The organism is Paraburkholderia sp. RL17-381-BIF-C (assembly GCF_046026435.1).
Classification (GTDB): Bacteria; Pseudomonadota; Gammaproteobacteria; order Burkholderiales; family Burkholderiaceae; genus Paraburkholderia.
On sequence record NZ_JARESX010000016.1, the window covers coordinates 1 to 57671 of the forward strand.

Below are 57671 nucleotides of genomic sequence, written 5' to 3' on the forward strand. Positions count from 1 at the left end.
GCTTATTGAAACATCCAGTCGTTACCGGGAAATGGCGTTTTATTTACCCAACCCTTACGCCTTGGCAGCAGCGAAAGAGTATTGAATGGTTCCTTGCGCACGGCGGAGAACGACGCTCGGGTGGTCAGGTTCATCGCGGAATTGCGCTCAGCTTTCGCAGACAAGACCGTTGACGACGAAGCAGGCGCAGTAAAGCTGGCAACCCGAGTTTTATGCCAAAGAAAACGGCCGCGCTGATGGCGCGGCAAGCCCAGTGACCAAAAATGCCTGGCGCGTCACCGATGACATACCGGACAGGCGATATTGCGGCGGCTGCGATGGTGGATGCGTCGGACAGGGTGTTGGTTGCAAAGAGTGGCTGCAACGAAAGGCATCAGGGAGAACTTGTGAAGAGAATTGGATTGGCAGTTAACGATGATGCTCGCGCCGCCGCGTTTGCGGCCGGAGTCTATACCGAGGTTTGGAATCCGCCAGAGGCACGTGCGACAGCCCCACACAGGGTCAGTGCTGCACACAAGGTCGCAGTTCATCGTCATGCCGTTTCCCGTGCAGTGAAAGTGCACATGCGGCGGATGCCTACATCTGCACCTGGGCTCGTGGCGAAGCAAAACAATATGCAAAAGACTGTGCGAGCAGACGAACCAGACATTGCGGAGATTCCGCGGCAAATAACGCCTGAGGGCAATGTGCTTCGCATTGATTCCCGCGGCATTTCCGCCGAGGTAACACGCTAATCGAGTCGGCGAGCCATAGCTGTTAAACGGAGCGGCGGCACGCAATCCTTCCACAGGAAGACATTTGGGCGCCGGAACGTCATGCGGCAAGCGGCGAAGGTCGCCGGGTAAGTCGGCTCTTCGCGATTTTTTGCGGTGCCAACTAGTCGTCGGGACCAAGGATGACGTCGATTGACGCCTGACCAGCGATCTCCGCAACGAAGTAAGCCCAACGGCGCGAAAACGGTCCGCCGCGAACCTTGATACGCAAGCCTAGCGCCGCTACTCCGCGGGCGGGCGTCGGTCCCTGTATGCGAAACCACGCGTCAAACATATCTTCGGAAGTCGGCACCAAATCAACATCAATCTCAAACCCGCGATAGTTCACCGTTCTCAGCATACTGATCCTTCACATTCCACAATACGGCTCAGTCTGCTGCTTCACAGGCTCTGCACCGCACCCACGTAGCTCTTCGTCGCGTCTTTCAGTTGCTGTGCCGCGGCCTGCACAGGCGTTGGCAACTCGCTCAGCGCAAGTTGGGTGACAACACCATCCAGCCTCCTGCGAAGCTCTATCACGAGATCCATGACACTGGCGTCGCCGACACGGCGACGATTGCTCTGCCGGGAACCTACCAGCGAGCAATCGACAAGACGGTCAACCTTGCGAAAGTAGGCTTGGGCTGCCAGACGGTGCCTTGCATGGAGCGATGCGATGTTCGACTTTGAAAGGCAATCTCTCACGACATCGACATGCATGCCGAAATGAATCTGCAAAGCGTCCGAGGCATCCGCCCGGTGAAAACATGCCACCTGGTCGAACAGCGTTTCGCCATCTCCGTCGATCAGATCAATCCAGACCTCACCGTCTTCGAGTGCCTGTCCCGAGGGATGAATCACCCGTTCGTCCTCATTGGCGGCGGCGAGCATCCGGTGGCCGTCGACATCATCAACCGTCATTTCGAAAACTTCGACCAGCTCCCCGCTTACCGCGACCTGCATGACCAATAACGCCATCTCTGCTCCTTGTGTTGCGATTGACGGGAATAGCGTTGTGTCGATCAGGCGACCGAATCCCGTGATTCGGTCGAGTGGCGCCCTGACGGGCGCGAGCTTGAGCAGCCTTGAGGCGCTTCATTGCGACGTTGTGTGATGAGTATGATTTGCGCAGATGCGACAGGCATGGCGTGCTTTCACGCATCATGCGGTGGGCATCCGTACGACATCTATATCGTACAAGCGAAATAAACTGAAAATGAAGCGAGACGGATCGTGTCGAAAAGACAAATGACGCGCACGTTGAAACGCGGCGATCAGATCGGGAGCGCATGGCTCCGCGAGGATACTAGTCAGGCAGACATGCAAAGGGCCGGTAGACCGGCCCTTGAAATACGTTACTGCGGCGAGATATTTGCGGCCTGCATACCCTTCGGGCCGCGCTTTGTCTCGTAGCTCACCTTCTGATTTTCCGCGAGCGTCTTGAAACCGTCGCCGCGAACTTCCGAGAAGTGAGCGAAGAGATCGTCGCCGCCAGCGTCAGGAGTAATGAAGCCAAAGCCTTTGCTATCGTTGAACCACTTAACAGTACCGGTATCCATGAGAATTCCCTGAGATAAAAACACCAGCTCCATTGCGGAGCGACATAAACTTCAAGGAAGAGGAGAGGATAGCGAGTACCGCGCAGAAGAGGCGGAAAATGATGATCAGCAATCGAGCTTCTTGAATATTTCGAGGCCCACGATACCTCGGCAAGCCGGTACTGTCAACGCATATCGTGAAGCGCGCTCGCTATCGAGCGACGCGTCCACTTGTCGCGAGGTCCGTTCGGTAAGGTTGTGATCAAGATTACTAACGTGTAAGTGCTGCGTCCGTCCGTTGGCCCAAGCCCATCGGCGGGACCTTACCACTTAGCGGCCATCCAAAGTGAAATGCAATGAATGACCGTAACGGGTCGAGGTCGTGTGAAAACGTATCGCTGGCACGACTGCCCAGACAGGGTGCGGAGAGGAACGTGGCGGGGAGGCCACGTTTCATCCGGCTGCATTGATAACACCTGAACATCAATGCTTCAAGAAAATGCACTTATCGCGTAGTTCCTTTTGCGTGAGTATCTGTATTCAAGATTCCAGCGACATTGGAACGAAAGTAAAACGCATTGGAGACACGACTATGCACAACGCACGGCGCAACTTGCGCGGCTAACGCGCTGCAAGACATTCCTGCGACCCGCCTTGTTAGGCCGTGCAGTTCCGCGGTCCAGCCGGTTCAGGCATCGGACAAAAAAAGCACGCCATAGCCCCGCCAAGCCGAACTCCAACGGCGTTACGGCAGCGTTTCACACCTATCGCTTACGACTGAAGCGCGTCAGCGTTGAGTCGACAGCGCCGATCGGCCTGTTTGTTTTCTATCGCAATGACCTTCAGGAGCCATTTCCATGCAAATCACCGGTATGTTGTACGGCGCACGCCTGTTGCAATTCGTCGGATTCCCAGCGAGTGAGATCCTCGGCCCGAGCGCCAGCGAGGACGAAATCAAGACGATGATTGATCGTCATCGTCAGGTTTTCATCAAGCCCGTCTTCAAGGGTGGAGTCGGAAAGAAGGGGAAGGCGGGCTTGCTCGGCCGCGCGGCCGATCTCAAGACAGCGTTGGCCGAAAAAGAGCGGTTGTACTTTGCCGAGCATACCGTCGGCCACCTGAAGGCCAAGGCAAATGGCGTGACGTTTGAGGCCGGCGTCCCGGCCCAGCATGAGGTGTACTTTTCGATCACCGATTCAACCCGCTTTCGTGCGCCCATGATGACGCTCTCGCACAAGGGCGGCATCGATATCGAAGAGGTCGACCCGAAGCATGTGGCGATGGTGCCCTTCGACGCGTTGACGGGGCTCAAGGCGTTCGTCGTGGCGAACGCGCTGAGCGAAATCGGTGCGCCGAAGGAGATCATCTCGCCGCTCGTGCAGCAGTTGCCGAAACTCTGGGAGCTCTTTCACGATTTCGGCATGACGACACTGGAGTTGAATCCGATCCGCATGCGCGAGGACAGGAACGGACGACTCACGCCGGTTGCCTGCGACTTCAAGTGCGGCTTCGATCGCGATGATCCGCGATGGACGCGCCTCGGACTGCCGCCACACCTGTTCGCGGCGGATTACTCCGATTTCGAGCAGGAGATCAATCAATTGCGCACGCACCAGGGCCAGAGCGACGTGTATGTGATCAACGAGAAAGGCACGATTCTCGCGCCCACGTTCGGCGGCGGCGCCAACTCGCTCGTCACCGAAATGCTGGGCGACGCCGCGATCATCTCGTCGGATTTCGGCGGCAATCCGCCTTACGCGAAGATGAAAGAAGTGGCCCGCATCTGCTTCAGGCACTGGCTCAAGCAGTCGAATGTGCTTTTCATCATCGGCGGCAAGTCGAATAACACCGACATCTTCGAGACGCTGCGCGCGATGGCCGATGCTCTTCGCGAACACTTCAGCGAGCATGGGCCGACGCCCCTTTACGTGGTGCTCGGCCGCGGAGGGCCGAACCTCGTGCGAGGGATGGCCGCGCTGAGAGATACATGCGATTCGCTCGGCCTGCCCTACCGGCTGTTCGGATTCGATTCCGACATCAGTGAGGTCATCCAGTACGCACGGCAGGCGGATGCGTGGATGCGCGCCGGTGGCCGAGCCGAGGTCGCGGCACGGATCGGTGCATCCGCGACCGAAGCCGAAACGGCTCAAGCCTGAGGAGAGCGACATGTACAAGCAAACCAGCAACCCGTTCAAGTATTTCGTTGGCGTCAACTCGCTCGCGCAGATAGCCACGCGCGACGATCGAGTGTGCGTACTTAACATCCTGGGCGGTGAGTCCTCAGACGTGACGCCCGTCAGTCACGCGTTCTCGGGCGGCAATATTGTCTTCGGCACGGCGCCGGGCAAGGGCGGCCAGGTACTCGCCACATCTATCGGCGATATCGCGGTGTACAACAACGTCCGCGAGGGGCTGGAAGCGGGACACCGCTTCAACTGCGGCGTAGTTTATCTACCGCCATCGGCGGCTCGCGACGGCGTCGCCGAACTGATCCGCGTCAATCCCGATCTGACGAAGATATTCATCATCACCGAGAAGATCGCCGTGCACGACGCTCGCGAAATTCGCGCGATGGGGCAGCAAGCGGGCATCGACATCTTCGGTGCGAACGGGCTCGGCGTCGCCGACTCGTGGAATCGCGTGAGAATCGGCGGAGCACTCGGCGGTGATAATCCAGACGATTCATTGCGCAAGGGATCGATCGCCATCTTCTCGAACTCCGGCGGCTTCAGCACGACAATCGCGCAGTACCTGCGCATGAGCGGCTGGGGCACGTCGACGGTCATCTCAAGCGGCAAGGACGTGTACATCCACTACGCCGCACCGGAATTTGCGTTTGCGCTCGCCAATGATGCGCGCAGCAAGGCTGCTGTGCTCTACTGCGAACCTGGTGGCTACTACGAAGCCGATGCGGCCTTCACGAAGCCGGTGGTCGCCTGCGTGGTGGGCCGATGGAAGAGCCGCCTGACGCGAGCGGTCGGCCATGCGGGCGCGATGGCCGGCGGCTCCGACGACGCGCAAGCCAAGGAACGATGGTTCATGGACCAGTTCGGCGTGGACCGGCTCTTCACACCCGAGGATCCATGCTGCTCGGCCAAAGGCGCGGTCGTCACGAACATCGCGCATATCCCGGCGGCGCTGACCGCCGTGATGCGCGCCAACGCGACGATGCCCGACTTCGCGCCCGAAGGCAGTCTCGCGCTCAAACCGTGGTTCGGCTCCGACCAAGGTATCCGGCTTCCGTCCGGCCTGGCGATTCCTGTGGTCGGTGCGGTTGCCCCCTATGACGAGCAGGTCTTGCAGGTCAATCGGCAAGTCGGGTCGATTGCGCCGCGTCAGGCGCTCAAGGACGCATCGGGCGCTTCGCAGATGGATGCGAAAACGCAAGTCAGCAGCCTGCATGGCGCCTCGATGCTCGACGCAGCGACGCGTTCGCTCGAAGCGAACGTCAGCCTTGCTCTGCTTCACGAGTTCGGCGGCGAGAACGACGAGAAGCTCATTGATGTCGCGATCGCCTCGTTCGTCAATCTGCACGGAACGCCGGAACTCGCGGCGGCGCACGCCGCTCGCGAGGCCGGAAACGCGCCCAACGCGATCCTGGCCGCCGCGGCGTCGATCATCGGCCCGAATCGCCAGCGAGCGGCTCGGGATGCCGTGAAATGGATGATCGATCGCTTCTCGGCAGCCGGCCTGACGAGCGCGCTCGATGAGAACTTCGACATCGCCAGGATCGACGCGGGCGGCAGCGAGCCGTTTTTCGCAGACTCAAGCGATCCGCGCGCCGAGGCGATGCTCGCGGGATTCGCCGAGCGTGGGGCCCAGTCGGTCCTCGTCCGCTGGCTCGCGTCTCAGCCTGACTACCCGACGGCCGACGCGGTGCTGGCCGCGATCACCACGACGCTCGCGTGGGGACCGCTGATGCGCAAGCGCATCTCGCGCGTTACGGCCGAGAGCCTGCCCTGGTGGACCATGCTGTTCGGCACACTGATCGGCGCATCGGCGGATGCCTCGCGGCACCGTCCAGACGGCTTCTGCGGCTTTACCACGCAAGCTTTGCTGAACCAACGCAGCCTCACCGAAATCTGCTTTGCCGCGCTGCTCAACCTCGAGCCCGGGCCCGACGATCTTTTCGCCTTCAAGACGCTGGTCGGTCTGCTGCTCACCAACGGTCCAGGAGCCATCTCGGCGCAGGGCGCGAAAGGCGCGGTATCGGCCGACGGTCCGGAAAGTCCAGAGCGCGTGCAACTCAACAAGGCGCTGGTCGGCTTTCTCACGCATACCGGCTATACGCATGGCGGCAACGGCTATGAGGGCATCGCGTTCCTGATCGAAGCGTTCCGGGACAGCGGCCTCGCCGATCCGTCCGACCCTGTGCATGGGGTTGACCTGCGCTCGCTGGCCGAGCGCTCGGTCGAGCGGTATGCGCAATACAAGGCCCGGCAGAAGCATGCCGGCAGCCTCGACATCGCGAAGCTGCCGGGCGTGAACCACCCGGTCTTCAAGGACAGGCCGGTCAACCACGATCCTCGCGAAGTGTTCATCGCGGACCTGTGCGAGAAGCGCGGCGAATACAACGTGTTCCATACGTTCTATCGCGAACTTGTGCAGGCGTTGTTCGATGCCGGCGTGTTCCGCAACGTATATTGCGTCAACGTCGATGCGGTGATTGCAGCGCTGCTGCTGAAGATGCTGTGGCAGCCGCTGCGACGTGGTGAATTGACCGAGACCGATCTGGAAACCGCCGCGTTCACGATCTTCCTCTATCCCCGCATGCTCGGATGCGCGGCGGAAATCGACGATCACCTGAACCGGGGACGCAACATGGATACCCGCACGCCCGCCTCCCAGTGCCGGTTTGTGGCCTGAGCGATTCGCCGGCTGATAACCAGAGGACATCAATCGTTCCGAAAATTGCACTTATCGTTTCGTGCCGTTCGGGCGAGTATTCGACAAACAATGATCCGCCCGAACATCACAAAGTTCAAAATTGTCAGGAGACACCTCGATGCATCCCTCCTCAAGCACCCTGCCCCCTGGGCAGTCCAAGACAACCGCCGTATTACGCGTAACGGCAGGCAACTTCCTGGAGCAGTTCGACTTCTTCCTGTTTGGCTTCTATGCAACGCAGATCGCCGCTGTTTTTTTCCCGGCAGCGAGCGAGTTCGCATCGCTGATGATGACCTTCGCCGTCTTCGGCGCGGGTTTCCTGATGCGGCCGCTCGGTGCGATCATCCTCGGCGCGTACATCGACGATGCCGGCCGCCGCAAGGGCCTGATCGTCACGCTGTCGATCATGGCGAGTGGCACCATCCTGATCGCGTTCGTGCCCGGCTATGCGACGATCGGACTCTTCGCCCCGGCGCTGGTTCTCATCGGTCGTCTGCTGCAGGGCTTCTCGGCGGGAGCTGAACTCGGCGGGGTTTCGGTGTATCTCGCCGAAATGGCGACGCCGGGCCGCAAGGGCTTCTTCACGAGTTGGCAGTCGGCGAGCCAGCAAGTGGCGATCGTCATCGCCGCCGCGCTCGGCTTCGCGCTCAATCAGTGGCTCGACACGGCGGCGATCGCCGCGTGGGGATGGCGCGTGCCGTTCTTCGTAGGCTGCATGATCGTGCCTTTCATCTTCATCCTGCGGCGCAATCTCGAGGAAACAGAGGAGTTCAAGCAGCGCCAGCATCGCCCGAGCATGAAAGAGGTCTTTGCTACACTCGTGCAGAACTGGAGTGTCGTGATCGCTGGGGTGCTGCTGGTGGCGATGACCACCACGACTTTTTATCTGATCACGGTATATGCGCCGACCTTCGGCAAGACGGTCCTGCATCTGAGCACTGCCGACAGCCTGCTCGTCACGCTGTGCGTGGGTGTCTCCAATTTCATCTGGCTGCCGATTGGTGGTGCGCTGTCGGACAGGATCGGACGCCGTCCGCTCCTTCTCGCGATGACGATCCTGGCAATTGCGACCGCCTACCCGGCGCTGTCGCTGCTGGCCCACGCACCGAGCTTCGTCAACATGCTGCTTGTGCTGCTCTGGCTCTCGTTCATGTACGGCATGTACAACGGCGCGATGGTCGTCGCGCTCACGGAGGTGATGCCAGTGGAGGTACGCGTCGCCGGATTCTCACTCGCCTACAGCCTCGCGACAGCGGTCTTCGGAGGTTTTACGCCCGTCATCTCGACCGCGCTCATTCATATGACGGGTGATAAAGCCGCGCCAGGCTACTGGATGAGCTTCGCCGCGGTGTGCGGACTCGGTGCAACACTCGCACTGTACCGGCGCCGTCGCGTTCCGCTGCATGCGGCTCCCTGAAGCATCGCAGGCTTCCTCGAACATTAGACTGACATTCTATCGCCCCATGAAATCCTTTCTTCTGAAACTCTGCACCGCGGCGCTGCTCAGCTCCTGCGCCGCTGCGGCGAATGTGCAGGCCGCAGATCTGCATGTGATGAGTTCGGGCGGCTTTACCGCCGCCTACAAGCTGCTCGGCCCGAAGTTCGCGGCGTCCACCGGCAATACGCTCGATACCGCGCTCGGCCCGTCGATGGGCAAGTCGCCGGAGGCCATTCCGAACCGGCTTCAGCGCGGCGAACCTGCCGACGTGGTGATCATGGTCGGCTATGCACTCGATGATCTGATCAAGCAGGGCAAGGTGATCCCCGGTTCGCGCGTCGAGCTTGCGGATTCGCGGATCGGCATGGTGGTGCGCGACGGCGCGCCGAAGCCCGACATCGGGTCCGAGGCGGCGCTCAAGGCAACCTTGCTGCATGCCCGGTCGATCGCTTACTCGGATAGCGCGAGCGGCGTCTATATCGAGCGCGAGTTGTTCAAGCGGCTCGGCATCGAGGAGCAGGTCAAGACCAAGGCGAAGATGATCCCCAAAATTCCGGTGGCGTCCGTTGTTGCGACGGGCGACTACGAAGTGGGATTTCAGCAGGTGAGTGAGCTGCTTCCAGTAAAGGGCGCGGCGTATGTCGGCAAGATTCCGGAGTCGATGCAGTCCGTCACGCGCTTTGCGGCCGGCATTCCCGTCGGCGCACAACACCCCAAGGAAGCCAAAGCGCTGCTCGACTATCTCGCGTCACCCGCCGTGCAGCCGGAGGTGACATCGACCGGGCTCGATTCCGTCGCCACGCATTGAGACGAAGGCTACGATTCAGCCCGTCAGGTCGGCGGGCTGATCGAATGCATCCTCACGCTCATGCGCGAGGCTCAATGCGTTCTTCAGGCGCACCCGGTCGCAGGAACGCTCCCACATCGATACGAAGATCACCGCGCAGGCATTGCTGATCACACTCGTCAGGGCGCGCGCTTCGGACATGAAGCGATCGATGCCGACCAGCAGCGCGACACCTGCAGGCGGCAAGTCGGGAATGACGGCCAGCGTCGCGACGAGCGCAACCAGTCCGCTGCCCGTTACGCCCGCCGCGCCCTTCGACGTGAGCAGCATGACCGCGAGCATGGTCGCGATCTGGCCGCCCGAAAGGTGAACATCGCACGCTTGAGCGATGAACATGGAGGCGAGCGTCAGGTAGATCGCCGTGCCGTCGAGATTGAACGAATAGCCGGCAGGCAGCACGAGTCCCACGATGCCCTTGTCGCAGCCAAGCGCTTCGAGCTTGATGATGAGGCGCGGCAGCACCGGTTCGGTCGACGACGTCGCGAGTACGATGACGAGTTCCTCGCGAATGTAGCGCAGCAGTCGCCAGAGCGAGAAGCCATGCAGCCGTGCGAGTGGACCGAGCACGCAAACGATGAACAGCAGGCACGCCGCGTAGAACGCCACCATCAGCATGCCGAGCGAGCCAATCGAACGAATGCCGAAGCGGCCCACCGTGAATGCCATCGCGCCGAATGCGCCGACGGGCGCAAGACGCATGATCATCGCAAGGATGCGAAACAGCACGTGAGCGATGCCGTCGATGAATTCCTGTACCCGCCGCCCGGCGCTTTGGTTGGCATTCAATGCGAAGCCGAACAGAAGGGCAAGCAGCAGCACCGGCAGCACCTCGCCTTTCTCGAAAGCGCCGACGAGCGTCTCAGGGATCACATGCAGCGCGAATTCGACGAATCCGTGCGACTGCGAGCGCGTCGAATACTGCGCGAGGACCGCCGCATCCAGATGATGCGCGTCGATGTGCAGGCCCGCGCCCGGGTGCAGCGCAAACGCGGTCGCCAGCCCCAGAACGAGCGCAACAATGGTGAGAAAGTAGAACAACGCCAGCGCCTTCAGAATCGTCCGCCCGATCTTCGAGCCGCTCGCAAGCGACGTGATGCCGGTGACGATCGTGCAAAAGACGATCGGGGCGATCATCATGCGCACCAGGGCGACGAAAGCATCGCTGAGTGGTTTGAGCGACGCGCTGGCCTGCGGCCACAAGTAGCCAACGGTCATGCCGAGCCCCATTCCAAGCAGGACCTGAACGTAGAGCAGCCTGAACGGCCTCGCCAACGTCATTTCGGCGCCTTCTTTCCCGCGGCGCCGACCGTGCCGCTGCGCTTCGTGTCGAGGATCGTCTGATAAAACTGTTGTGCGGCCGGCGCGAGCGGACGTCCGCGGCGCCTGACTATGCCGACGCGTCTCGTCACGACCGGATCGACGAGCGGCACGCTTGTCAGAATCGGATGGTCGCGCATGGGCATGGCCATTGAAGGCACGGCGGCCACACCGAGTCCTGCTTCGATCAGGCCAAGCATGGTGGTGACATGACGGGTCTCGCAGACACTAGGCATTCTCGGCGCCACGGCGGTCAGCGCCTGATCGAGCAGCAGGCGGTTGCCAGAAGTCTTGTCGACGGAAACGTATTCGTGTTCATAAAGCTCGCTCCAGGTCACCTGCTTTTTCCGAGCAAGGGGATGATCGCGGCGGCACGCGGCGACGAACCGTTCCTGCAGCAAGATCTTGAACTCGACCTCGGTCTCCTGGCTGCCCATGAAGCTGACGCCGAAATCGGCTTCGCCGCTGATCACCGCGCCGAGCACTTCGTTGGCGCTCGAGTCGAGGAGCTTGACCCGGATGCGCGGATAGCGGCTGTGATAGGCGGCAATGACGCTCGGCAGGAAATAATAGGCAACGGACGGCACACATGCGATGGTCACATGACCCAGGCGGCTCGTGGAGACGTCGCGGATACCGAGCAAGGCGACATCGAGATCGTCGAGCAGTTGTTCCGCGCTCGGGGCGAAAACGCGCCCTACGGTCGTGAGCGTAACGCTTCGCGTTGTTCGCTCGAACAGGCGCACGCCGAGCGCCGCCTCGAGCTTCTCGATGCGGCGACTCAATGCCGGCTGCGAAATGTTGACCGCCTCCGCGGCTTTGCGGAAGCTACCCAACTCCACGACAGCTCGAAACGCCTGCAAATCGTTCAGGTCGAAGTTAACGCCCACGAACCATCCTCCGAATTTAAGTGCGGCTATTTTGCATGATGCGGGCGAAAGCGCCCATCGAGAGCAACACTCGGTACATTCAGCCCAAGGGATCGCACCGAAGTCGGGGGGCGGTTCCGTGGCGTCAGCGGTCATTCATGGCCGAGAGGTGGGTGTCGCTTTATGGCCGACGACCAGTCGCACACAACAAGAGAGCTCATTCGCCTTAGCCCAAAAGTTCGACGATCATCACATCCGTGTCGTCATGCGCTATCAAATCCAGCTTCGCCTCATCCCGGACGGCTGCACTGTCGCGCGGAACGAGCTGGATAGATCCCACATCGAGCCGCCCGTGATCCGCAACAAGATACGCCGAGCCGGGCATCGGCAACTCGTGCTTTATTGTGATGCCTTCGCGCAGCGTCGCGATACGCACGCGTGCGTCGGCATTGATGGGCAGCGCGCGCGGACGTCAGCCGTGCATCCGTGCATATACGCCGGCTTGTAAGCCGCTCGCAATTTGCTGAGGAACACGGTAAAGCATTGGTGCACCGACTGTTCCGGGCAACCCTGGCGATGGCGATACTGCGGGATAGCGTGAACTCAGCACGTTTTCCGCAGCGCAGTTTTTCCAAAACCACAAGATCGCATCGTATTTTCGGCGGTCTAAGGACTATCCCCAAGACAAGGAGTCCGATATGAAGAATCGATATTTGACCTTGGCGCTGATTGCCGTCGCGGCATTCTGCAACGCCGACGGCTGGGCCGCACAGCCCGATTATGCGTATTCGACGACTGTGCAGCTTTCCAACGGCAAGACACTACGCTGCGCGGTCAACGAGCCCGCGAGCGTGCTGCAAGGCGCCAACATGGCCCTGAGTATCCGGGAGCAAACGGAAGCCGACGTGCTGGCGACGCAGCCTCTGCGCCTGCTAAGCGGTCCCTCGTCAGACTATCCGACCCCGTATACCGCACCTAACGTGACATGCGGCGCTGTCGGCTGATGCCGCTTCACCGCCTGATTGCCACCGCTGCCGCGCCCGGGGTGCAATGAAGCAAGGAGGGACCCGGGGAAGTCGGCAAATTTGGGCGGCACTTTTCGCAGTTCTCTTATCTGGACCGCTGACCGTTCGACGGGTTGCGTGGCGGCGGCATGGAAGATCAGCTGGTCCAGTTGTTCGGCACGTGCCGGCTCCGCTACCGTCCACTGCGGATCAACCGTTCTGGCGCGCTCACTCCGCAAAATAGGCGGCAAGCGGATTGTTACGCCGCCGCCAACCGCCATACCTCGATCAGAAGATCCGCTACTCGGATCTGATACGCCGATCAGAAGCGCGTGCGGATGCCCGACGTCACTTCGATCTGATTGGTCGCACCAAAGGTCGATCCCACCGTGTAGCCGCCATGCAGTTTCATATAGTCACCGGCCAGGTACACTTCCGTGCGCTTCGACAGGTGGTAGAAAATCGAGCCGTACAGGGTTTCCTTAAAGCCATTGTGCAGGCCCGACGTCGGGTCAAAGGCACCAAGGTTGGCGTTCGGGATATCCCCGTCGGCGTTGTACGCGGCGTTGTGCACGCGCATTTGCTGATAGCCCAGCTCATAGTCGAGCGCACCCTTCGGGGACAGCTTGAACGACACGGTCCACGCATTGTCCTGGCGTTGACCTAGCGAGCCCTGGTTGCCCAGATAGCGGAAGTAACCGGCGTTGGCGCGCAGGATGCCGAACGAGTAATTGCCACCGACCGAGAACGACTGGTTGGTGTTGCCGACGCGATTTACATGGTTATAGAAGCCCGAAATCGTGAACGGGCCGCCGTTATAGCCGAGGGCTGCCTGGTAGTTGGCGTTGTTACCGAAGCTCGTCGAGTTGCCGAATGCATAGCCCGCAGCAGCAAAAATGCCGTTGTCGAACACCTTCTTCCACGCCAGACCATTGTTGTACCGCGTGCCGGTCGCGCTGGCTGCGTAGAAAATCATCTGCTTGAAGTTGTTCGCATTGGTCCAGCCGCCTTCCTCAGTGGTCAGCCTCGCGTTGCCATACGGGTCGCCGTAAATCGCAGAGGCGTCGCGCGCAATCGTGTTCTGGAAGCCTGCGGTGAACTTGCCGAATGTGTCGTTTTCGATTCCAACCCACGCGTCGCGGTCGAAGATCTGACCCGGGTCTTCCATCTGGCCGTTGGCAACCACATATTCACTCTCCAATCTGAAAATGATCTTGGAGCCGGCGCCAATGTCTTCCGCGCCCTTCAATCCCCAGCGGCTACCGCTAAACCAAGGTTCACCTCCCAGCCCCATACCGATGACGTGATTACCGTTCGCGTCGGCGTGCGACTGATACGTAGGCACGCTCAGGTCCATCAGGCCGTACAGCTGGACGCTCGACTGAGCGTGTGCACCGGTCGCTGCGAACGCACTCGCTGCAACAGCCAAGGTCAGGTATTTCTGCTTCAAGATTGTCTCCTCAGAGTTGTGTGATGAAATTCCGATTTTTTTCCGCGACCCGTTCCTGAGTTCTGAAAACCCAGTTACTGTTTAGGTCCGCGGCTGAGAACAATCCTAATTACCTCAATCCTTCACGCTCCTTTCGCGCATCCGCTGTACAACTAAGTGAAACCACCGATATCCGTCATTTAGTCGTTTTTTTCCCTATTGCGACGCTTCCCTGCTCTTCAGAATGTAGCCGAGCCCGCGCAGCGTCATGATCTGCGCACTCGAAGTAGCCAGGTGCTTGCGTAATCGATGGATGTAGATGTCGATCGCATCCGCGCTCGGCTCGTCGTCGAGACTGAAAACGCTGTCCATCAAGGCAGCCTTGGAGACTGTCTTGCCCTGTCTCAGCATCAAGGTCTCGAGAATCGTATGTTCGCGGCGTCGTAATGCCAGCGGCGTGTCGTTGTGGCGAAACTCGCGTGTGTCGGAGATGTAGTGCAGATCGCCGCAATTGAGCGAAATCGACTTGCCGCTCGACTGCCGGCGGATGAGCGCCTTAATACGCGCCACCAGCTCGCGCGTGTCGAATGGCTTGACAACATAGTCGTCCGCGCCTGCGCTCAAGCAGTCGACCTTATCGTCGATCGAACTGTGCGCCGTCAGCATTAACACCGGCACGTTGTCGCCGCGACGACGAATTCTCGCGAGAACGTCTTTGCCGCTCATGCGCGGCAATCGCATATCCAGCAGGACCACGTCGTAGCGGTGCGTGGTTAGCACTGAATCCGCACTTTCTCCGTCAGGAACGCAATCGACCGCGAAATTCTCGCCGCGTAGCAAGTCGACGATCCAGTGTGCAAGTTCAACATTGTCTTCCACAAGCAGCAGCTTCATCGTCCTCTCCTCAACCGCGCCACGACCGCATGCGGAACGTGGCAACGAGGCCAATACGTCCCGCACCATGCGCCAGGCTAACCGTTCCACCATGGGATTGTGCAATCTCCCGGACGATGGACAAGCCAAGCCCGGTCCCCTCGACATCCGTTGGCCCGCGATAGAAGCGCTCGAACACATGCGCGCGTGTCTCCGCGGGAATGCCCGGACCGTTGTCGACCACCTGCAGCACGACGTCACCCCCCTCCTGCCGGCAAATTGCTGTTACACGCCCGCCGTCCTGCGTATAGCGGATGGCGTTGTCGACCAGATTCGTCACGAGCGCGGTCAGAAGACTCTCACTGCCCGTCACGTGGACGTCGTCGGCCACTTCGGCGCCAAGATCGATCTGCCGCCGCTGCGCGGCCGTCACCAGATCCTCCAGCACCGACGAAACAACCGCGGCCATGTCGACCCTGACCTGCGCACGTTGTTGCGGCGCCGAGCCTGCCTGGGCAAGCAGTAACAACTGGTTCGTCATCTCGGCCATCTTGCGACTGCTGCGGTGTATGCCCGCCAACGCCTCAGCCATCGACGCATCGCAGTGCTCTCGCCGGTACGCGCACTGAATCTGCGTGTCGAGCAACGTGAGCGGCGTGCGCAACTGATGCGCTGCGTCCGTAATGAATTGACGCTGAGTCGCAGTGTGCAGCTTGAGCCGCGCAATACATTGATTGATCGCGTCCACGATGGGCCGCAATTCAGTAGGCAATCGATCCGCTCGAATCGGCTCGAGTTCCATCGGCTCACGGTCGGCAACATCGTCCTTGAGCTTTATCAACGGGCGCAATTCGAAAGTCAGGCCGAGCGGGACGAGCGCCACGGCGAGCGCTAGCATTAGCCACTGACGAATCAATTGCGGGCGCCACAACTGTGCAAGCATCGCCTGTCGAGATGCCTGCGTCTTGGCCACCACGACGGTGACCGTTTCCTCCCTGCCGGAGTCGTACAGTTGCCGCTCATAAGCTATCGCACGGATCGGCTGGCCGGCAAGCGTCGCGTCGTAATACGCCGGGAGCTTCGATATGCGTCCCGGCAGCGGCAGATCGGGGTTGCCGCCGAGCAGTCGTTCGTGGCCAGCGATGACCTTGTAGAACACCTGGTCCCGGTACGGCGACTCGAATATCTCCAACGCGGCTGGTGGAATGTTCGCGATCAGCGCGCCGTTTTCCCAATCGACATCCTCGACAATCGTTCGCGCCGACGACAACAACGCATTGTCCTGCACCAGGTCGGCCGTCTCCCGTGCCGTATCGTACGCACTCAGGCCGGTGAAAAACACAAACGCAGCGAGTGGTAGCAGTAACCACCAAAGCAAGCGTGCACGCAAACTAAGCGGCATGGCGGTGTCCCTGATATGTGCTCGTTAAGTGCAGACGGAGTGCAACGGCTATCGCGTTGCACTCCGTGCGGGCATGGTCTCGCGGGTCCGGGTCTTCGTTATTTCCGTCGACCCTCAGAGCGCGGTCGGTCTCCACTTGAGCAGACGGCTTTCCACTGTTGTCAACAGATAGTCCGCCGCCAGGGCCACCACCGCCAGAACGATCATCGCTGCAAACACGCCGCTTGCATTGAACGCGCCCTGCGCCGTCGAGATCAGCAGGCCGATGCCCTGCTTCGACCCCAGGAACTCGCCCACCACCGCACCGACCAGCGCGAAGCCGAAGCTCACATGCAGGCTCGCCAGAATCCAGCTCAGTGCCGACGGGATCACCACCGAGGTTGTCACCTGACGGCGCGACGCACCCAGAATCTGCGCGTTCGCGATCATGTAGCGATCCGCTTCACGCACACCCTGGAACGCATTGGCGAACACCACGAAGAACACCATTACCACCGCCAGCGCCACCTTCGAGGCCATCCCCAGACCCAGCGCGATTACGAACACCGAACCGAGCACCACGCGCGGAATCGAGTTGGCGATCTTGATGTACAGGCTGAACACATCTGAAAGCAGCTTGTTGCGCCCCAGCAAGATGCCGCAGAACACCCCTGCCACTGAACCGATGATGAAGCCCATGCCGGTCTCTTCGAGCGTCACCCACACCTGTGTGAGCAGCGGTCCCTGCGCGGTGCCGTTGACGAACCAGTCGACGATCTGCGCGAAGATCGCCGAGGGCATCGAGAAGAAAAACGGATCGATCCACTTGAGCCGCGCGGACAATTCCCAACCGCCGAGCACCACGACTAACACCACGATGCGCAAGCCAACCACCAGCGCCTGACGCTGACGGATGCGCTTTTGCGCCACACGCTCGACCTGCGCGAGCGTGGCGGGATCGATACCTGAAGAAGTACCCGCTGTGTCTCGCGGCATTGTTTGTTGAGGGGTAGACATGAATCTCTCCGCTTTGCCTGATTAACCGATCTGCACTTCTTCACGCAGGTCGTGCCAGATGTCGCGCGAGATTTCGATGAAGCGCGGATCGATGCCGTCGACCGGCGCGCCCATCACCCGCACCTCGCCCTTCGCAACCGACATGCTGAAATCGCGCAACGCAACCGTGGCCTTGCCGTCCGGGCTGACAAAACGGCACGACACGGAGCGGAACTCAATGGCCGGCGTGCCTTCGGAAACAACGTGGTTCATTAATTAACGAACATCCATGGAAGTGGCCGAGGCTGCTAAAGCGGCACCGGAAGCGCAACGAATTCAGGCTAAGCTGCGCCGCGAGGTCCGCGCGGTGGCCTATTTCGAATTCACGAAGTCGTTGGTGTAGGTCTTCGCGAGGTCGATATGCTTGCCCTTCACCGAAGGATTGAAGGACGACAGCACCTTCAGCACCGTCTCCGGACCTTCGGCCGGCATCTTGCCGTCCGCCGTGAACATCGGTAATGACGCTTTCAGCGCGCTCACGTAGAGCGCTTTGTCTTTCTGATAGTCGGCGGGCATCTTCGCGGCGATCTCTTCCGCGCTATGCGTGTGGATGAACTGCATCGTGCGAACGAACGCATGCGCAAGCTTTGCCGCGTCAGCTTTGTGCGCATCCGCCCATGCCGCCTGCACATATAGGCTCGACGCCGGATAAACGCCCCCCAGAGCCGCCCGCGTGCCGTCGACCGAACGCATGTCTACCAGCACTTTGGCATCGCCGGCGTTCTGCAACGCGGACACCGTCGGTTCGGTCGTCATCCCCGCGTCAATCCGTCCCTGTTTGATCGCCGCAATGAAACTGGCGTCGGCGCCCACTGGCAGCATCGTGTATTCCGTCGACTGGATGCCGTGCTGGCCGGCAAGATATTGCGTCAGGAAGCTCGTCGACGAACCGAGGCCGGTCACGCCGAGCGTCTTGCCTTTGACGTCGGCCATGCTCTTCAAGCTCGGGGCAGCCTTGGTCGAGACCATTTCAACCTCGCCGGGCACCTGGCCAAACACGACGATCGCCTTGACCTCCTTACCCTTGGTCTGCAGATCGATCGTGTGGTCATAGAAGCCCACGACCGCCTGCACGGCGCCGGCCAGCAACTCGTTTTCGGCATCTACGCCAGCGGGCTGCGACAACAGTTCGACGTCAAGCCCTTCGTCCCTGAAATAGCCAAGCTGTTCCGTCAAGCGTGCCGGCAGATAAATCAGTTTCGTAATGCCGCCGACCATGATCGTGATCTTGCCGCCCTCCGCAGCCGTCACCCGCTGCGATGCAGCGCAGAACAGTAGGCTGGAAGTAAGAACCATATGCCCTATGGCGCGAAAGGTCGGTTTCATCGATTGTCTCCGTTATTGTCGGCGGCAGCGGGATGCCGCCGGTCTGGATCGATGGCGCGATTTTATGAGAAACAACCCTTCTCCCGGCTTTCACGGCAGTGTGTACACCATACGGGATTTCCATGAGAGGAGTGACCGCTCGTGGAACCGTCCGGCTGCCGATATTCCGGAGGGCAATCCGGATTGACAACGTGTCTGTAGCAGGTACTTCCATTCACCCCGAACCTTCACATCGTGGTGAGTAGACCTTGGGAATTGGGCCCGAAGTCTCTCGCTGAACCACACGTGACAGGCGCTTCTCCGCTGCCGTCAACTACTCCCTTCGACGCCCTTCTAAGGGTTAAGTAGCAATTTGAATCTGCGCGATCTGGCGGTTTCGCTGCCGAATGAAGTAGTAGACCTCCAGGGCGATATAGCGCTTGAGACAACGAATCGCTTCAAGCTCGGAGTGTTCCTCGCTGACGCGTTCGGCGGCATACGCCTTTCTACGCGCGTCAGTTCGAAGTCGACCGATGGCAATGATGTGCAGTGCACTATTGGCAGCGCGGTCGCCGCCGCGATTCAGCCGATGCCGCGTTGCCTTTGCCAAAGACGCCGAAACGGGGCTGATGCCGCACAATGCAGCGACGCTGGCCTCAGACTGAAGCCGGCAGCTGTTGTCGCCAGCTGTCAATGACAGCTGCGATGCAGACTCATAGCCGATTGAATTGCGCGAGACCAGATCAGGCGCGAGCTCGTCGACGAGCGCCGCTATCATGACATTGAGGATGGCAATTTCGTCATGCAGTTCCAGATAGCGACGTCCCAAAGACTTCAGCGCGATCGGGTAAGCAGTAGCCGGGTTCCGATAGTCGAGAGATCCGGCCGCCACGCACCCAACGTGTGAATGAGCCGCACACGGGTCATTGCGCGTAGTGATTCACGCAGTTCGTCGGGTGCGCAGACAATCGTATGGTGGATCAGCTATAAGGCAATTCGACGGGCGGCAATCGCCGTCTTGCGACACAGTTTCAGCACGCGCAAGGATTCGATCATGCCGTAGCGGCTTTTGCGAGAGACTGTGCGGACACCAGCGAAACCAGCGTGGGCGGCGGTCTGTGAATCCAGCGTATCGTCTCTTCCGCGCTTGAGCCGGTCGCTCTTATCCGGCGTGGCACCCTCCAGCACTGTCACATGAGCCTGCTGCAGGTAGCGAAGCAGCCTCGCGCCGTAGCTTCCAGCGCATTCGACGCCGTCCCGTGTCAGTTCGCCAAACGACCGCATCTACAACAACATCTGTTTATTGTCGTGCCGGGTAATCGGGAAGCATTCATTACCCCGCGCGCGATCATGATGCGCGTCAACGACACCCACGACATGCAGATCCTTGTGGGTATCAACTTCGCCCATGACACTGCGGCCGCCAACTGTAGCCCGTTCGTCTCTCATACAGCCTTGCTCCGGTTGTCGATATTGGTTTGGGTGATTTCATCGGCATCGTGTACACGGACGAGACAGCAAATTGACAGAGCGTCGGGCCCTTCTCGAATCACACGTATCGACCAGGCAAAATCTCGTCGTTCGACAGTTCCGGATGACTGACAGGTCAGGCGAAAGACAGTCAGTCGATCGGAGTGCGGGTCAGGTCGCCCGGAACGCTTTACCGCACGAGCGCCACCGCAAAAGCCTGTCGTCATCACCACAGATAGGCCGGAAACAACTGATACCTATACTCTTACTGTCAGAGTGCGCGGCCTCTACCCCCGCTGAAAAGGCGCAGGATGGCAAGCAGAATAACGGCCCCAATAAGAGCTGTAATCAGTGACCCGATTATGCCGCTACCCAGGTGTAATCCTAGCGCTCCACCCAACCAGCCCCCGATGAATGCACCCACAATTCCCACGATGATATCGACCACAATCCCGAAGCCGCCGCCGTCGACGATGCGACCCGCCAAAGCGCCGGCAATGCCACCAATAATCAGCCAGAAAATAATTCCATGCGAAACCGGGTCCATATTCCTTCTCCAGTGAGGTCGAGTCCGCGTTAGCGGCGTGCAAGCATTCCGATGATGAGTCCGCCGATGAGCGCCATCGTGACCGCTTTCCATGGCGCTTCATGAACGTAATCGTCGGTCGATTCAGAGACGACGCGGTACTTCGTTTTGACCGCCTCCTGTGCAGAGGCAATCTTGTCCTTCAGGTCTGTTAGCGTCCGGGTGGGCGCTTCGTCGTTGCCCTGCTGGGATGACCCAGAGGAACTGGGCCGGTCAGATGCGACCGGTGGGGGTACCGCTGCGGCAGCGGTGGGTTGCTGGAACTCGGTCATTCGAACCTCCAATTTTGTTTGAATGCCAAGAGGTCGAGCAAGTCTCGTGCCTCACAAAAACGGGGAGTCGATTGAAGTCATCAGCCCGAGGGTTCTCGGCAATTCGGACTTGCGCAGAGTTGAGGCGTTGCTCGCAACGACGCCCGAGACACTCAAAACAACCCAGGCGATGGCGGAACCGGCCGGCGAAAAGTACGCTCAACCGTGGCCATTACTCCAGGCCGAAACGATGGGTCGACAGTCCGATGCGGCCGCGCATTTCCCGCCGAAAGAGCACAACGGACCAAGGGTGCACTATGGCCTCAGTCTGTTAATCAGGTCGATCGGTCCATTCGTGCCTGATTTCTTGCGCAACTATCCGTGCACCGGCAGGTTGCGCAGCACATGAACGACGGAAAGAAATCACGGGAACGTGGGCTAGCCATGGTGCTGCGCAAAGGGCGCTCGAAAGCCACATGCGGTCGATGGGGGCATCACAACATCGACCACGGCAATGTCCGTGTAGAGGAACTCGATTAACTGCCGGAAAATCAACCAAACAACTTCCGGCGGGGCCGATTTAAGCGGTCAAACGAGCCGCTTCCCCGTCTCCTGTTACTCAAATAACTTCCGGGATCGGCCACTTTGAAACCATAAAACTTCCGCCGTGCCGGAGAACGCCCGACCTGGCGATCAGCCTTATCGCCGTCGCCATGCATCAGCGCATCCGAGCGCGCAGCGTCACTGCGCGCTTCGCCACGAATCATGCGTAGTACCCAAGGATCGACTTTACCTCCATGTACTCTTCCATGCCTTCGATCCCGTACTCGCGTCCATTCCCAGACTGCTTGTACCCGCCGAACGGCGCCTGCGGATCCCATGCCGGGTAGTTCAGATGCACCTGGCCTGACTGGATGCGAGCGGCGACCGCGTGCATGCGTTCCCTGTCCTTGCCCTGGATATGCGCGCCGAGGCCATACACCGTGTCGTTCGCGATGGCGATCGCTTCTTCGACCGTATAGTAAGGAAGAATCGCGAGAACCGGCCCGAAGATCTCCTCCTGTGCAATGGTCATATCGGTGCGGACATCCGAGAAGATTGTCGGGCGCGCGTAAAAGCCTTTGCTGAATCCGACCGGTCTTCCGGTGCCGCCCACAATCAGCTTTGTTCCTTCGTCGATACCTGCCTCGATCATCCGCTGCACCCTGCCGAACTGCGCGCGATTGGCGAGCGGGCCGTGGGTCGTCGCTTCGGCGAACGGATTACCGACGATCATCTGTTCCGTCGCCGCGACCGCCAGCGTTTCGACCTCGGCCGCGATGCTGCGCGGCACGATCATGCGGGTCGGCGCGCTGCACGATTGCCCCATATTGCGGAATGCCGCTGCGACGCCAAGCGACACGGCACGCGGCAGATCGGCATCCGGCAATACGATGTTGGGGGATTTGCCGCCAAGCTCCTGGGCCACGCGCTTGACAGTGGGCGCGGCTGCCTGGGCGACCAGCACACCCGCCCGCGTCGAACCTGTGATCGACACCATATCGACTTGCGGATGGGACGCGAGCGCCGCACCCACTTCAGGGCCCGTGCCGCTCACGAGGTTGAATACGCCAGCGGGAATGCCCGCGTCGGCGATGACCTCCGCAAACAGCAAGGCGCTCAGCGCAGACAACTCGCTGGGCTTCAGCACCACGGTACAGCCGGCTGCAAGCGCCGGTCCCACCTTGGCCGTGATCTGATAAATCGGCCAGTTCCACGGCGTGATGAGCGCGCACACGCCGATCGGCTCGCGCACGACCGCAGTCGTTCCCCGCTGGACGCGGAAAGGGTAACTTGCCAGATTATCCCTCGCGACACGGATATGTTCGGCCGCGAGCGGCACATGCGCGCCGCGCGCGTAATTGATCGGCGCGCCCATTTCCATCGTCAGCGCCTGGGCGAACAGTTCGGCACGCTCGATGATCAACGCATGAACGCGGTCCAGCAGCGCAGCGCGCTCCTTCGGTGACGTCACGGACCATCGCACGAACGCTTTGCGCGCGGCTTGCACGGCGCGGTCGACGTCGCGTGCGTCGCCAAGTGGAATCTCGCAGAGCGTGTCTTCGGTAGACGGGCACACGACCGCCGCATGCGCAGTACCTGCGGGGGCAGTCCATTCGCCGTCGATAAAGAGCCGGTCCAGCCGGCCCGCTTGCTTCAGGTGAAGAACAGGTGAATTCATTGCAACGTGTCCTTGAGTAGTACCGTGCGCTCACAAAAAGGCTAAAACCGCGGCTTAACGAGGTGGCAAGGGATGGCAGCCTGATTAACGTTCGTGGCTGCGGTCCGAGCCGGTTTACTCCGTCGGGCAGGTGATAAATCCGTTCTTAAAAGTCGGCGACCTTTCCCCACACCGACTCTTCGAATCGCTCCGGACGATAGGGTTCGGGATCAACGATCGGCGGCGCGCCTGTGACCATATCCGCGACGAGATGACCGCACCCGGGCCCAATGCCGAAGCCGTGGCCGCTCAGGCCAGCGGCCAGCACGAACCCCGGCAGTTCCTTCGCTTCGCCGATAGCGGGAACGCCGTCCGGTGTCATGTCAATGTAGCCTGCCCAGGATGCGGTGACCCGGCTCTCTCGGATCACCGGACACAGATCGATTGCCCGCTTGCGAATCTCCTTGAGCGTGGCTTCATCGACGCAGGGGTCCAGCACCCGCATGTTTTCCATAGGGCTCGGGCAGTCGAGTCGCCAGCGCCCGGCTCCTTCATGACCGGAGCGCACGCCTTCCAGATTACCCGGACTGAGGCTGCGCCAGCGGCGTCCGAACATCGGCATGAAGTCCTTTGCATAGCGGATCTTCTGCAGCGTGGGATCGAGCTTTGCCAATCCACTGATTGCGAGCGAATACGCTTCGTCACCGCGTCGCGTGACGGTAATGCCCGATGTGTGCAGCGCATCCGGCAACGTGCCCCGCCGCAGTGAGACCGACATGACAGAAGATCGAATGGTCGCCTGCGGCAGACGGATGCCCAGTTGCCGGCAAAACGTGGAAGCCCATGCGCCGCCGGACAGCACCGCGATCTTCGTGCGGATCGTGCCATGCTCAGTCACCACACCGCTGACCCGGCCGCCTTCGGTTTCGATCCCCCGCGCGGCGCAGTTCTGATGAACCGTTCCGCCCAGCCTCATGATGCTGCGAGCCACCGCCGGCGCAGCGTTGGCCGGATCGGCGGTGCCGTCGGTCGGCGCGAACACGCCGCCTTTCCAGTTGCGTCCGGTCGCAGCAGCCCGTTCGGTTGCCAGTTTACTGCCGAGCACCTCCGTCCTGACACCCGCCGTGCGTGCGAATTCGCACCAGCGCGTCCAGGTGGCGAGTTCGCTGTCATCGTTGCTCAGATACAGCAGGCCGCTGCGGCGAAAACCGGTGGTCTCACCAGACTCGGCTTCAAACTGCTCCCATAGCCGCAGGCTTTCGGTCGCAATCGGCAATTCGCGCGCATCGCGGTTTTGTTGACGGCACCAGCCCCAGTTCCGGCTGGACTGCTCGCCCCCGACTATGCCTTTTTCGATGAGCGAAACCTTCACGCCCCGCTTCGCCAGAAACCATGCTGTGAATACACCGACGATGCCCGCACCGATCACGACAACATCAGCGCTGTCGGGCAGGCTCGGGGTGGTATCGACGCGGGTCAACGGTACGCGCATCTGCTAGAGCTCCTTCCTGAGTCGTATATTCGGTGAATCGTATATTGGCGATTGTCGAACACCACAAAGCTCAGGTTGTCGAATGTTGAATCGCTGGTCGCTAAAGCAGACTTAACGGTCAGCGGCGCGAGGCGGCAAGCGGGCTCATCTGCCAAGCATGTGCGTTCGCAATCGAGCCGCTTATCGAACCAGCCAGGTGGCTGCATGCCGGGGTTGCTATCCATTCCCAGCGCAGGCTCGTGCTACGCCAAGCTGTTGCGGCGAGGCCTAGAACATCGCCTGACTGATGAGGCCATACAGTCGCCATACCGGATCGGGCTCACCTGTATGCATGTCAGCAGGCGCATTGCGGACCATCTTCACGACGGTATCCACCCGCTTCAATCCTTGTCCGATCAGCCAGTCGGGCAGACTCGTTCCCGAGGGGACATCGACACGAACGAACTCGCCTGCGCGACCCGCCAGCCAGTAGCCGATCAGCGCTTTCGCCCGAAGGTCGTCGTGAGAACGGAGTGCGAGCACAGGACCAATCACGTAGCCCCGGCCAAAACGACGGAGCACCGAGAATCCGGTAATTTCGCCGTCGCATTCGAGCACCACGCTTTCCCCGAGCTTCAGCAATGCGGACATCATCGCGTCGCGCTGCAGCCCGCAAGCACGCGAACACAGTTCAATGAGAGCGGGGGAGTCGGCAGGAGTCGCCGCCCGCAATCTTTCGCCGTCGGGCAACGCAAGCGGCGAAGTCTCGCCGACGTACGCTTGAAACTGGTCCAGCGACCCACACACGTCAAACCCCAGCTTTTCGTAGAGCGGCTGACCGGCTGGCGTCGCATGCAGGAAAGTGATGCGTGGCCCGAGTTCTTCGAGCAGCATTTCCATCAGCCTGCGGCCAATGCCACGCCCCTGATGCTCGGAAGACACAATCACGAGACCAAGAGACGCGCGCTCGATTCCGAATTTCCAGCACAGCGCAGTGCCAATCACGGCACCGTTTTCTTCCGCGACGAAGCCCGTACCCTCGTCAGCGGCAAATTGCCAGTCCTCCGGCCGATGCGGCCAACTGACTGCCATAGACAGGCCATGAGCCGCCGGTATATCAGTCGAAGTAAATCTCCGATAGCGAAGATTTGTCGTTGGCGATGAAGCGCTCATAAGAGAATCCAGTTTCATTAGGTTGCCTTAAGACATGCCCTGACCCACTACCGTGCCGATCCGAATCCACGCTATATCAATGCGACCGCTTCGATCTCGATCTTCAGATCGAAGTGAAGCGCCGGAACCGGTACGACGGCGCGAGCGGGTTTCGCGTCGCCGGCCCAGCGCGCATAGATGGCGTTAAAGCTCGGCCAATGCTCGACATCGACGATATAAACACGGACCTGAGCTAGTTTCGAAACGTCGCTGCCCGCACCAACAAGCGCCGCCTCAAGATTTGCCAATGCCTGCTCTGCCTGGTCTTCGAAAGGACGATCCGCGAGCTTTCTGCCGTTCAGATCGATCGGTAGTTGACCCGACACGAAAATCAGGCCATTTGCGATCGCAACGTGACTGTAATGCCCGCCCGGCATCGCCAGTCCGGCGGGATTCATCGTCTGGGGGAAGTGGGCACCGTGTTCCTGTTGATCCATGAAGGCCACTCAAGTTTGAAAAGGCTCGCCCCTCACACCTCAGTGAAGTAGACGCGCGAGCCGGGTCACGTTTGCCCGACGGGCGACGCCGCCGGCATGTTCGCGAGTTCATCGCTAAACCCAAGTCCATACGCAGCACTATAGAAAGAAAACTTTTTGTCGTGTTTAATATCCGATGAACTCATCGTTAAAGGCTGTTTAATGATCGAACTGGAAGACATGCGCCTGTTCCGCGCGCTCGGCGTGGCACACTCGCTTGCTGCAGCCGCCAGGCTACTGGATCTCACGCCTCCCGCTGTCACGGTGCGTCTTCAGCGCATCGAAGAGCGTATGGGAGTTCGTCTGGCCACACGCGCCGCCAGAGGCATTTCGCTGACGAACGAAGGCCAGCGGCTTGTCCAGGAAGCAATAGAAATCCTGGAGCGGATCGAGTCGATTCCTTCGCGCGTCTCCAGTGAGTCGGCAGGTGTAAGCGGTCATTTGCGCGTAGTCGCGCCGTTTGGTTTTGGCCGCGCGCACGTGGCGCCGCTGGTTCGCGATCTGCATCTCGCACACCCGAATCTCGCGATTTCGCTCATCCTGTCCGACAGCCCGCTCACGGCAGCGGCTGGTGCCGACGCGGTCGTGTCCATCGGCAACATTAAGGGGTCGTCCTGGATAGGACACTATCTCGCCCCAAACGACCGCTTCCTGTGCGCGAGCCCAGCCCTTGCGCGTCGCCTGTCGAAACTCGAGCATCCATCCGAACTCACGCAATACGAATTCCTGACGTTGCGCGAAAACGATGAAGACGTTACGCGCCTGCGTTTCACCCGGCCGAATGGCACGGGCAAACGCGGGGACCAGGCCGTCACGATTCGGCTAGCCGGCGCTTTGTCGTCGAATGACGGTACGGTCGTTAGCGACTGGGCGGTCGACGGCCTCGGCATTGTCGAACGATCCGAATGGGACGCCGCGCGGCTGATCGCAGCGGGAAAGCTGAAGCGAGTACTACCGGCATGGCGCCTCGAACCGGCGCCGGTGATGGCCCTGGTGCCCACGCGTCATGGCCTGACGATCCGCCAGCGTGTGTTTCTCGAGGCCGCGAAACGAGCCTTCGACCCAGTACCCTGGCGTGTCTGAGGTGATATTCAATGGGGCTTAACGGTCGGTTTATCCTTCGTTAAACACAAGGGAACACGAAGCTCCTACCGTGGCGGCACTTTCCTCACGGCGCCATGCTGATGCCGGGAGACCACTCGCGCAAACAATCGCAAGAAGTCGCAGATGGAATTGCAGTCGCTGAACACACCCGCAGCATTGATCGATGTAGAGCGGTCACAGCGGCGTGACGCTGGCCGACGCGCACGCGACGCGCATCGCGCCGTTGATCGTCGGCGCACCAATACCGCACGAACTGTCTGCATTTTCCGGCGACGTGGTCGTCTCCTCGGCAGGGCTTGCCGGGTTGATTTGCTGAGCTGGAGTTCGACTCTCCAACGCAGTCGGGTTGCGACCTAGAAATCAGCAACCTTGCCCCATGCGGAGTCGCTGAATCGGCTGGGCCGATACGGTGTGGGATCCACGATAGGTTCGGCCCCGGTGGCGAGGTCCGCGATCAGGTGGCCTGCGCCGGGGCCGATGCCGAAACCGTGTCCGGAAAAGCCTGCTGCCAGAATCAATCCCGGCGTACCAGGCATTTCGCCAACACCGGGAACACCATCCGGCGTGCTGTCGACGAAGCCGGCCCACGCGTGGGTGATCTCTGCCTGGCCGAGTTCGGGCAGTAGTTCGACGGCGCGGCGGTGGGTCTCCTCAATGGTCGGCAGATCCGGCTTCGGATCGAGAATGCGCACCCGCTCCATAGGTGTCGGCGCGTCGAGCCGCCAACGCTTCAGCGTTTCGTGCCCACCGCGAATGCCCTCCAGACCACCGGGAAGAAGGCTGCGCCAGCGCCTGGCGAACATCGGTACGAATTGTGGGGCGAATCGTATGAACTGCGGCGTGACGTCTACGCGTGCGCGGCCGCTGATGGCCAGCGCATAGCGTCCATCGTTGCGGCGTGTGATGGACACGCCCGAGGTGAACAAGGCATCCGGCAACCGATGTCCTCCAGGAGACACGCTAAGGATGGATTGGCGGATCGAGGCTTGGGGAAAACGGATACCAAGCTGGCGGCAGAACGAAGATGCCCAGGCGCCACCCGCCAGGATCGCCGTTCTGGTCTTGATGACCCCCGCTTCCGTGACGACGCCGCTGACCCGCCCGCCTTCCAATTCAACGCCGCGGGCCGCGCAGTGCTGGTGGACACTGCCACCGAGCTTCATGAGCGCAGTGGCCACTGCCGGTGCGGCCTTGGCAGGATCAGCGGTGCCATCGCTGGGCGAGAAGACGCCGCCTTTCCAGGCGCGGCCGGTCGCCTGCCCCCGCTGGCCGGCTTGCCGACTATCGAGCATGTAGGTTGTCACCCCGGCGGTCTTCGCAAAGTCGCCCCAACTGGACCAGCGAGACAGCTCGGCCTCGTCGTTACTGAGATACAACAGCCCGCAGCGATGAAAGCCGGTGTCTTCACCGGTTTCAGCGGCAAATCGTTCCCACAGATCAAGGCTTTTGCTCGCCATCGGCAATTCGCGAGCGTCGCGGTTCTGCTGCCGGCACCAGCCCCAATTGCGGCTCGACTGTTCGGCGCCGATCCGTCCCTTCTCGACGAGCGCGACTGAAAACCCGCGCCGGGCCAAGTAGTAGGCGGCAAAGACGCCGATGATGCCACCGCCGATCACGACCACGTCGGCCGCGGCCGGCAACGTGGGCGAAGTCTGGATGTGGTTCAGCGGAGGAGACATGATCAATCTCGCTCGATTGAAGTCTGGACGCTTTGAACAACGTAAAACTTCGCCACCCGTTCACTGCTTTCCCACCCGATCGGTGCGCCCCGGGGCACGAAAAGCGCGTCGCCGGCGCCTAGCGACAGCACGCTGCCATCAGGCGCCGCGAACCGCACGCTGCCGGCCAGCAGTTGCATGAACTCGTTCACGCGATGCGGGCGAACAACCCGGTGATAAGGCGTCGAATCCCACGTGCCCGCGAGGTACTCCGCGCCGTCGTCGGTAAAGACGTTGTCGCTTCGGCATTGCGGCGCCGGGCCCAGCAGCACCTCCGCCGGTAGCGAAGCGGACGGTCTGAAGTTGGCGTCGGCACGCAGGGGGATAAGTCCGCGCTTTGTCGGTTTCTCGCAGGCAGCCGCACAGAACACGAACCGCACGCGGGATTCGGCGAGGACGCGAAGCGCCGTACCGGCCCCGATGACAGCACCCGCTTGCGGACCGAGCATTAACGGCGCCTCACCGGCCGCTTGCAGAGTGAGTTGTCCTTCCACCACGACGATGGTTTCAATGTGGGGAAAGCTCGCGACGTTGAGCTCACCAATAAAGCTGGCCCGACCCGCGACCATCGAGTCCGGTCCTTCCCACGCGATTTCGCGATGTCGTGCAAAGGGGTCGTCCTTGCCGAACGCCGCCCTGCGGAACGAGGTTGACAGAGGTGCGCCGTCGGCGCGATGCAGCACGAGGGCCACGGTCATTTTTTGCTCCTGCGCATAGCGCGAAAATTTCACTGAAAAACCCGGAAGGCAGTGCACGCGCGGCGCACCGAAGTCACGACCACGTCGCGATACGGCTTCCGTACACCGAGCACGTGATCAGGCCGATAGCCGGAGAAGAACGCGACGAACCTTCCCAGTTCCACGCCGTGCAAACCGTAGCCGTAAATTTCGCGAGCCATCTCGGCCATGCGGAACTTCGTGGGCGTGCCATGGCAGTCAAAAGCGATGTACGTTGGCTCGAAAGCGACCATGGTAATAGTCTCCTCGTAACGGTGAACCCTTAAGTTCCGTAGGGAGAAAAGGAAACTTCTTGTCGAGTATTTAACCAGCGCAAAAAGTCAGGATGTCGTTGATTTGAGCGGGTAAAAAGCGCAACCCACCCATTATTAGCAACGCTAACGGCATGATCTGCGGTGAATGGCCCAAGACGATTGCCAGATCAATGAGAACTCGAGAACTGTATTCGCGGCTGCCGAAACAGCTAGCCGTCTGCAGCGGAGTTGAAAGACTGAACGCGCGCAGTTTCAGCCGGTCCGCGATGACGTCGCGCTCGGGGGACTGCTTACAAAGAACAGCGCGCGTTAGAGGCGCCGCAGGAGCCGGCGAGTGTCAGCAATTGCAATCACCCTTGCCGTCCCAGGATTTTGCGTGAAGAAATTATCCGGACGCATGTGTGCAAATACGCTCACACGGCATCATCCCGTCTCAGTCCACCGTATCTCAGATGCCTTCAGATGGCTGCGCATCGCAGATTGAGCAGCGAGCGGGTCGCGCTCCTCGAGCGCGCGATAAATCGTCTCATGTTCCGCGAGTGCCGCTGCCCAGGTTTGCCCCGTCTCCGCGTGACCGCTAAGGCGCGCTGAAATCGGACTGTGACGCTCGTCGAACAATTCGGTCACCATCCGGACCAGCACGAGATTGCCGGTCATCTCTGCGATACCCACGTGGAACGCGCGATCATGGTCGAGCGGAGAGCGCCCTGCCTTGATCTGCGAGCGCATCCCATCGAGCGTCTCGCGCAGGCGGGTCAACCGCTCCGGCGTAATCAGCGCGGCAGCCAGCACGATCAGCGAGCCTTCCAATACCGCGCGTGCCTGCATCAACTCGGACGGACTTTCGCCCAAGGCGACGGTTGCATTCGGCGAACGCTCGGGCGTCCGGCACACGTAGACACCGGAGCCCTGGCGAATCTCAACGGAGCCCGCAATCTCCAGTGCGATCAGCGCTTCTCGCAGTGAGGGCCGCGAAACGCCCAGTTGCTGGGCGAGATCACGCTCGGGAGGCAAACGTGCGCCCTGGGCGAAGCCACCCGACTGGATAAGCGCCCGTATCTGGTCGGCAATGTGCTGATAGAGACGTTTCGTCTCGACCTGTTTGAGTTGGGTGCCTGTCAAATGTCCTCCCTAGAAACCGTGTGTCGCCCACCGTGCGATTGGCCGCGTCGCCTTTTTGGTCAGGCCAATTAGCCCAGATTTGACTTGATAGAGATTATAGGCCACCCGTCTGCTTGACCGTCAACTAGCCACCAGCGCTGGCTTCTGACGTGGGAACCATGGGCCTATCGCGGCCAGCACCAGCCGCGAATACAGCTTAGTCTATCCATCCAAAGCAAAAGTGGCTTGACCAATTCTCGCTGCGTACCTATGATTAATTTGCCCCCGCCGTTCGCTGCCGCACCGGTTAAGGGTTCGTTTCGCGAAGAACAAAACCACGTACCCGCCCACCGGCGGCGTCACGAATTGGAGACAGCCTTGCTGGAATTCTCGACACGGCCCGCGCCGCGCCGCGCTCTATTGGCGCGCCCGCATTCTGGTCATGCCCGCCTCGCAGTTGCTCCGGGCGAACATCGTACGTCCGCCCCGTCCGCCCCTGTTTCGGCGTCCGAACCGGCAAACGCGCCGCCTGCCGATGCGCCCGCTCGCGCCTCACGGCCCGACGAGAACGGCGAGTTGTTGCGGCTCACGGGCGTGACCAAGCGCTTCCCAGGCGTCGTCGCACTGGACAGCGTCAGTTTCGACTTGCGGCGTGGTGAGGTTCATGCGGTATGCGGAGAAAACGGCGCGGGCAAATCCACGCTGATGAAAATCATCAGCGGCCAGTACCCGCCCGACGATGGCTCCATCATCTACAAGGGCAGCGAATGCCACTTCGCTTCGTCGCTCGACGCTCAAGCCGCAGGCATCGCCATCATTCACCAGGAGCTGAACCTGGTGCCGCACCTGTCGGTGGCTGAGAACATCTTTCTCGCCCGTGAACCGCGCCGTGGGGTATTCGTCGACCGGGCGCGTCTGCGCGCCGATGCGCAGCGCTGCCTCGACCGGCTCGGGGTCGACATCGCACCGGGAACACTCGTGCGCACGCTCCCGGTCGCGCAACGGCAAATGGTGGAAATCGCCAAGGCGCTCTCGCTGGACGCCGAAGTGCTGATCATGGACGAGCCCACGTCGTCCCTCACGGAGACGGAAACCCGCCAGCTCTTCAGGATCATTCACGAGCTGAAGCGCGCCGGCGTCGGAATCATTTATATCTCGCACCGGCTCGATGAAATGACCGAGATCGTCGACCGCGTCACCGTCATGCGCGACGGACGTTATGTGTCGACAGACGTTTTTCGCGAAACCACCATCGATAAGGTCGTCGCACGCATGGTCGGCCGTTCGCTCGAAGATAAGTTTCCGCCGCGCACGTCCGTTCCGACCGGGGAGGTCTTGCTGTCGGTCGATCAATTGACGCGCGCGAATGTCTTCGGACCCGTCAGCTTCGAATTGCGGCGCGGCGAGATCCTGGGTTTCGCCGGCTTGATGGGTGCGGGCCGAACGGAAGTGGCACGCGCGATCTTTGGCGCCGATCTGCCCGACAGCGGCACGATCAGGCTAGGTCACGAGACCCTTGCGATCCGCTCGCCGATCGACGCTATCCGGCACGGCATTGCGTACCTGTCCGAAGACCGCAAGGCCAACGGCCTGTCGCTCAACATGCCCGTCGCCAGCAATATCACGCTGGCCAACATGGATGCGGTCTCGAACCGGCTGGGATTTATACGCTTCGCAACCGAGGCCGCAGTTGCGAAACGCTACGTGGACGCACTGGGCATACGCACGCCAAGCGTCAGGCAGATCGCACGCAACCTGTCAGGCGGCAATCAGCAGAAGGTTGTCATCAGCAAGTGGCTGTTCCGCGATTCACGCGTGCTGTTCTTCGACGAGCCCACCCGCGGCATCGACGTCGGCGCCAAATTCGCGATCTACGAACTGCTCGACAAGCTGGCGGCGCAAGGCATCGGCGTGGTCATGATCAGCTCCGAACTGCCCGAGATTCTCGGCATGACGGATCGCGTGGCTGTTTTTCATGAAGGCGACCTCGTAACGATCCTCGAGACCCGTCAAACGAGTCAGGAAGAAATCATGCATTACGCCTCGGGACGCCAAGGCGCTTCGGACACCTCGGGAGCTTCGCAATGAGCACGCTTACACGTCCCAGCCCCTCGCTTGCCAGCGAACGGCGCAAGGATCTGATCCAGAAGTTTGCCGCCTTCGCCAGCCTGATTGTGATGATCCTGGTGTTCTCGTCCACGAGCGAGGCCTTCCATACCGTAGACAACGCGATGACCGTCGCGCTGCAGGTGACCTCGATTGCCTACCTTGGCGTCGCCGCGACCTGCGTCATCATCACGGGCGGCATCGACCTGTCGGTCGGCTCGGTGCTCGCGCTGTCCGGTGTCGTGGCGGCCCTCGCCGTGAAGGCCGGCATGCCGGTCACCGTCGGCATGCTGCTCGGCATCGTGATCGGCGCGTTGTGCGGCGCAGTGAACGGTCTGTGCGTCACGCGCATGCGCCTGCCGCCGTTTATCGCCACGCTCGGCATGATGCTAGTGGCCCGTGGCCTGGCACTGCAAATCACCGGCGCGCGCCCCGTGTCGGGGCTGGGTGAAGCCTTCGGCGTGCTCGGCAACGGCGCGTTGTTCAGGATCGAGACGATCGGGGCGGACGGCTTTCCGGACGTGAAGTTTCCAGGCATCCCCTACCCCGTGCTGCTGATGATCGTCATCGCCGTCGCCGTGTCGATCATGCTAAGCCGCACCACGCTCGGCCGGCATATTTACGCGGTCGGCTCCAACGCCGAAGCGGCCCGGCTGTCCGGCGTCAATGTCGCGCGCGTGACGATGTTCACGTATGTGCTCTCCGGTGCGCTTGCAGGCGTGACCGGCTGCGTGCTGATGTCGCGACTGCTCACCGCGCAGCCGAATGAAGGCGTGATGTACGAACTCGACGCGATTGCCAGTGCGGTGATCGGCGGCACCTCGCTGATGGGCGGCGTCGGCACGATTTCCGGCACGGCGATCGGTGCATTCGTGATCGGCATTCTGCGCAACGGGTTGAACATGAATGGAGTGTCGAGCTTCATTCAGCAAATCATCATCGGCCTGGTGATTCTGGGCACTGTCTGGATCGACCAGCTCCGCAATCGCCGGTGACATCCATCGGCGCTTCGGACCGGCTGGTCTGCAGCGCCGAGAAGTCCATGTACGACAACAAATCCTCACAGGAGTAGAGACATGCGCACATTCCAACTGAGCCTGCTGGCCGCCACCCTGATGCTGGCCACCGGACTTGCTCGCGCCGCCGGCGGCGAGATCGCGGTAATCGTGAAGACATCGAGTTCCAACTACTGGCAGAACGTCCAGAAGGGCGCGAATGCGGCAATGGGTCAACTCAAGGGCTACACGATGACTTTCCAGGGCCCGGCGGCGGAAACCGCCATTGCCGACGAGGTCAACATGGTCGAGAACGCGGTGAATCGCAAGGTGGCCGGTATCGTGCTCGCCCCGTCCGATCCGGACGCGCTCGTGCCCGCCGTCAAGAAGGCGTGGGAAGCCCATATCCCGGTCGTCATCATCGATTCCGCGCTCTCCGATTCCGGCAAGCAGTACTACCAGTCATTCCTCTCGACCGACAACAAGAAGGCGGGCGAACTGTGCGCCAAAGCGCTGATCGACCGCGTGGGCCAAAGCGGCAAGATCGCGATCATGTCCTATGTCGCCGGCGCGGGCTCGGAAATCGGCCGGGTGGGCGGATTCCGCGACTATCTGAAGGCACATTCGCAATTGCAGGTGGTGGGACCTTTCTATTCGAACTCGCAGATGGCGACGGCGCTCAACCAGACCACCGACACGTTGACCGCCAATCCCGACCTCAAAGGCATTTTCGGCGCGAATGAGCCAACCGCGGTCGGCATGGGTCGTGCGCTCGAACAGTCCGGCAAAGCCGGCAAAGTGGTGGCGATCGGCTTCGACGGCAATCAGGATCTGCAGGGTTTCATCAAGGACGGCACGCTTGCCGCCACCGCCGTGCAGGGCTCGTACCAGATGGGCGAGCTAGGCGTGAAAACGGTGGTCAATCTGATCGAGAAAAAGCCGGTATCGAAGAACCTCGATACCGGTGTGGTGATGGTGACAAGAGGCAACATCGACAAACCTGAAGCGAAGAACGTGCTGTATTGATCATCCTGGCCGACCGGGCGGCTCGATATGAATCTCGCCCGGCCGCCGCTGCAAGACGTACTCGAACTAACGCTGCGCCGCTCGAAACGGCGACGAAATAAGGATTGCTATGCTTACGGTAATATGCGAGACGCCAGGAAAGCTGAGCGCACAGGAAAGGCCTAAACCCGAAACGGGAAAAAACGACGTGCTCTTACGCGTCAAGCGTGTTGGCGTATGCGGTACGGACTTGCATATTTTCACGGGAAATCAGCCTTATCTGGCCTATCCGCGCGTGATGGGCCATGAGTTGTCCGGCATCGTCGAACAGGCGCCGCCCCACAGCGGACTCGTTGCTGGCGATCAGGTCTTCGTGATGCCGTATCTGTCGTGCGGCCAATGCATTGCGTGCCGCCGCGGCAAGACCAATTGCTGCGTGAATATCCAGGTGTTGGGCGTGCATCGAGACGGCGCGTTCACCGAGTACCTGAGCGTTCCCGCGCAGTTCGTTCACAAGGCCGAAGGCATCACGCTCGATCAGGCGGCCATGGTCGAATTCCTTGCGATCGGCGCGCATGCGGTCAGGCGTGGCGACGTGAAGCAGGGTGAACGCGTGCTCGTAGTCGGCGCGGGGCCGATCGGCATGGCGGTTCTTACCTTCTGCAAACTGCGCGGTGCGACGGTGACCGTCCTCGATACGCGTGCGGACCGGCTAGATTTTTGCGTCAAACATCTAGGCGCCGCCGCAGCCGTGCAGATTGGCGACGGCGATCACGCGCAATTGTCGGAACAGACAGACGGCGACTTCTTTGATGTGGTGTTCGACGCAACCGGAAACCCCAAAGCAATGGAACGCGGCTTCCAGTTCATCGCCCATGGCGGCCGGTACGTTCTGGTTTCCATCGTGGCTGACACGATCACTTTTTCGGACCCGGAATTCCACAAGCGCGAAACCACCCTACTCGGCAGCCGTAACGCTACACTCGAGGACTTCGAAACCGTCATCAAGGCCATGCGGGCAGGCCATATCCCGGACCGCGCACTGAATACGCATCGACTTGCGTTAGCCGATGTCCCCGCTCAATTTGCGACACTGCTCGATCCTGCCGGCGGTGTCGTCAAAGCTATTGTGGAATGTTAGCGATGCACCCTTCGCATGAGGAAGCACCAACCCTTGCCGCACCGCTCACGCAACCCATTCTGCAATTTGGCACAAGTCGTTTCCTTCAGGCACATGTCGATTTATTCGTCTCGGAGGCGCTCGAGTCGGGCCAACCAGGTGCGGCGCCAGGCGGCATTGCCGTGGTTCAGACCACAGAGAGCGCCGACAGCGCCGCGCGCGTCGCCGCGCTCGCGAACGGTCGTGGCTATCCGGTTCATATACGTGGACTGCATTCGGGCCGATTGATTGACCTAACACTCACAGGACGGGCGATTCGCCAAGCGGTACATGTGCGCAGGGATTGGGCGCGGATCCGCCAGACGATCTGCGGTCCGGTGCAGATCGTTGTCTCGAACACTGGGGACCAAGGCTATCAACTCGATGAACGCGATAACGCCAGCGATTTCGCGGACCCGAGCCGCGTACCACACAGTTTTCCTGCCAGACTGCTGTCCTTGTTGCACACTCGGTGGCAAAACCACCCCGAGGCGCCGCTATCACTCTTTCCCTGCGAGCTGATCGAAAAAAACGGCGAAGTGTTAAGAGGCATCGCCGTGGAATTGGCGTTGCGGTGGCAGATGCCCGAAGAATTCATCCGCTATCTGATTGACCATTGCGTATGGGCCAATTCGCTGGTCGACAGGATCGTGTCAGAGCCGATCCGGCCTGTGGGCGCGATCGCGGAACCGTATGCACTGTGGGCGATAGAACAGCAGCCACGGCTGCAGATACCGTGCGTACACCCTTCGATCGTGCTCACTCAGAATCTCCAGCATTTCGAGCGGCGCAAGCTGTTCCTGCTGAATCTCGGGCATACCTTTCTTGCCGAGCGCTGGTTACGCGAAGCTCGCGCAACTGACGAGACAGTCTGCGCTGCGATGAACGACCCTGTCCTACGCGCGAAACTCGAGACGGTCTGGCAACAGGAGGTCTTGCCGATATTCGATCTCCTCGGTGAAGGGGATGATGCGTTGGCCTACGTCGCGCAGGTCCGCGAACGCTTGCTGAATCCGTTTCTCGCGCACCGCCTCGCCGATATTGCACAGAATCACGCGCAGAAGAAGCAGCGTCGGATTGCCCCATTGTTGGCGTTGGCGGCCTCCCTGATGCGAGCTACAGGCACGATAGTCGATCAACCACTTCTTACAGAAATGATGGCTGGCGACATCTGACGTTATCGGTATTGGCTGTTCGTGTTCCAGATCTCGCTTCAACGCATCTTCTCCGAGGCCCGATCGGTGACGATCTTGCGCGGCATCGAGCTCGAGCGCGGCATATGCTTGAAAAACCGTTTGGCGGCGGCCTTGTCGTGCCGCCTTGTAGCAGGAGGTTGAGTTCGGCGCCCCGCTCGTCGACCACGCGGCACAGCGGGCACGGTTCACCACGCAGCGTAACGGACATCTCGTCCAGGTGCCACGTACCGCGCGACTTGCAGCGGGCTGCGTTCACCCTATCGGCAAAGCGTGCGCCGAACTTCTCGTACCAGCGGTGAATTGTTTCGTAGCTGACCGCCACGCCGCGCCCGAACAGCAACGCTTCAATGTCGCGCAGGCTGGACCGGTACCGGAAATACCACCGCACTGCATGGCTGACAATCGACGCCGGGAACCGGTGGCCGCATAGAGCGATTTCGTCATCGCATCATGTTACGTGAACGCCCCGCCAACGTGCCAGTACCGAGCGCCCCCTCAGTGCGAAGAATCAAAATGTGTGACCATCGGCATTTCCGTATTCGATGCCATCGTCCGCCTACAATCTGATGATGAGTCTCTTGCGTAACCATACTGGCGTGCCAGATTGATTTGCTCACGAGCCGTTTGTCTTGATGGTTGCCCCGGATTAAGACATTGCCGCTTCGCCTGGTCGCCGCGATCAATTCGCGTATGTGTCTCGACGCGCCAACTGCGCACCTGACTTGGCAGGGCCGCGTTGCAAATGGATCGAATGACCTGAACGCCGACCTATATCCGTCGCGTCAGCCGCGCGTCCCCACTTCATTCTGACGTTGAGCGAGAACGACGCGACCGTCGCCGACATGCTAGCCACCTACGACAGTCTGCGCGACAGCCCGTTCGCTACGTCTGCTTCAAGGACATTGGCCTGCCGATCGCGGCGCTGAAGCAGCTTGCTCAGCGCATTCGCGCCGACGGCCGCAAGGTCATGCTCCAAGTCGTGGCGACGAGCCGCGAGGCCGAACTGGAATCGATCCGGGCCGCGCTCAAGATCGGCGTCGACTATCTGCTCGGAGGCCGTCACGTCGAAGACGCGCTGTTGCTTCTGCGCGGCTCGCAGGTGCGGTATTTCCCGTTCGCGGGTCGCACTGTCGCGCATCCGACCGTGCTTCAAGGAAAGATGGACAAAATCGTCGAGGACGCGCGCCGCATCGCATCGATTTCCGGTGTGCACGGGCTGGACCTGCTTGTGTATCGCTTCGCAGGCGAGGGCGATCCGGCCGAACTGACGAGGCACGTCGTCGAGGCCGTCGACGTACCTGTCATTGCCGCAGGCAGCATCGACGGCGAAACGCGCGTGAAGGCGACGATTCATGCAGACACTTTGGGCTTCACCGTCGGCAGCGCGCTGTTACGCAAGCCTTCGTCGATCGCCGCCTGTCCGCCCAGATCGATACGATCTTCAAAAAATCGAGGGCGCGACCTGATGACGGGCGACGACAGCCTCACTTCGCGGTAAAGAGCGCCTCGAGACGATAGCGCCGCTTGACGATGGGCGATTCGACGATCACGTAGCTGAAGTACGTCTGGATGCCGACGTCGCGCTCGAGCAGCCCCTCGATCACGCTGTGGTAGTGCGCGATGTCGCGTGTCACGAACTTGATCAGATAGTCGTAGCCGCCCGTCGCGTGATGGCACTCCATGATCTCGTCGATGTCGCGAATGGCGTCGATAAAGCGCACGAAGTCTTCGCGGCGGTGGTCCGCGAGCGTGATCTTGGCGAACACGATCTGGATGTCGCCGAGCTTCTCGATCTTCAACACCGCCCCGTAACCCGCGATGAAGCCGGCCGTCTCGAGCCGCCTGACGCGCGTGAGGCACGGGCTGGGCGACAGTCCAACGGCGTCGGACAGTTCCACGTTGGTCGTGCGGCCACGCATTTGCAGCTCGGCGAGAATGCGCAAGTCCAGCCGGTCGAGTGTGCAATCCGTTTTCATCCCCGCCTTGCCTCCTTGCAATCAGGCGCCTCCATACGGGCGCCTCGGAGTGGTTCACGAGCTCAATAGTAGCCCGACACGCACGCCCGACGATAAGACGATCCTGCTATTTTTCCCGATTTTGCATCGCGTCACTCTCGCCGCAGGAACTGCCGTGAATCCCCTCGACAACGAGTAAAAACCTGTCTTTTCCCGTCATCAATTCGGTGTAACAGCGAAGTCGTTCCCGTTTAAATTTCATCTACTGACATTTCCATCGGTGCTTGCCCGAACTGGTGTGCGGCAAGCCCTTCATTCAAGAGTCCCTTGGGATTCGTCACGCATCGAGACTGAAGACATGATCGACTTCGAGCCAAAATTTATCACGTTCGACTGCTACGGCACCCTTGTCAACTTTCGCATGGCCGAAATGGCGCGCGAAATCTACGGGAACCGCCTTCACGGGGACGCGCTGGAGAACTTCGTCAAGCTGTTCGCCGCCTATCGCCGCGACGAAGTGCTCGGCGCCTGGAAACCCTACCGCCAGGTCGTCCTGAACGCCGTGCGCCGCACCTGCGAACGAACGGGCGTAACGTTCGCCGAAAGCGAGGCCGAAAAATTCTACCTGGCAGTGCCGACGTGGGGACCGCATCCGGACGTCCCCGAAGGTCTCTCGCGCCTCGCGAAGAAATACAAGCTGGTGGGCCTCACCAACGCGGACAACTCGCAGATCGCGAGCAACATCGAAAAGCTCGGGGCTCCGTTTCACGCCGTCATCACGGCCGAAGATGCCCAGGCCTACAAGCCGCGTATGCAAGGCTTCGAATACATGTTCAAGAAGCTTGACGTGCAGCCTCACGAAATCCTGCACGTCTCGTCGAGCCCGCGCTACGACCTGATGACAGCGCACGATCTCGGCATCGTGCACAAGGCGCACGTGCTGCGCGGCCACGAACCCGAAGCGCCGGAATACGGTTATACGGCCGTCAAGAGTATCGTCGAATTAGCCGAGCAGCTTGGCCTGTAAGCGACTTGCGTCTCCTTGACCGCCGTGTTCGACGGCGGCCAGGGATTCGCATCGCGCGACCGATGTGACGTCTGTCCGCAGGTCGACAGCGCGTCGGAAACGTCCAGCTCTACTGCAGTCCACCCTTCTCGCGTCGCATTGCCCATGTTCACGCCCAGCACTTCTGCAAGCTTATGCACAACGTCCTCCGTTGCGCTAGATACCCTGTTGGCGAGCGGCCTGTCGGTTAGCTTCCCACGCTTGAATGCATTCGACGCGCTCGCGATCATGCGCCGTGTCTATGGCATCGATGGCGCGGCGACACGATTTGCCACCGAGAAGGACGACACGTTCCGCATCGACGCAAGCGACGGCGCGCGGTACGTACTGAAAGTCTCGAATCCCGGCGAGACGGCCGAAGAGCTCGATTTGCAGGTCGCTGCGATGCGCCACGTTGCCGCCGTCGCGCCCGACTTGCCGGTGCCACGCGTGCTGCCGGGTATCGGCGGACGATTCGTCGTACCCGTGGGGTCACCCCCGCAGCCGCCTCGTACGGCGAGGCTCTATAGCTATCTCGAAGGTCTGCCGCTGGACGCACTGCACGGCATCGCGGTCGGTCATTACGAGATCGGTACGGTGCTGGCGCGGCTGCAACGGGCCATGGCCAGTTTTCGCCATCCGCACCAGCACCGCGTGCTCGCCTGGGACGTGAAGCATCTGGCAAGTCTCGCCGGCTTGCAGACCCATATCGCCGATCCCTCGCATCGTTCCCTCATCGGGGAGGCGTTCGCGCGCTTCGCCGAGATCGAGCCGGCACTGCGCCACTGTCCCGCGCAAGTCGTACACAACGACTTCAACCGCTCGAACATCGTCGCGACCCCGGGCGGCCGGAGCTTCGTCAGCGGAATCATCGACTTCGGCGACACTGTGCATACCGCGGTAGCGATCGACCTGGCCACGGCGGTCATGAACCAGTTCCCGATGGACTTCGATGCCGACGGCCCGCACGACCTCTTCGATCAGGCCCGCGAACTCCTGCGCGGCTATCTCGCCCATGCGCAACTGAGCGCCGACGAATTGCGCCTGATTCCGCACCTCGCCATGGCGCGCGTCGCGGCGCGGGCCTTACTCACGTCATGGCGAGCGATGCTGTTTCCGGAGAACGAAGCGTACATCCTGCGTTTCACCCGGCCCGGATGGGAGCATCTGCGCTGGTTAGCGCAGCGCGACCCCGAGACGGTTTCCAACGCCTTGCTCTAGTTCTTCCATCGCCCCGCTCACCTCACCGATCCTGACCGCCCTATGAATACCACCTCCACGTCGCAGCCGGCCGCTCATACCGAGGCCCTCGGTACCAGCAAAACCCACGATGCACTGCGCGGCGACATGCCGAACGGCTTCGATCCGGCGTCGCTCGACCACCTCGACGCCGCCGCGCAACGGCACATTGCGCGTCGCTTAAGGCTGCTCAGTCCGTCGTATCGATTGTTCTACGCCGAGCCCGTCAAAATCGTGCGCGGCGAGAAGGTCTATCTGTACGACGACCAGGGCAACGACTATCTCGATGCCTACAACAACGTTGTCTGCGTCGGGCATGCCAATCCGCGCATCGTCGATGCCGTCACCCGCCAGCTCTCGACGCTCTGCACGCATACCCGCTATATGCAGGAGCCGATCCTCGACTACGCCGAGGACCTGCTCTCGACGTTCAACACGTCGATCCGCGCAGGCCAGATGATGTTCACCTGCACCGGCTCCGAGGCCAACGACCTGGCCACGCGCATCGCGATGCAGTACACCGGCAAGACCGGCGTGATCGTGACCAGCGAGGCCTATCACGGCAACTCACACCTGACCTCGAGCTTTTCACCGTCGCTGGGTCGGAGGGCCTTGCTGGGTCCCTACGTGCGCACGGTGCCGGCTCCCGACTCGTACAGGATGACGCCTTCGGAGATCGGCCAGCGCATGGCCGGACAGGTCGAGATGCAGATCGAGGACATCCGACGTCACGGCGGCGGTCTGGCGGCGTTCATCGCCGATTCGTTCTTCTCGTCGGATGGCGTGTTCGCCCACCCGACCGATGTACTCGCACCGGTAGCCGAGGTGGTGCGCCGCGCCGGCGGGCTGTTCATCGCGGACGAGGTGCAGTCCGGCTTCGGGCGCAGCGGTACGCATATGTGGGGGCATGAGCGCCATGGAGTCGTGCCCGACATTGTCACGCTCGGCAAACCGATGGGCAACGGCTATCCGGTTGCGGGCCTGGTCGTGCGCCCCGAAGTCGTCGCAGGCTTCGGGCAGGACATGCGCTACTTCAACACCTTCGGCGGCAATTCGGTCGCGATCGCGGCCGCGCAGGCCACGCTCGCCGTGCTGCGCGACGAGCACGTGCTCGACAACGCGCAGCGGGTCGGCGCGATCCTGCTCGAGGGCTTGAACACACTGGCAAGGAAATATGAATGCATCGGCGACGTGCGCGGCACGGGCCTGTATTTCGGCGTCGAGATCGTGCACGATCGCGCGAAGAAGGACACCGACATCGCGACGGCGCTCAAGATCGTCAACGGCTTGCGCCAGCGGCGCGTGCTGATTTCCGCGACCGGGCCGGACGCGAGTGTGCTGAAGATCCGCCCGCCGCTGGTCTTTGGCGCTAACGATGCCGACCGCCTGTTGACGGAGTTGGACACGGTGCTTGCCGCACTGTGATCGTCGCTGACTGGCCGTGTGAACGTGTCCGATCGTCGGCAAGCGGCCCGACGAGCGCAATTAGGCCCACGCGGAAGTCTCCGCGGTCGGGTGGGCTCCGACAGGCTTTCGGCCAGTAAGCGGAATTTAACGCCCACGTGTTGGACGTTTAACCATCTGGAGACGGTTCGCGCCGCATAATTAGCTAGGCGAATCATCATCCAAGCCATCCATGGGAGCAAAAGTGACCGCAGTATTCGTATTGCACCGCGCCGACGGTGCGCCTGCTTCGACCGCTTTCCGCAGGGGAGCTTTCGGCCAGAACGACCCGTTCGCACGTAATCGCGAGATCGCGTGGGAAGGACCGGACGCGATGGCCGCCGGCCGCGTCAGCTTCATCGGCGAGCTCGACGTGGCGAGTTTTCCCCACATCGAAACGATCGTCGTCATGGAAGGCTCGCTCACACTGGAAGCGGCCGGCCATAAAATTTCCGCCATCGCAGAAGCGTGATCGAGCCAGCAGTTTCAAGACGGCTTTGAACAGTCCCAGTCAACAACGTCGAGGCGAGCGTCCCGAATTCGGCCTTTGCTGCCGCTGGGACCGGACGACCGCTACGTCAGCAATGTGGCGGACTGCGGCCGGTGGTTTGGCGTCGCCGCCGAGTGCCAGCTTTCTCGATCAGCGAACTCACACTCGCGACCCATTTCGGTCAGTTGACCTTCTCCGAACCGGTCAGTCGGCTGAAAGCAGTTTGAGAACCGGAGTGCTCATAAGCGGACGTTGGCGACTTCACACAATTGGCCACAAGCGGCTGGTCACGTATACCGTTGATCGGACATTCAGGCGTCGGCTCTGCCCTCCGTAACCGGCCATTCGACTATCAAAGACGAACGCTTCGTCACTGGCCCGTTCGCTAGTGCGGTGGGTATGCCGCTCAAAAAGGATCAAGAGGCCAACGCCGTTGACACGGCATCACAGTGTTCGTCGGTAGCTCAGTGCGGAGTGCTGGAGTGGCTTCAGACATGACTGATCCTCCTCGCCGTATCATGCTTCGGTCTCGTAAAGCAGACCGTAGCTCTGGCCTGTTCGCTTTATTCGCGCGAAGCCGAGTTCCCCCAAATGCATACCGGCGATCAACAGTCCCTCCGAACTGACCAGGTCCAGAAGCCGTGATCGTGTGGTGACTGCCAGGGAAGGGTCTTGATCGAATGCAATCGATACGTCTGGCCGTTCAATCTGGATGTGAGGAAAATGAACAGTATCTCCCCAGACAAGCAGGCTCTGATCGCGGGATTCGAGCAGATATCCGGAGTGTCCATCTGTGTGTCCCGGTAGTGGCATCGCTCTGATACCGGGGAGCACTTCCCCTTCATCGAAAGTACGGAGCTTGTTGCGGTAGCCGTCGAACACTTGACGCGCTATCAGGAAGTTACCGCGGGCACGCTCGCTGGCGCGGCTTAGATTCCCGTCATCCCGCCAAAATTCGACCTCTCGATGATGAGCAACAAGCTCCGCATTCGGAAAGGTAATTTGTCCGGCCGCGTCCACTAGCCCTCCGACATGGTCGGGATGAGCGTGCGTGAGCAGGATTGTGTCGATCTCGGATAGTTCGACGCCAGCAAGCGATAAATTGGTTCTCAGGCGACCTCCCCATTGCTTGATGCCTCCAGCCCCACCGTCGATGAGAATTGTGCGACCCGCTCCGCGTACAACGTAGCAGTTGATATGCACGGCGGCAGGCTCCTTCTGGCCTGCATCACTTTGTATTCTGGAGGCTTCGGACGGGGCGATATTCGAGAGGAACTCCAGGCTAGCGGTGAGGTAGCCGTCGCTGATTGCGGTGATCGTGAAATCCCCGGCTCGCTGACTTGGAAACGTGATGGTGGACACAACTCTTCTCCAGAAGACTTCCTAATTGCGGGCGTGAATGTTCGACGCGGCATAACCAAAACAACGGATGCGCGCCGTGAGACCCGTGCAGCGCGCAATGGCGTCGTCCAGGGCTTCCATGAACTGGTTCATTACCGAAGGCGTGCGAAACGTCTCAAGGCGATATTGGACTTCCGCGAAGACGGGATGTCCGTGCCCATGGCGAACGTCGACATGGATGACATGAACGTTTTCGAGCGCTGCTTCAAGGACACTCGTACAGAGTTCGACGCAGTCGCGGGAAAGCTCGGCAAGCCTCTCATCAGACGGCATTTGCCCCGTAGAAATATAGAAAGTGACATTGGGCATCGCGGACCTATTTTTCCTGTCCGGTCGAAACGGTGCAGGAGCGTGTTAGTTGTCCCGTCATCGGCGAATAGAGGTGGACACCTTCGGGCATGCTCCCGACAAGCTGAGTGTTTCGCCGAGGCAGTTTTGCGAGCCAACGGTGTTCCGGAAATTTCTCCAACGCAACTGCTCGCATGGCCAACGGTGTGAGGCCCATCTGGATCAGAGGTTCAGGGCCGTTTGCACAAAGCATGAGGAGTTCGTCGCCATTGACCGCCGGCGCAAGGCCGATATCGCTGTAGAGATTTCGGTGCCAGTCGGTAATGTGTTGCTGCCACCTTGCGAAATTGCCGCCGCCTTTCTGGCGATATTCCTCTCCCGTTAATACATCGAGACCGTCGATCGTGTGGACGGCAAGGTAGACCGGGCAACCATCGCTTAACGCCTTGAAGCGCTGTGACGTGTGAAAGCCGGTCACCGAGATGAGGGCGGGCAGTTTCTCAAGGCTGTAGAAGTCGTTCCATTCGGCTTCGCTGCTTGGATCGGCGAAGCTGCATTCCACGGTGTAGATCATCAGATTATCCCTCGTGGCGCGTAAGCAGATTGCTGCAAACGATCCATGTTCATTGCGATAACGTAATGCTAATCTGATATTTTCGGCGTATATAACGATATAAAGTCAGCCTTCAGTGACATTTACTCAAGCTGGCGTCCAACGCATATCAATCGGCGAGACCCCAATGCGACGTAAGATCCCAAGCAATTCCGCGCTCCAGGCTTTTGAGGCCGCCGCTCGACACGGCAGCTTCGCCCGCGCGGCCGAAGAACTGGCGCTGACCGAGGGCGCCGTTAGTCGTCAGATCGGTCGCCTGGAGGCATTTTTGGGTGTTGCGCTGTTCGAGCGCGTTGGAAATCGGGTACGGCTTGCTCCGAACGGCACGCGATACGCGGTGCAGGTTCGCGGGATTCTGGATCGGCTGGAGCGGGACAGCCTATATCTGATGGGGCAGCCGATCGAAGGCGCGAGCATTGATATCGCCGCGATTCCGACCTTCGCCACGCGTTGGCTTATCCCCCGCCTGAAACGGTTTCAAAATATGCACCCGACCATCACCGTGCATATCGCCGAACGAATGGAACCGTTCATTCTTTCCGGAAGCGGTTTCGACGCAGCGATCCATTTCGAGCATCCGGCATGGACGGGTATGCATCTGCATCGACTGCTGGAAGAGGTGCTTGTACCGGTCTGTAGTCCGGCGCTCCTCGCGGACGCAGGCGCGAAGCCGGCGCTAGACGAATTGCCGCGCCTTCACAGGCGGCAAAATCCGGACGCTTGGCAGCTTTATGCACACGAGGCCGGCATCGCGCTGACCAATTCGGCGGTCGGGGCACGTTACGATCTCCATTCCATGCTGATAGAGGCAGCGGTAGCTGGTCTGGGCGTCGCGTTGGTGCCGCGTCTTTACATCGGGGCAGAGCTCGAACAAGGGCGCCTGGTTGCGCCCTGGCCGGACCGCGAAGCGATTACCAAAAACTTCTGCCTTGTTCTTCCTGAACCGCTCGAGTTGAGTGCACGGCCACTACAGGCATTTGCGAAATGGATTCTTGACGAAGCCCGGGGCACAGCGCCTTAAAGCCGCGCCCGTCACGCATCACAAAATAGCGATCCGGCAGGGTTGCCATCCCTAGGCGGTCGCTTCGCTTCGAATGAACTGTCGCCAGTCGACGAACGGCCGTTGGAGCTTTGACAGCCGCCATAGTTGTGACGCGGGGTCGACGGGCCGTAACGGGTCGGGCTGAGTCCATCCGCGCTTCGAACTCATCGTCGCAAACCCGTCATTGGTGTTTCGCTTCCCGTAAACGGCCGGTCGCCAACGCGCACTCCCGAGCCATTCCGGTCGGCCAGCCGCAGAATTCGAACGGCGGTTATTCGAGGATGAGCTGCCGCACATGGCCACAGGCATTCCCCATTCAACCGCCTCGCGCAGGCAGGATTCCCGACGCTCGCCCCTCATCCGCAGACGCGATCCCGGTCATGGAAGCGTTGCATCCAGTAGGGGAAGGGAACTGACGGTTCAGATACTTTATCGAGCCGCGCGCACTGTTCGGAGGTTAGTGCGAGATTCTGTGCATCGAGGTTAGCTGCGAGTTGCTCGCACGAGCGGGCTCCGATAATGACAGAAGTGATCTGCTCGCGCGCAAGCAACCAACCCAATGAGACTTGAGCCGGCGTGGCCGCCAGTTCGTCGGCGACTTCACGCAATACTGCGAGGATCGGCTCCGCCCTGACTGTATCAACCGGCGGAAAGTCGAGCTTCGCACGCCGCCCGGCAGCTTCGCAATTCTGCGAGTACTTGCCGCTCAAGTAGCCACCTGCGAGCGGACTCCAGACCAGAAGGCCCATTCTGTTTGTGGCTGCAACCGGCATGATCTCGAGTTCGATATCGCGGCTCGTCAGCGAATAGTGCACCTGATTGCTCACGACATGAGCCCGATCGGTACGGGACGTTATCCCGACGGCCCGCTCGAGATCGGCTGCACTGAAATTGCACACGCCAATATGGCGGATTTTGCCCTGCGTGACGAGGTCGTCCAGCACACGAAGCGTCTCGTCGAGCGGAAGAAGCGCGTCACGGTCATGCAACTGGAACAGGTCGATGTGATCGCGACCGAGTCTCTTCAGGCTTGTCTCGACCGAGCGCATGATGTGTGAGCGGCCCAATCCCACTTCGTTCTGGCCGGTGCTGGTACGTAGCCGAACCTTGGTCGCGACGAGCATTCGATCTTCGTCCAGCCCCTGCGCTTTCAGCACATGGCCCACGACCTCTTCTGAGCGACCTTGCGAATAGGCGTCCGCCGTGTCGATCAGGTTGACTCCACGTTCCACGGCCATCGCGACGAGCCGGGCGGCCTGATTGCTATTCAAGCCGGCAATATTGCCCCAGATGCCCGAGCCAGCACCGAACGTCATTGCGCCCAGGCTCAGCCGTGAGACGCGTAGCCCGGTTCTGCCAAGTGTGCTGTATTCCATCGTGTATTCCTTGTTTGAACGAAAATCTGATGCATCGGTAGAGTAAAACCTGGAGTCCACGCGTCGCGCCCTCGGCTCTGGTCAGATTCGACGCAACACAAGCTCGCGCAGAACGGTCTCCAGTTCGACGTGGCCGCGCAAGATTTCGTCAGAGCTGCTTTCGAAATCGATCCAGTCTTCGTTGAAGCCGTCCAGCATGCGCATGCGAGGTAGAGGATGCTTCATGCCCTGCTTGCGGAACAGCGCTTCCCACGTCTGCCTTTCGACAACTTCCGCACGCACCTGACGACGCAGCACGCCGGCGAAAGCGACTGCGAGATCGTTAGGACTCACCCGGCGTGGGCCCTCAAGCTCGACGATGCGCACACCGCGCCACGTCTGCTGAAGCAGTTCAGCAGCAACGCGGCCTACGTCCGCGGTGGCGACCATCGGCACCGGCTTGTCGAGCGGCTGCAGGTAACTGGCAACGACGCCATCGTCGCTTGCAGACGCAACATCCCATGCGGCGTTCTCCATGAACCAGGCAGGCCGCAGGAAGGTCACAGGCATCGGCATCTCGCGCAGCGCCTGCTCCATCAGCGTGCGTTGAGTGAGCAGGTTGACCTCGTCGGCCTGTGCGCCGATCGTCGAGAGGCAAACGACCTTGTCCGGCCGCGCGCTCAGGAGTGCGGCGGACACAGCCTCAATCACTGTGCGCGCTTCAGGAAACCCGGGCTCCGGATCGAACTCCGAAGGCGGCAGGATGAAAGCGCCTGTCGCGCCTTCGAACGCGGCGGCGAGCGACGAAGGGTCTTCCATGAAAGCCGTCGCGATCTCGCAACCTCGCTCTGCCCACGCCTCTGCCCGCGTCGCATCGCGTACGACTGCGCGCACCGGCTGACCAGTAGCCAGCAGTTCGCGGGCCAGTGCGCCGCCCACCTTGCCGGTGATTCCTGTGATTGCATACATTGCTCGTTCTCCATGTGTGGATATATCGGGTGACGCAGCGTGGATGTGCCGACGGTCAATCGCTCAGGCGCGACCCAAACCGTCGTAAAACGCCTGCTCGAACTGTCCGTATAGGTTCACGACGCGCGCATCGTAGAAGGGCAGCATCTGCGTAAAGAGCGATCCGGCGACCCGATTCACCGGATCGACCCAAAAGTAGGTGTTCAACAACCCGGCCCAGCTCACGCTGCCAGCGCTTCGTCCGTGGGGTCCTTGCTCTGTATTGATGTCGAACGACAGCCCCCACTTGTGCGCGGTCCCCGGAAACTGATCGAAGCTGTTCGACCACGACGGCTGCGCGGTCCTCATTTCCGCGACCTGCAGATCGCCAATGTGATTGCGGAACATCGTCGCGACGGTGTCGGCGCGCAGCACGCGTTCGCCGCCATACGTGCCGCCGTTCAACAGCATCTGCAGAAACGCCATGTAATCGCGCGGTGTGCTGAAGAGTCCGCCTCCGCCCATGAAAAATTCGGGGCGCTGGTTGATCTCGAACGGCTCGGGCGCAAGTGAGCCGTCCGCCTGACGCCTGTGCATGGTCGCGACGCGCTGCTTCTGCTTGCTACCGATGAGAAAGCCCGTGTTGCGCATGCCCAGTGGATCGAAGATGTGCTCGCGGAAGTAGACTTCCAGCGACTGATCGGTCACGGCCTCGACCAGTTTGCCGACCCAGTCCATGCTGATGCCGTACTCCCAGCGCTCGCCCGGCTCGAACTCGAGCGGCGCCGCGAATGCACCGTTCATCGAATAGCCGATGTCCGGCATGCCCGTTACCGTCTCGTACCGACTGAGCTTGTCGCTCCAGATGCTGTAGGTAAAGCCGGAGGTATGCGTGAGCAGATGACGCACCGTAATCGCATTGCGCGCAGGACGCAGCTTCGACTGCCCCGAGACGTCGAATCCATCGAGGATTTGAGGCGACTTCAACTGCGGCAGGATCTCGCCCGCAGGTTGATCCAGCCGCAGTCTGCCCTGTTCGATGAGCTGCATGCACGCGGTTGCGGTAATCGCTTTTGTCATCGACAGGAGCCAGAAGACTGTGTCAGGACTAATAGCCTCGCCGGTGCGAGCATTCGCCCGGCCACACGCTCCCTCGTAAACCAGTCCGCGGTCCGTTGCGCCCATGGCGACAACACCAACCACCGTGCCGTCGTCCACCGCCCGTTGCAGGCATTGATCGATCGAACTGTGGGCCGGGTGATCGGCCAGCGCGGCGTCGCCACTCGCACGCTGCGGTACTGCCCGCGCGTCGCGGCTTGCAACGCCACCAAGTGTCGCAAGAGCCAGCAGGCTCGACGCTCCCTTCAGGAGGCGACGACGATCCGTTTGAACTGCCATTTTCCGTTCCTTTCCGAATGAATGAATCGCGGCATCACAGTGCTTCGGTGGGGGGCGAGCAACGCGCGCCGCGATCGGTTCCAGTTGATGCGTCCAGCGGTCGCCAGAGCAACGATGAAAATGGGCTGTGCATGGCGATTTCCTTTCGATTGGCGAGACCGGATGTCTCGGTGAGACGTATTCTGGACAAGCACCAAACGAAACAAAATGATATGGATGTCATCAGATAAGTGACAATGCGTCACCGATTTGGCATGATCCATGGACAGGTCCAGCACTGCTGCGCGGCGCAGCGTTCGCATTCAGGTGGTCGGTCGCGCTTTCAACACGTCTTAACCCGAGCAACCATGAGATCCAGTAGCGAGAAGCTTTCCGGCAGCATTAGCGTGTTCGCCGCCGTAGTGGATGCGGGAACGTTTGTGGCCGCGTCGGAGGTGATAGGAATGACGCCGCCCGGCGTCAGTCGGGCAATTGCGCGGCTGGAAAAAAGGTTGAACATCCGGCTCTTCAGCCGAACAACGCGCTCCGTCTCCCTGACTGAAGAGGGACGCCGCTTTTACGAGCAGGTCATGCCCCATCTCGCCGGACTTGAGGAAGCAGCGGCCGCTGCGGCAGGCGGCGCGTCCGCTGTGCGTGGAAAGCTGAGAATCAATCTGGATCCTGTCGTCTACCGGACCATCCTCGGGCAACAACTCGATGCGTTCATGGACGCACACCCCGAACTCGAAATCGAGTTCATCGCGCGAGACAGTCTTGGCGACCTCGTCATGGACGGCTTCGACCTCGCCGTGCGATTCGGCGAACCCAAAGCGTCTACCCTGATCGCGAGAAAACTGCTCGACACCCGCATCGTGACGGTCGCTGCGCCCTCGTACGTTGCTCGCTGGGGACGGCCGGCAAAGCCCGAGGACCTGCAAGGTCGAAGCCACAGATGCCTTGAATTTCGCAACCCGGAGACAGGCAAGCCGTTCCAGTGGGAATTTCATCGCAAGCGAAGGCGCATTGTGGTCGACACTCAGGGACGACTCACGGTCAATGATCCGGGTGCCCTGCTCAACGCATGTCTCGCCGGTTCAGGAATTGCGCAGATGTTGCGGCTCGGTGCCGAGCCTCTGATTGCTGATGGCCGATTGATCAATCTCTTTCCCGAATGGGTAGACGAACGGTATCCGTTATACGTCTACTACGCGTCCCGGCACCACGTGCCGGCAAAGACCCGCGCTTTTCTTGACTTCGTGGTGGAACTGACAGGCAGTCACGAGCGCGCCGGGACGCGCTAATGCTGTCGCGGCGGACTGGCGAGGCCATATCGAATGGCCGGTTACGTATGGGTTGCGGTCTGCCATGATCAGGTTACGAACGTCCAGTGCTGGCCGATTCGTGCCTCATGCAAGCCGCATGGACTTCCGAATCCAGAACGGTTGCGATCGGCAGCACGCCCCCCCTTGCTGCCGCTCGCGGCGTCACTCGCGTGATGTCGCGTTTCGAATGGACAGCAGTCATTCGCCAACAAAGCTTGCCGATAGGCATTCGCCCTCTTGTACAAGTGGACTAACTGCCGAAGGGCGCTCAAGGTGCCGGACGGTGTGGCGCTTCGGGCAGCGATGAATTTCGTTAGTAGACGGCCTTGTCCGATGCGCGCAGGCTCGTGTGCATGGATCGCTGCGCATCCGAACCATGGCGTTCACTCCGAAAGATGGGATGTGGGTTATCTGAGCGACGTTGAAGCGGCCTAACTTACCGCGCTATATGCCTCCAACATTTGCTTGAGACGACACAGATCGCTACTCGCACGAGGGCGAAACCACACCGCCGGAACCGGCAAGTGTGGTCAGCCCTAAATACCACATCTACTCTGTAAGTTCAAAGAAAGCCGATTGAGATCCAAGGAACGAAGGCTATCGCCATTAGCCCGAGAAGCAGCATGCCGAGATAGATCCATATCCGCCTGAGCCCCGCTTCAGGCGATACCTCGCCGATGATGCATGCCGCGTAATAACACAGGCCGAATGGCGGCGCGAAGACCCCGAGTCCCATCGCGAGCACGACGACCATCGCATAGTGCACTTCGTGGATGCCGAGCTGATGCGCAACCGGAAACAGCAGCGGCCCGAACAGAACGATGGCCGGAATGCCCTCGAGCACGCTGCCAAGCACGATGAACGCGACGATCGACACCAGCATGAAGCCAGCGGCACCGCCTGGGACTCTCGCCATCATGCTGGCGAGGTCGTGCGAGAAACCCGACTGTGTCAGCGCCCAGCCCATCGCACTCGCCGCCCCGACGATGAACAGGATCGCGCCGGAGAGAGCCGCCGTCTGCAGCAGCATCGGCATGATGGCTTTCCACTTGAGGCCGCCGCGATAGATCAGGAGACCGATGACGAGCGAATAGGCGATACCGATAGTCGATACCTCCGTTGCGGTCGCGATGCCTTCGACCACCGCGCTGCGAATCAGGAACGGCAGCAACAGCGCCGGCAAGGCGATCACGAACGTGCGACGTACCTGCGACCATGGTGCCCTCACCGCTCCCGCGCGGCTCTCATCCGTTTCTTCCTCGCGTCCCGCACGCCACCACGCGACGACCCCGAGCACCAACGCGAGCACGATCGCCGGCAAGATGCCCGCGGTAAACAGCGCCGCGATCGATATGCCGGTCACCGACGCGATCGCGATCAGCACCAGCGACGGCGGAATCGTCTCGCTCATCGCGCCGGACGCGGCAAGCAGCGACACCAGTTCGCCATCCTTCATCCCGCGCTTGCGCATCTCGGGGAAGAGCACAGGCGCGACAGCCGCCATATCGGCCGTCTTCGATCCAGAGATGCCCGAGATCAACAGCATCGCGCCGAGCAGCACATACGACATGCCGCCCCGCACGTGACCGAGCAGCGACGCGAGAAACGCGACCATCACGCGCGCCACGCCCGTCACATGCACGAGTTGCCCGAGCAGTACGAACATCGGCACGGCGAGCAGGATCAGCGTGCTCATGCCTTCGTCCATGCGTCCGACGACGACGCTGAGCGGCGTCGACGTCGTCGTCAGCAGATAGGCGCTCGTCGCGAGCGAGAACGCGAAGGCGATCGGCACGCCCGCCATCACCGCCGTGCCAAGCACGCCGACGAAGAACACCAGCAACGCGCCCTGCCCCATATGCGTCAACGGCGCCCTGACGAGATAGCAGGCGACCGCGATCAGCGCAATCAGCGCAACCGCACCGACGATATGTCGCCGGTCGTGCCGCGCCAGACGCAGCCCGCAACTCACCAGTGCAGCCGCACAGCCGAACGGAATCGCCAGTGCTCTCACCGATCCCGACCAGCCGAGTGCCGGCGTTTCGACGAAAGCCTGATCCTGCACATAGTCGAATGCGGGATGCATCACGAGCGCGAAGAAAGCAGCCGCCGCAGCGACCGCCAGCGTCTCCGCCCACGCCTGTGCGCGCGGTGTCATGTGTGATACGAAGAACGTCAGCCGCATGTGACACGAACGCTGCACCGCGAGCGCACTGCCCAGCATGGCAAGCCAGAGGAACAGGATGGACGCGAGTTCGTCGGACCAGATCAGCGGATGATGAAACACAGCACGCGCCACGATGCCGACGAACAGCAGCACCACCTCGCCGACGACCGCCGCCGCCGCGAGCACCTCGATCCCGCGACGCAACCAGCGTTCGATGACGCTCTCGCCGTGCGCGTCGCGCACGAACGACGGTCCCGGCACCTCCAGATTGTGCGCGGCGCTCATGATATTTTTCCCGTCACCGCTTCGAGGGCGCTCCACGCGCTGGCGCCGAACTTGTCGCGCCATTGAGTATAGAAGCCGGACTTCGAGAGCGCTGCGCGGAACGCGTCCCTGTCGGCGGGAACGAACGTCAGTCCCTTGCCGGAGAGTTGCGACTTCAGCGATGTATTCAGCCGCGCGACGTCCGCGCGCTGCTCGACACTCGCCCGGTCGAATTCGCGTCTCACGATCGCCTTGAGATCGTCGGGCAGCGCGTTGAATGCGCGCGGGTTGCCAAGCAGCCAGAACGGGTCCCAGATGTGATTGGTCTCGGCGACGTACTTCTGCACTTCATACAGCTTGCCCGCTTCGATCGTGACGAGGCCGTTTTCCTGACCGTCCACGAGATGCGTCTGCAACGCGGTGTAGAGCTCGTTGAAGTTGATCGACGTAGGGTTCGCCCCTAGCGTCTGAAAGAGCGACGTGAAGATCGGCGAGACCGGCACGCGGATGCGGTAGCCGCGCAGGTCGTCGGGCGCCTTGATCGGTTTCGTGGCGGAGGTGATTTGCCGGAAGCCGTTGTCCGCCGCCTTCGACACAGAGACGTATCCGCTCTTGTCGATCTGCGCGCGGATGATCTTGCCGAGATCGCCATCGACGCCGCGCCAGACCTGATCGTAGTCCGAGAACGCGAAGCCGAGATTGGTGATGGCCGCGAGCGGGATCACGGTCGACATCACCGAGCCCGAGATGTTGAGGAATTCGACGGCGCCCGAGCGCGTCTGCGAAAGCAGGTCCGTGTCCGAGCCGAGTTGCGATGCGGGGAAGAAACGGATCTCGAGCCTGCCGCTGCTCGCCTCGCGAATGCGGTCGATGGCTTCCTTGAGTCGCGCATTGATCGGCTGATTAAGGGATTGCCCGGTAGCGAGCTTGTAGCTGAACTCCGCGGCGCGTGCAGGCCGGGTCCATATCGTTACCAGCGGAAGGGCGGCCGCAGCCTTCAACACCGCGCGTCGCGAGATGCGGCGCGGCGAGTTCGACGTGCTCATGATGCTGTCTCCTGTTATATGGACTTACGTGCACGCGCGCCACCTTGTCGGTATGGCGTCGCGGCACGTTGCGGCGCTTGTTCGACTCTTGTCGAGGCGCTGCCGGCCCTGCGTGTGCAAAATATAAGAGGCTTGTTGGTGAAGGACAATTCAATTATTTTGCGCAAAGGTGTAGCCAAACTAAAGGGTGATTATGTATCTGCCATTGCGGGCCATCAGTGTTTTTCATGCTGCGGCGAGTTCGGGGAGCATCTCTCGCGCAGCCGCGGAATTGAACGTCACGCCATCGGCCGTCAGCCAGCAAATCCAGTCGCTGGAGACTCACCTGGGCACGGCGTTGATGACGAAGGTCGGACGGGGTGTGGCATTGACCGAAGCAGGCGAACGCTACTTCGCGATGATTTCAGAGGAGATCGATCGCATCGCGGATGCGACTCAGCGTATACGCGGGTTGCGCTCCGTCACGCTCCTGACCGTACGCGCGACTCCGACGCTCTCCACCAAGTTTCTCTTGCCGCGTCTGCGCTCGTTCCTCGACGGCCATCCCGATCTGGAGGTGCGCCTGAACGGCACCAATGAAATGACCGACTTCGCGCAGGAAGCAGTCGATATCGAGATCCGTCACGGCACCGGACAATGGCCGGGCGTCTACGTCGAGGCGCTGACCGAGGAGTCGTTCCTGCCGGTATGCTCGCCGGCGTACTGCGCGCCGTCGAGTCTCGATGCCGCCGATCTTCAGCGGCATCGGCTCATCTACTCGATCAAGTCGCAGGTCCAATGGCCACACTGGTTCTCGGTGGCGCGCGCGGCGCCGCTCGATCCGGGGCAGCGCGTGCTGTTCGATCGCAGCCATATGGCGATCGATGCCGCCGTGGACGGCATCGGCATCGCGCTCGAAAGCACGCTCATGATGTGGCGCGAACTGCGCGACGGCACGTTGATCTGCCCGGTGCGCAAGCCTCCGGCGATCCGCCTGACGACGCAGTGGATCGTCTGCCCGTTCGAGCATCTGCACAAGAAGAAAGTGATCCTGTTCCTCGATTGGCTGCGCGCCGAACGTGCCGCCTGGCAATCGGCGTCCCAGCTTCCCGCCGCCCGCTGATGTTGAAGCCTGGCTAACAAATCGCCTCGGAAATGTTAATTGTTCTGTCAGAAGCCCCTGACTACACTTGCTCGCAAGTAAGGCGCACCGCTGTCATGCCTTCGATCACGCCACTCCGGCCAATCACCGCGCGCCGCGTTCGCGGCCACGATCCATAGTCTCGACCACAAAGGATTGCACATGAATCTCTCCAGTCTGCTCCAGGCACGCAACGCATCCGGACGCCCCGTTCGCGTCGGCCTGATCGGCGCCGGCAAGTTCGGCTCGATGGTGCTGTCGCAGGCCCGTCATATCGAAGGGCTGCATGTCGTGGGCGTCGCCGATCTCGACGTCGGCAAGGCGCGCGCATCGCTTGCGCGAGTTGGCTGGCCGGCGGAGCAATACGGCGCACGTACCCTCTCCGATGCCGTCAAGACCGGCGCTACGTGCGTCCTCGACGATGCCGCCGCGCTCGCCGCGTGCGATGAAATCGAATGCATCATCGAAGCGACGGGCCATCCGATTGCCGGTGTGCGTCACGCATTGGCCGCGATCGAAGGTAACAAGCACGTAGTCATGGTCAACGTCGAGGCCGACGCGATGTGCGGCCCGCTGCTCGCCGCGCGCGCTCGCGAACGCGGCCTCGTCTACAGCATGGCGTACGGCGACCAGCCCGCGATCATCTGCGAACTCGTCGACTGGGTGCGCTCGTGCGGATTCGAGCTGACCTCCGCCGGCAAGGGCATGAACTTCGAACCGCGCTATCGCTATTCGACGCCGGACACCGTGTGGAGCTTCTTCGGATGGACCGATGAGGAAGTGGCCAAGGGCGACTTCAACCCGAAGATGTACAACTCC

General features: G+C 60.9%; 52 protein-coding genes and 4 pseudogenes (1 of these 56 running past the window's edge). 21 read left to right on the plus strand and 35 right to left on the minus strand.

The genetic code is table 11. The features are described from left to right. Positions 1-876: 876 nt before the first annotated feature. The 3 genes from P0D70_RS12545 to P0D70_RS12555 all read right to left on the minus strand — a co-directional run bounded on the left by P0D70_RS12545 (position 877) and on the right by P0D70_RS12555 (position 2311). Positions 877-1113 carry a hypothetical protein gene (locus P0D70_RS12545; protein WP_408184713.1) on the minus strand — a complete coding sequence of 79 codons (237 nt, stop codon included), beginning with the start codon at positions 1111-1113 and terminating at the stop codon, positions 877-879. A gap of 41 nt (positions 1114-1154) precedes the next feature. Further along, the gene (locus P0D70_RS12550; RefSeq protein WP_091804001.1) at positions 1155-1730 is read right to left on the minus strand and encodes a hypothetical protein; all 576 of its coding nucleotides are present in this window, start codon (positions 1728-1730) and stop codon (positions 1155-1157) included. Positions 1731-2107: 377 nt separating this feature from the next. Next, complete coding sequence (locus tag P0D70_RS12555) at positions 2108-2311, minus strand: cold-shock protein (RefSeq protein WP_025527573.1); 204 nt, start codon at positions 2309-2311, stop codon at positions 2108-2110. A gap of 836 nt (positions 2312-3147) precedes the next feature. Here P0D70_RS12555 and P0D70_RS12560 point away from each other — a divergent pair. The 4 genes from P0D70_RS12560 to P0D70_RS12575 all read left to right on the plus strand — a co-directional run bounded on the left by P0D70_RS12560 (position 3148) and on the right by P0D70_RS12575 (position 9423). Further along, a complete protein-coding gene (locus P0D70_RS12560) occupies positions 3148-4446 on the plus strand; it encodes an ATP-grasp domain-containing protein (RefSeq protein ID WP_408184714.1) in 1299 nt (432 codons plus the stop codon). A gap of 10 nt (positions 4447-4456) precedes the next feature. Beyond that, on the plus strand, positions 4457-7156 hold the full coding sequence (locus P0D70_RS12565; protein ID WP_408184715.1) for a CoA-binding protein: 2700 nt from the start codon (positions 4457-4459) through the stop codon (positions 7154-7156). Between the two features lie 139 nt (positions 7157-7295). Then, positions 7296-8594: an MFS transporter gene (locus P0D70_RS12570; protein ID WP_091804008.1), complete on the plus strand. Its 1299-nt coding sequence runs from the start codon at positions 7296-7298 to the stop codon at positions 8592-8594. Positions 8595-8640: 46 nt separating this feature from the next. Further along, entirely contained in the window at positions 8641-9423 is a 783-nt protein-coding gene (locus P0D70_RS12575) for a substrate-binding domain-containing protein (protein WP_408184716.1), read from the plus strand. Between the two features lie 15 nt (positions 9424-9438). On the opposite strand, the gene dctA is transcribed toward P0D70_RS12575, so the two are convergent. From dctA to P0D70_RS12590, 3 genes are all read right to left on the minus strand, one after another. Beyond that, complete coding sequence (gene dctA, locus P0D70_RS12580; protein WP_091804014.1) at positions 9439-10740, minus strand: C4-dicarboxylate transporter DctA; 1302 nt, start codon at positions 10738-10740, stop codon at positions 9439-9441. Continuing rightward, positions 10737-11669, minus strand: coding sequence for a LysR family transcriptional regulator (locus P0D70_RS12585; protein WP_408184794.1), 933 nt, complete (start codon positions 11667-11669; stop codon positions 10737-10739). The genes dctA and P0D70_RS12585 overlap by 4 nt, the downstream gene beginning before the upstream one ends. Positions 11670-11874: 205 nt before the next feature. Beyond that, on the minus strand, positions 11875-12108 hold the full coding sequence (locus P0D70_RS12590) for a pirin family protein (protein WP_177205190.1): 234 nt from the start codon (positions 12106-12108) through the stop codon (positions 11875-11877). A 238-nt stretch (positions 12109-12346) separates the two neighbouring features. Between P0D70_RS12590 and P0D70_RS12595 the strand changes: the two genes are divergently transcribed. Beyond that, a complete protein-coding gene (locus P0D70_RS12595) occupies positions 12347-12652 on the plus strand; it encodes a hypothetical protein (protein WP_408184717.1) in 306 nt (101 codons plus the stop codon). A 322-nt stretch (positions 12653-12974) separates the two neighbouring features. On the opposite strand, the gene P0D70_RS12600 is transcribed toward P0D70_RS12595, so the two are convergent. From P0D70_RS12600 to P0D70_RS12660, 13 genes and pseudogenes are all read right to left on the minus strand, one after another. Then, on the minus strand, positions 12975-14102 hold the full coding sequence (locus P0D70_RS12600) for a porin (RefSeq protein WP_408184718.1): 1128 nt from the start codon (positions 14100-14102) through the stop codon (positions 12975-12977). 195 nt (positions 14103-14297) lie between these two features. Then, entirely contained in the window at positions 14298-14975 is a 678-nt protein-coding gene (locus tag P0D70_RS12605; protein ID WP_408184719.1) for a response regulator, read from the minus strand. A 10-nt stretch (positions 14976-14985) separates the two neighbouring features. Further along, positions 14986-16356, minus strand: coding sequence for a sensor histidine kinase (locus P0D70_RS12610; protein WP_408184720.1), 1371 nt, complete (start codon positions 16354-16356; stop codon positions 14986-14988). 114 nt (positions 16357-16470) lie between these two features. Then, the gene (locus P0D70_RS12615; RefSeq protein WP_408184721.1) at positions 16471-17352 is read right to left on the minus strand and encodes an ABC transporter permease; all 882 of its coding nucleotides are present in this window, start codon (positions 17350-17352) and stop codon (positions 16471-16473) included. Positions 17353-17433: 81 nt separating this feature from the next. Further along, positions 17434-17604 (minus strand): annotated as a pseudogene (locus tag P0D70_RS12620) (ABC transporter ATP-binding protein); the annotation flags it as partial. A gap of 99 nt (positions 17605-17703) precedes the next feature. Beyond that, positions 17704-18717: an ABC transporter substrate-binding protein gene (locus tag P0D70_RS12625; protein WP_408184722.1), complete on the minus strand. Its 1014-nt coding sequence runs from the start codon at positions 18715-18717 to the stop codon at positions 17704-17706. Positions 18718-19057: 340 nt separating this feature from the next. After that, a pseudogene (locus P0D70_RS12630) lies at positions 19058-20145 on the minus strand (transposase). Between the two features lie 292 nt (positions 20146-20437). Continuing rightward, positions 20438-20713, minus strand: a complete 276-nt coding sequence (locus P0D70_RS12635) for a GlsB/YeaQ/YmgE family stress response membrane protein (protein WP_408184180.1) — start codon at positions 20711-20713, stop codon at positions 20438-20440. Positions 20714-20742: 29 nt separating this feature from the next. Next, entirely contained in the window at positions 20743-21024 is a 282-nt protein-coding gene (locus P0D70_RS12640; protein WP_408184723.1) for an ElaB/YgaM/YqjD family protein, read from the minus strand. Between the two features lie 742 nt (positions 21025-21766). Further along, positions 21767-23224, minus strand: a complete 1458-nt coding sequence (locus tag P0D70_RS12645) for an aldehyde dehydrogenase family protein (protein WP_408184724.1) — start codon at positions 23222-23224, stop codon at positions 21767-21769. 145 nt (positions 23225-23369) lie between these two features. After that, the gene (locus tag P0D70_RS12650; protein ID WP_408184725.1) at positions 23370-24695 is read right to left on the minus strand and encodes an NAD(P)/FAD-dependent oxidoreductase; all 1326 of its coding nucleotides are present in this window, start codon (positions 24693-24695) and stop codon (positions 23370-23372) included. A gap of 267 nt (positions 24696-24962) precedes the next feature. Continuing rightward, entirely contained in the window at positions 24963-25865 is a 903-nt protein-coding gene (locus tag P0D70_RS12655) for a GNAT family N-acetyltransferase (protein WP_408184726.1), read from the minus strand. Between the two features lie 53 nt (positions 25866-25918). Further along, positions 25919-26323: a RidA family protein gene (locus tag P0D70_RS12660; RefSeq protein ID WP_091804027.1), complete on the minus strand. Its 405-nt coding sequence runs from the start codon at positions 26321-26323 to the stop codon at positions 25919-25921. Between the two features lie 201 nt (positions 26324-26524). Between P0D70_RS12660 and P0D70_RS12665 the strand changes: the two genes are divergently transcribed. Together P0D70_RS12665 and P0D70_RS12670 are read left to right on the plus strand one after the other, a co-directional pair. After that, on the plus strand, positions 26525-27445 hold the full coding sequence (locus tag P0D70_RS12665) for a LysR substrate-binding domain-containing protein (protein ID WP_408184727.1): 921 nt from the start codon (positions 26525-26527) through the stop codon (positions 27443-27445). 205 nt (positions 27446-27650) lie between these two features. Beyond that, complete coding sequence (locus tag P0D70_RS12670; RefSeq protein WP_408184728.1) at positions 27651-27782, plus strand: hypothetical protein; 132 nt, start codon at positions 27651-27653, stop codon at positions 27780-27782. Positions 27783-27819: 37 nt separating this feature from the next. Here the strand turns inward: P0D70_RS12670 and P0D70_RS12675 are convergent, their stop codons facing one another. The 4 genes from P0D70_RS12675 to P0D70_RS12690 all read right to left on the minus strand — a co-directional run bounded on the left by P0D70_RS12675 (position 27820) and on the right by P0D70_RS12690 (position 31297). After that, a complete protein-coding gene (locus tag P0D70_RS12675; protein WP_408184729.1) occupies positions 27820-29145 on the minus strand; it encodes an NAD(P)/FAD-dependent oxidoreductase in 1326 nt (441 codons plus the stop codon). 2 nt (positions 29146-29147) lie between these two features. Beyond that, positions 29148-29882, minus strand: coding sequence for a cupin domain-containing protein (locus P0D70_RS12680; protein WP_408184730.1), 735 nt, complete (start codon positions 29880-29882; stop codon positions 29148-29150). A gap of 29 nt (positions 29883-29911) precedes the next feature. Beyond that, entirely contained in the window at positions 29912-30154 is a 243-nt protein-coding gene (locus tag P0D70_RS12685; RefSeq protein ID WP_408184731.1) for a hypothetical protein, read from the minus strand. Between the two features lie 444 nt (positions 30155-30598). Then, positions 30599-31297, minus strand: coding sequence for a FadR/GntR family transcriptional regulator (locus P0D70_RS12690; protein WP_091804037.1), 699 nt, complete (start codon positions 31295-31297; stop codon positions 30599-30601). Positions 31298-31852: 555 nt separating this feature from the next. Between P0D70_RS12690 and P0D70_RS12695 the strand changes: the two genes are divergently transcribed. The 5 genes from P0D70_RS12695 (at position 31853) to P0D70_RS12715 (ending at position 37716) form a co-directional block, all read left to right on the plus strand. After that, positions 31853-33364: a sugar ABC transporter ATP-binding protein gene (locus P0D70_RS12695; protein WP_286162217.1), complete on the plus strand. Its 1512-nt coding sequence runs from the start codon at positions 31853-31855 to the stop codon at positions 33362-33364. Then, the gene (locus P0D70_RS12700; protein ID WP_091804043.1) at positions 33361-34377 is read left to right on the plus strand and encodes an ABC transporter permease; all 1017 of its coding nucleotides are present in this window, start codon (positions 33361-33363) and stop codon (positions 34375-34377) included. The genes P0D70_RS12695 and P0D70_RS12700 overlap by 4 nt, the downstream gene beginning before the upstream one ends. Before the next feature lie 81 nt (positions 34378-34458). After that, a complete protein-coding gene (locus P0D70_RS12705; protein WP_408184732.1) occupies positions 34459-35403 on the plus strand; it encodes an ABC transporter substrate-binding protein in 945 nt (314 codons plus the stop codon). Between the two features lie 109 nt (positions 35404-35512). Then, positions 35513-36523, plus strand: coding sequence for a zinc-binding alcohol dehydrogenase family protein (locus tag P0D70_RS12710; protein ID WP_091804049.1), 1011 nt, complete (start codon positions 35513-35515; stop codon positions 36521-36523). A gap of 2 nt (positions 36524-36525) precedes the next feature. Next, positions 36526-37716 carry a mannitol dehydrogenase family protein gene (locus P0D70_RS12715; RefSeq protein WP_408184733.1) on the plus strand — a complete coding sequence of 397 codons (1191 nt, stop codon included), beginning with the start codon at positions 36526-36528 and terminating at the stop codon, positions 37714-37716. A 59-nt stretch (positions 37717-37775) separates the two neighbouring features. On the opposite strand, the pseudogene P0D70_RS12720 reads toward P0D70_RS12715, so the two are convergent. Both P0D70_RS12720 and P0D70_RS12725 read right to left on the minus strand, forming a co-directional pair. After that, positions 37776-38173 (minus strand): annotated as a pseudogene (locus P0D70_RS12720) (IS6 family transposase); the annotation flags it as partial. A 417-nt stretch (positions 38174-38590) separates the two neighbouring features. After that, on the minus strand, positions 38591-38875 hold the full coding sequence (locus tag P0D70_RS12725) for a hypothetical protein (RefSeq protein ID WP_408184734.1): 285 nt from the start codon (positions 38873-38875) through the stop codon (positions 38591-38593). A gap of 21 nt (positions 38876-38896) precedes the next feature. On the opposite strand from P0D70_RS12725, the gene P0D70_RS12730 reads away from it, so the two are divergent. Further along, a complete protein-coding gene (locus tag P0D70_RS12730; RefSeq protein ID WP_408184735.1) occupies positions 38897-39235 on the plus strand; it encodes a hypothetical protein in 339 nt (112 codons plus the stop codon). Here the strand turns inward: P0D70_RS12730 and P0D70_RS12735 are convergent. Then, a complete protein-coding gene (locus P0D70_RS12735) occupies positions 39222-39713 on the minus strand; it encodes an Lrp/AsnC family transcriptional regulator (protein WP_408184736.1) in 492 nt (163 codons plus the stop codon). The two genes, P0D70_RS12730 and P0D70_RS12735, sit on opposite strands and share 14 nt — an antisense overlap. 337 nt (positions 39714-40050) lie before the next feature. Between P0D70_RS12735 and P0D70_RS12740 the strand changes: the two genes are divergently transcribed. The 4 genes and pseudogenes from P0D70_RS12740 to P0D70_RS12755 form a co-directional block, all read left to right on the plus strand. Beyond that, positions 40051-40719: a haloacid dehalogenase type II gene (locus tag P0D70_RS12740; protein WP_091804062.1), complete on the plus strand. Its 669-nt coding sequence runs from the start codon at positions 40051-40053 to the stop codon at positions 40717-40719. A 24-nt stretch (positions 40720-40743) separates the two neighbouring features. Then, positions 40744-41958, plus strand: coding sequence for a phosphotransferase (locus tag P0D70_RS12745; RefSeq protein WP_408184737.1), 1215 nt, complete (start codon positions 40744-40746; stop codon positions 41956-41958). A gap of 126 nt (positions 41959-42084) precedes the next feature. Next, positions 42085-43401 (plus strand): aspartate aminotransferase family protein, encoded by a 1317-nt coding sequence (locus P0D70_RS12750; RefSeq protein WP_459252445.1) that lies wholly within the window; start codon positions 42085-42087, stop codon positions 43399-43401. Between the two features lie 223 nt (positions 43402-43624). Next, a pseudogene (locus tag P0D70_RS12755) lies at positions 43625-43861 on the plus strand (cupin domain-containing protein); the annotation flags it as partial. Positions 43862-44425: 564 nt separating this feature from the next. Here the strand turns inward: P0D70_RS12755 and P0D70_RS12760 are convergent. The 3 genes from P0D70_RS12760 to P0D70_RS12770 are packed head-to-tail and all read right to left on the minus strand — an operon-like array spanning position 44426 to position 46172. Continuing rightward, the gene (locus tag P0D70_RS12760; protein WP_408184739.1) at positions 44426-45271 is read right to left on the minus strand and encodes an MBL fold metallo-hydrolase; all 846 of its coding nucleotides are present in this window, start codon (positions 45269-45271) and stop codon (positions 44426-44428) included. Positions 45272-45292: 21 nt separating this feature from the next. Continuing rightward, entirely contained in the window at positions 45293-45619 is a 327-nt protein-coding gene (locus tag P0D70_RS12765) for a hypothetical protein (protein ID WP_408184740.1), read from the minus strand. 7 nt (positions 45620-45626) lie between these two features. Then, positions 45627-46172 (minus strand): sugar ABC transporter, encoded by a 546-nt coding sequence (locus P0D70_RS12770; RefSeq protein ID WP_408184741.1) that lies wholly within the window; start codon positions 46170-46172, stop codon positions 45627-45629. A 166-nt stretch (positions 46173-46338) separates the two neighbouring features. Between P0D70_RS12770 and P0D70_RS12775 the strand changes: the two genes are divergently transcribed. Further along, on the plus strand, positions 46339-47232 hold the full coding sequence (locus P0D70_RS12775) for a LysR substrate-binding domain-containing protein (RefSeq protein ID WP_408184742.1): 894 nt from the start codon (positions 46339-46341) through the stop codon (positions 47230-47232). A 377-nt stretch (positions 47233-47609) separates the two neighbouring features. On the opposite strand, the gene P0D70_RS12780 is transcribed toward P0D70_RS12775, so the two are convergent. The 4 genes from P0D70_RS12780 to P0D70_RS12795 form a co-directional block, all read right to left on the minus strand. Continuing rightward, complete coding sequence (locus tag P0D70_RS12780; RefSeq protein ID WP_408184743.1) at positions 47610-48629, minus strand: aldo/keto reductase; 1020 nt, start codon at positions 48627-48629, stop codon at positions 47610-47612. An 81-nt stretch (positions 48630-48710) separates the two neighbouring features. Continuing rightward, positions 48711-49577 (minus strand): NmrA family NAD(P)-binding protein, encoded by an 867-nt coding sequence (locus tag P0D70_RS12785; protein ID WP_408184744.1) that lies wholly within the window; start codon positions 49575-49577, stop codon positions 48711-48713. 63 nt (positions 49578-49640) lie between these two features. Next, positions 49641-50954, minus strand: a complete 1314-nt coding sequence (locus P0D70_RS12790; RefSeq protein WP_091801197.1) for a serine hydrolase domain-containing protein — start codon at positions 50952-50954, stop codon at positions 49641-49643. Continuing rightward, entirely contained in the window at positions 50921-51256 is a 336-nt protein-coding gene (locus P0D70_RS12795; RefSeq protein WP_408184745.1) for a hypothetical protein, read from the minus strand. The genes P0D70_RS12790 and P0D70_RS12795 overlap by 34 nt, the downstream gene beginning before the upstream one ends. Positions 51257-51301: 45 nt before the next feature. On the opposite strand from P0D70_RS12795, the gene P0D70_RS12800 reads away from it, so the two are divergent. Continuing rightward, positions 51302-52234 carry a LysR family transcriptional regulator gene (locus P0D70_RS12800; RefSeq protein ID WP_408184746.1) on the plus strand — a complete coding sequence of 311 codons (933 nt, stop codon included), beginning with the start codon at positions 51302-51304 and terminating at the stop codon, positions 52232-52234. Positions 52235-52817: 583 nt separating this feature from the next. On the opposite strand, the gene P0D70_RS12805 is transcribed toward P0D70_RS12800, so the two are convergent. Next, positions 52818-54707: a TRAP transporter large permease gene (locus tag P0D70_RS12805; protein WP_408184747.1), complete on the minus strand. Its 1890-nt coding sequence runs from the start codon at positions 54705-54707 to the stop codon at positions 52818-52820. Continuing rightward, a complete protein-coding gene (locus tag P0D70_RS12810) occupies positions 54704-55732 on the minus strand; it encodes a TRAP transporter substrate-binding protein (RefSeq protein ID WP_408184748.1) in 1029 nt (342 codons plus the stop codon). The genes P0D70_RS12805 and P0D70_RS12810 overlap by 4 nt, the downstream gene beginning before the upstream one ends. Positions 55733-55925: 193 nt before the next feature. Here P0D70_RS12810 and P0D70_RS12815 point away from each other — a divergent pair, with 193 nt between their 5' ends. Together P0D70_RS12815 and P0D70_RS12820 are read left to right on the plus strand one after the other, a co-directional pair. Continuing rightward, positions 55926-56834: a LysR substrate-binding domain-containing protein gene (locus P0D70_RS12815; protein ID WP_408184749.1), complete on the plus strand. Its 909-nt coding sequence runs from the start codon at positions 55926-55928 to the stop codon at positions 56832-56834. A gap of 180 nt (positions 56835-57014) precedes the next feature. Then, positions 57015-57671 carry the beginning of an NAD(P)H-dependent oxidoreductase gene (locus P0D70_RS12820; protein WP_112008907.1) on the plus strand. The gene runs 702 nt beyond the window's last position, so only the first 657 of its 1359 coding nucleotides appear in the window; its start codon is at positions 57015-57017; its stop codon lies off the right edge, out of view.

Bases quoted from the DNA above. Each gene is read 5' to 3' on its own strand.
- P0D70_RS12545 (WP_408184713.1), bottom strand. From the start codon at position 1,113: ATGCTGAGAACGGTGAACTATCGCGGGTTTGAGATTGATGTTGATTTG.
- P0D70_RS12550 (WP_091804001.1), bottom strand. From the start codon at position 1,730: ATGGCGTTATTGGTCATGCAGGTCGCGGTAAGCGGGGAGCTGGTCGAA.
- P0D70_RS12555 (WP_025527573.1), bottom strand. From the start codon at position 2,311: ATGGATACCGGTACTGTTAAGTGGTTCAACGATAGCAAAGGCTTTGGC.
- P0D70_RS12560 (WP_408184714.1), top strand. From the start codon at position 3,148: ATGCAAATCACCGGTATGTTGTACGGCGCACGCCTGTTGCAATTCGTC.
- P0D70_RS12565 (WP_408184715.1), top strand. From the start codon at position 4,457: ATGTACAAGCAAACCAGCAACCCGTTCAAGTATTTCGTTGGCGTCAAC.
- P0D70_RS12570 (WP_091804008.1), top strand. From the start codon at position 7,296: ATGCATCCCTCCTCAAGCACCCTGCCCCCTGGGCAGTCCAAGACAACC.
- P0D70_RS12575 (WP_408184716.1), top strand. From the start codon at position 8,641: ATGAAATCCTTTCTTCTGAAACTCTGCACCGCGGCGCTGCTCAGCTCC.
- dctA (WP_091804014.1), bottom strand. From the start codon at position 10,740: ATGACGTTGGCGAGGCCGTTCAGGCTGCTCTACGTTCAGGTCCTGCTT.
- P0D70_RS12595 (WP_408184717.1), top strand. From the start codon at position 12,347: ATGAAGAATCGATATTTGACCTTGGCGCTGATTGCCGTCGCGGCATTC.
- P0D70_RS12605 (WP_408184719.1), bottom strand. From the start codon at position 14,975: ATGAAGCTGCTGCTTGTGGAAGACAATGTTGAACTTGCACACTGGATC.
- P0D70_RS12610 (WP_408184720.1), bottom strand. From the start codon at position 16,356: ATGCCGCTTAGTTTGCGTGCACGCTTGCTTTGGTGGTTACTGCTACCA.
- P0D70_RS12615 (WP_408184721.1), bottom strand. From the start codon at position 17,352: ATGTCTACCCCTCAACAAACAATGCCGCGAGACACAGCGGGTACTTCT.
- P0D70_RS12625 (WP_408184722.1), bottom strand. From the start codon at position 18,717: ATGAAACCGACCTTTCGCGCCATAGGGCATATGGTTCTTACTTCCAGC.
- P0D70_RS12635 (WP_408184180.1), bottom strand. From the start codon at position 20,713: ATGGACCCGGTTTCGCATGGAATTATTTTCTGGCTGATTATTGGTGGC.
- P0D70_RS12640 (WP_408184723.1), bottom strand. From the start codon at position 21,024: ATGACCGAGTTCCAGCAACCCACCGCTGCCGCAGCGGTACCCCCACCG.
- P0D70_RS12645 (WP_408184724.1), bottom strand. From the start codon at position 23,224: ATGAATTCACCTGTTCTTCACCTGAAGCAAGCGGGCCGGCTGGACCGG.
- P0D70_RS12650 (WP_408184725.1), bottom strand. From the start codon at position 24,695: ATGCGCGTACCGTTGACCCGCGTCGATACCACCCCGAGCCTGCCCGAC.
- P0D70_RS12655 (WP_408184726.1), bottom strand. From the start codon at position 25,865: ATGAAACTGGATTCTCTTATGAGCGCTTCATCGCCAACGACAAATCTT.
- P0D70_RS12660 (WP_091804027.1), bottom strand. From the start codon at position 26,323: ATGGATCAACAGGAACACGGTGCCCACTTCCCCCAGACGATGAATCCC.
- P0D70_RS12665 (WP_408184727.1), top strand. From the start codon at position 26,525: ATGATCGAACTGGAAGACATGCGCCTGTTCCGCGCGCTCGGCGTGGCA.
- P0D70_RS12675 (WP_408184729.1), bottom strand. From the start codon at position 29,145: ATGTCTCCTCCGCTGAACCACATCCAGACTTCGCCCACGTTGCCGGCC.
- P0D70_RS12680 (WP_408184730.1), bottom strand. From the start codon at position 29,882: ATGACCGTGGCCCTCGTGCTGCATCGCGCCGACGGCGCACCTCTGTCA.
- P0D70_RS12685 (WP_408184731.1), bottom strand. From the start codon at position 30,154: ATGGTCGCTTTCGAGCCAACGTACATCGCTTTTGACTGCCATGGCACG.
- P0D70_RS12700 (WP_091804043.1), top strand. From the start codon at position 33,361: ATGAGCACGCTTACACGTCCCAGCCCCTCGCTTGCCAGCGAACGGCGC.
- P0D70_RS12705 (WP_408184732.1), top strand. From the start codon at position 34,459: ATGCGCACATTCCAACTGAGCCTGCTGGCCGCCACCCTGATGCTGGCC.
- P0D70_RS12710 (WP_091804049.1), top strand. From the start codon at position 35,513: ATGCTTACGGTAATATGCGAGACGCCAGGAAAGCTGAGCGCACAGGAA.
- P0D70_RS12715 (WP_408184733.1), top strand. From the start codon at position 36,526: ATGCACCCTTCGCATGAGGAAGCACCAACCCTTGCCGCACCGCTCACG.
- P0D70_RS12725 (WP_408184734.1), bottom strand. From the start codon at position 38,875: ATGCGCGACAGTGCGACCCGCGAACGGGAAATACCGCACCTGCGAGCC.
- P0D70_RS12730 (WP_408184735.1), top strand. From the start codon at position 38,897: ATGGACAAAATCGTCGAGGACGCGCGCCGCATCGCATCGATTTCCGGT.
- P0D70_RS12735 (WP_408184736.1), bottom strand. From the start codon at position 39,713: ATGAAAACGGATTGCACACTCGACCGGCTGGACTTGCGCATTCTCGCC.
- P0D70_RS12740 (WP_091804062.1), top strand. From the start codon at position 40,051: ATGATCGACTTCGAGCCAAAATTTATCACGTTCGACTGCTACGGCACC.
- P0D70_RS12750 (WP_459252445.1), top strand. From the start codon at position 42,085: ATGCCGAACGGCTTCGATCCGGCGTCGCTCGACCACCTCGACGCCGCC.
- P0D70_RS12765 (WP_408184740.1), bottom strand. From the start codon at position 45,619: ATGCCCAATGTCACTTTCTATATTTCTACGGGGCAAATGCCGTCTGAT.
- P0D70_RS12770 (WP_408184741.1), bottom strand. From the start codon at position 46,172: ATGATCTACACCGTGGAATGCAGCTTCGCCGATCCAAGCAGCGAAGCC.
- P0D70_RS12775 (WP_408184742.1), top strand. From the start codon at position 46,339: ATGCGACGTAAGATCCCAAGCAATTCCGCGCTCCAGGCTTTTGAGGCC.
- P0D70_RS12780 (WP_408184743.1), bottom strand. From the start codon at position 48,629: ATGGAATACAGCACACTTGGCAGAACCGGGCTACGCGTCTCACGGCTG.
- P0D70_RS12785 (WP_408184744.1), bottom strand. From the start codon at position 49,577: ATGTATGCAATCACAGGAATCACCGGCAAGGTGGGCGGCGCACTGGCC.
- P0D70_RS12790 (WP_091801197.1), bottom strand. From the start codon at position 50,954: ATGGCAGTTCAAACGGATCGTCGTCGCCTCCTGAAGGGAGCGTCGAGC.
- P0D70_RS12795 (WP_408184745.1), bottom strand. From the start codon at position 51,256: ATGCGAACGCTGCGCCGCGCAGCAGTGCTGGACCTGTCCATGGATCAT.
- P0D70_RS12800 (WP_408184746.1), top strand. From the start codon at position 51,302: ATGAGATCCAGTAGCGAGAAGCTTTCCGGCAGCATTAGCGTGTTCGCC.
- P0D70_RS12805 (WP_408184747.1), bottom strand. From the start codon at position 54,707: ATGAGCGCCGCGCACAATCTGGAGGTGCCGGGACCGTCGTTCGTGCGC.
- P0D70_RS12810 (WP_408184748.1), bottom strand. From the start codon at position 55,732: ATGAGCACGTCGAACTCGCCGCGCCGCATCTCGCGACGCGCGGTGTTG.
- P0D70_RS12815 (WP_408184749.1), top strand. From the start codon at position 55,926: ATGTATCTGCCATTGCGGGCCATCAGTGTTTTTCATGCTGCGGCGAGT.